This is a genomic window from Pirellulales bacterium (assembly GCA_035546535.1).
In the GTDB taxonomy this organism is placed as follows: domain Bacteria; phylum Planctomycetota; class Planctomycetia; order Pirellulales; family JACPPG01; genus JACPPG01.
In genome coordinates, this window is record DASZWQ010000024.1 from 115,343 (window position 1) to 156,120 (window position 40,778).

The 40,778-nt window shown below is 62.0% G+C and carries 30 protein-coding genes (1 of these 30 cut by a window edge); 11 read left to right on the forward strand and 19 right to left on the reverse strand.

Translation table 11 applies throughout. The features are described 5' to 3' along the window. A protein-coding gene (locus VHD36_02990; protein HVU86258.1) for a PQQ-binding-like beta-propeller repeat protein crosses the window boundary here: on the reverse strand, positions 1 to 634 show its 5' end (the start). 734 nt of this gene lie to the left of the window's left edge; only the first 634 of its 1,368 coding nucleotides appear in the window; it begins with the start codon at positions 632 to 634; the stop codon falls past the left edge of the window. A 534-nt stretch (positions 635 to 1,168) separates the two neighbouring features. Here VHD36_02990 and VHD36_02995 point away from each other — a divergent pair. After that, complete coding sequence (locus tag VHD36_02995; GenBank protein HVU86259.1) at positions 1,169 to 2,638, forward strand: inorganic phosphate transporter; 1,470 nt, start codon at positions 1,169 to 1,171, stop codon at positions 2,636 to 2,638. Between the two features lie 29 nt (positions 2,639 to 2,667). On the opposite strand, the gene VHD36_03000 is transcribed toward VHD36_02995, so the two are convergent. Beyond that, the gene (locus VHD36_03000) at positions 2,668 to 3,582 is read right to left on the reverse strand and encodes an alpha/beta hydrolase (protein ID HVU86260.1); all 915 of its coding nucleotides are present in this window, start codon (positions 3,580 to 3,582) and stop codon (positions 2,668 to 2,670) included. Between the two features lie 319 nt (positions 3,583 to 3,901). Here VHD36_03000 and VHD36_03005 point away from each other — a divergent pair, with 319 nt between their 5' ends. Continuing rightward, positions 3,902 to 5,638 carry a class I adenylate-forming enzyme family protein gene (locus tag VHD36_03005; protein HVU86261.1) on the forward strand — a complete coding sequence of 579 codons (1,737 nt, stop codon included), beginning with the start codon at positions 3,902 to 3,904 and terminating at the stop codon, positions 5,636 to 5,638. Positions 5,639 to 5,665: 27 nt separating this feature from the next. On the opposite strand, the gene VHD36_03010 is transcribed toward VHD36_03005, so the two are convergent. The 4 genes from VHD36_03010 to VHD36_03025 form a co-directional block, all read right to left on the reverse strand. Then, a complete protein-coding gene (locus tag VHD36_03010) occupies positions 5,666 to 6,850 on the reverse strand; it encodes a serine hydrolase (protein ID HVU86262.1) in 1,185 nt (394 codons plus the stop codon). A gap of 68 nt (positions 6,851 to 6,918) precedes the next feature. Continuing rightward, positions 6,919 to 7,536 (reverse strand): hypothetical protein, encoded by a 618-nt coding sequence (locus VHD36_03015; GenBank protein ID HVU86263.1) that lies wholly within the window; start codon positions 7,534 to 7,536, stop codon positions 6,919 to 6,921. Continuing rightward, positions 7,526 to 8,044, reverse strand: coding sequence for an RNA polymerase sigma factor (locus VHD36_03020; protein HVU86264.1), 519 nt, complete (start codon positions 8,042 to 8,044; stop codon positions 7,526 to 7,528). Before VHD36_03020 ends, VHD36_03015 begins: the two co-directional genes overlap by 11 nt. Before the next feature lie 178 nt (positions 8,045 to 8,222). Continuing rightward, entirely contained in the window at positions 8,223 to 8,861 is a 639-nt protein-coding gene (locus VHD36_03025) for a DUF1080 domain-containing protein (protein ID HVU86265.1), read from the reverse strand. A gap of 279 nt (positions 8,862 to 9,140) precedes the next feature. Here VHD36_03025 and VHD36_03030 point away from each other — a divergent pair, with 279 nt between their 5' ends. The 7 genes from VHD36_03030 to VHD36_03060 all read left to right on the forward strand — a co-directional run bounded on the left by VHD36_03030 (position 9,141) and on the right by VHD36_03060 (position 21,143). Continuing rightward, positions 9,141 to 9,743 carry a DUF2585 family protein gene (locus VHD36_03030; GenBank protein HVU86266.1) on the forward strand — a complete coding sequence of 201 codons (603 nt, stop codon included), beginning with the start codon at positions 9,141 to 9,143 and terminating at the stop codon, positions 9,741 to 9,743. A 169-nt stretch (positions 9,744 to 9,912) separates the two neighbouring features. Then, positions 9,913 to 13,080, forward strand: coding sequence for a PSD1 and planctomycete cytochrome C domain-containing protein (locus VHD36_03035; protein ID HVU86267.1), 3,168 nt, complete (start codon positions 9,913 to 9,915; stop codon positions 13,078 to 13,080). A 14-nt stretch (positions 13,081 to 13,094) separates the two neighbouring features. Next, on the forward strand, positions 13,095 to 14,531 hold the full coding sequence (locus VHD36_03040) for a DUF1501 domain-containing protein (GenBank protein ID HVU86268.1): 1,437 nt from the start codon (positions 13,095 to 13,097) through the stop codon (positions 14,529 to 14,531). A 243-nt stretch (positions 14,532 to 14,774) separates the two neighbouring features. Beyond that, a complete protein-coding gene (locus VHD36_03045; GenBank protein ID HVU86269.1) occupies positions 14,775 to 17,330 on the forward strand; it encodes a carboxypeptidase-like regulatory domain-containing protein in 2,556 nt (851 codons plus the stop codon). Positions 17,331 to 17,542: 212 nt separating this feature from the next. Beyond that, on the forward strand, positions 17,543 to 18,901 hold the full coding sequence (locus tag VHD36_03050; GenBank protein ID HVU86270.1) for a DUF1501 domain-containing protein: 1,359 nt from the start codon (positions 17,543 to 17,545) through the stop codon (positions 18,899 to 18,901). Between the two features lie 191 nt (positions 18,902 to 19,092). Next, a complete protein-coding gene (locus VHD36_03055) occupies positions 19,093 to 19,764 on the forward strand; it encodes a penicillin-binding protein activator LpoB (protein HVU86271.1) in 672 nt (223 codons plus the stop codon). A gap of 47 nt (positions 19,765 to 19,811) precedes the next feature. Then, the gene (locus VHD36_03060; GenBank protein ID HVU86272.1) at positions 19,812 to 21,143 is read left to right on the forward strand and encodes a hypothetical protein; all 1,332 of its coding nucleotides are present in this window, start codon (positions 19,812 to 19,814) and stop codon (positions 21,141 to 21,143) included. A gap of 256 nt (positions 21,144 to 21,399) precedes the next feature. Here VHD36_03060 and VHD36_03065 read toward each other — a convergent pair whose 3' ends face one another. The 5 genes from VHD36_03065 to VHD36_03085 form a co-directional block, all read right to left on the reverse strand. Next, entirely contained in the window at positions 21,400 to 23,526 is a 2,127-nt protein-coding gene (locus VHD36_03065; protein ID HVU86273.1) for a HEAT repeat domain-containing protein, read from the reverse strand. Positions 23,527 to 23,613: 87 nt separating this feature from the next. Then, a complete protein-coding gene (locus tag VHD36_03070) occupies positions 23,614 to 25,119 on the reverse strand; it encodes a Gfo/Idh/MocA family oxidoreductase (GenBank protein ID HVU86274.1) in 1,506 nt (501 codons plus the stop codon). 42 nt (positions 25,120 to 25,161) lie between these two features. Further along, complete coding sequence (locus tag VHD36_03075) at positions 25,162 to 25,734, reverse strand: DNA-3-methyladenine glycosylase I (protein ID HVU86275.1); 573 nt, start codon at positions 25,732 to 25,734, stop codon at positions 25,162 to 25,164. 32 nt (positions 25,735 to 25,766) lie between these two features. After that, complete coding sequence (locus VHD36_03080; protein HVU86276.1) at positions 25,767 to 27,413, reverse strand: sodium/solute symporter; 1,647 nt, start codon at positions 27,411 to 27,413, stop codon at positions 25,767 to 25,769. A 225-nt stretch (positions 27,414 to 27,638) separates the two neighbouring features. Then, positions 27,639 to 29,312: a hypothetical protein gene (locus VHD36_03085; GenBank protein ID HVU86277.1), complete on the reverse strand. Its 1,674-nt coding sequence runs from the start codon at positions 29,310 to 29,312 to the stop codon at positions 27,639 to 27,641. A 382-nt stretch (positions 29,313 to 29,694) separates the two neighbouring features. Here VHD36_03085 and VHD36_03090 point away from each other — a divergent pair, with 382 nt between their 5' ends. Beyond that, a complete protein-coding gene (locus VHD36_03090) occupies positions 29,695 to 29,853 on the forward strand; it encodes a hypothetical protein (GenBank protein ID HVU86278.1) in 159 nt (52 codons plus the stop codon). Between the two features lie 196 nt (positions 29,854 to 30,049). Here VHD36_03090 and VHD36_03095 read toward each other — a convergent pair whose 3' ends face one another. The 5 genes from VHD36_03095 to VHD36_03115 all read right to left on the reverse strand — a co-directional run bounded on the left by VHD36_03095 (position 30,050) and on the right by VHD36_03115 (position 34,656). Then, entirely contained in the window at positions 30,050 to 30,739 is a 690-nt protein-coding gene (locus VHD36_03095; protein HVU86279.1) for a PEP-CTERM sorting domain-containing protein, read from the reverse strand. A 481-nt stretch (positions 30,740 to 31,220) separates the two neighbouring features. Continuing rightward, positions 31,221 to 32,204 carry a hypothetical protein gene (locus VHD36_03100; GenBank protein HVU86280.1) on the reverse strand — a complete coding sequence of 328 codons (984 nt, stop codon included), beginning with the start codon at positions 32,202 to 32,204 and terminating at the stop codon, positions 31,221 to 31,223. Between the two features lie 191 nt (positions 32,205 to 32,395). After that, on the reverse strand, positions 32,396 to 33,910 hold the full coding sequence (locus tag VHD36_03105) for an amidohydrolase family protein (GenBank protein HVU86281.1): 1,515 nt from the start codon (positions 33,908 to 33,910) through the stop codon (positions 32,396 to 32,398). A 249-nt stretch (positions 33,911 to 34,159) separates the two neighbouring features. After that, a complete protein-coding gene (locus VHD36_03110) occupies positions 34,160 to 34,384 on the reverse strand; it encodes a hypothetical protein (GenBank protein HVU86282.1) in 225 nt (74 codons plus the stop codon). A 29-nt stretch (positions 34,385 to 34,413) separates the two neighbouring features. Beyond that, a complete protein-coding gene (locus VHD36_03115) occupies positions 34,414 to 34,656 on the reverse strand; it encodes a hypothetical protein (GenBank protein HVU86283.1) in 243 nt (80 codons plus the stop codon). Between the two features lie 306 nt (positions 34,657 to 34,962). Between VHD36_03115 and VHD36_03120 the strand changes: the two genes are divergently transcribed. Then, complete coding sequence (locus VHD36_03120) at positions 34,963 to 35,478, forward strand: PH domain-containing protein (GenBank protein ID HVU86284.1); 516 nt, start codon at positions 34,963 to 34,965, stop codon at positions 35,476 to 35,478. 109 nt (positions 35,479 to 35,587) lie between these two features. Here the strand turns inward: VHD36_03120 and VHD36_03125 are convergent, their stop codons facing one another. The 3 genes from VHD36_03125 to VHD36_03135 form a co-directional block, all read right to left on the reverse strand. Continuing rightward, entirely contained in the window at positions 35,588 to 37,858 is a 2,271-nt protein-coding gene (locus VHD36_03125; GenBank protein ID HVU86285.1) for a glycoside hydrolase family 2 TIM barrel-domain containing protein, read from the reverse strand. 207 nt (positions 37,859 to 38,065) lie between these two features. Beyond that, on the reverse strand, positions 38,066 to 39,325 hold the full coding sequence (locus tag VHD36_03130) for a PQQ-binding-like beta-propeller repeat protein (protein HVU86286.1): 1,260 nt from the start codon (positions 39,323 to 39,325) through the stop codon (positions 38,066 to 38,068). A 302-nt stretch (positions 39,326 to 39,627) separates the two neighbouring features. Then, complete coding sequence (locus VHD36_03135) at positions 39,628 to 40,611, reverse strand: SGNH/GDSL hydrolase family protein (protein HVU86287.1); 984 nt, start codon at positions 40,609 to 40,611, stop codon at positions 39,628 to 39,630. Positions 40,612 to 40,778: the final 167 nt, after the last annotated feature.

Sequence of the window (40,778 nt, forward strand, 5' to 3'; positions counted from 1 at the left end):
CTTCGATGTTGTCATACACGTACACGACAAAATCATCGACCACGATCGGCGACGCCGCGGCGCCATAGCCGAAATAAGTTTTCTTGGGCTCGATCTCGTGCGTCCACAGGTGATTGCCGTCGAAGTCATAGCAATACAGCCCAACATCGCCGAAGAGCACATACAGCCGTTGGCCGTCGGTCGTGGGCGTTTCGGCCGCGTACGTGTTCTTCGGATGCCGCGGCACGACGGGCTTGCCAACGTGAGCTTCGTGCTTCCAGAGCAATGCGCCCGTTTTAAAATCGAGGCAGTAAACCATCCAGTGATGCACCGTATCGGGCGGCTCGCCGCGCCCCAGCCCCAAATAAAGGCCCCCCTTAGGCGCATCGTAGTCCTCGTCGCTGTACACGGCCGAGATAAAGATACGATCCTGCCAGACGATCGGGCTGCCCCAGCCGCGCCCGGGGATCTGCGTTTTCCAGCGAACGTTCTTTTCCTTGTCCCACGTGTCGGGCAGGCGCGGATCGTCGGCCACGACGCCCGTGCCATCAGGACCGCGAAAGCGGGTCCAGTTTTCCTGACCGGCAGAGCCGCGCACGGCGAAAGGCGCGATAACCAACCAGCAAATCCCGATCGCTACAACCCGGCGAAGCATGCAAGACTCGCTGCGCAAAAGAAAAGGAGGGGGGGCAAACTGATTCTCGCAGACGTACCGGCGCCGAGCCAGCAAGATCGTTAATGTCCAGCGGCAGAAAAGTCACGGCATTCCATCGTGATGAGAAAATGTGCGTGTTACCCGCCAGGATGCCTGCTCCGGCCCCTGAACTCGTGTCGAGGCGAGCGGAACGTCGATGAACAAGACGGTGGCCGATCGATTACATGTCCCTTGTGCTGAAACGACTTGCGCCTCGCGAAGGTTCGCTTACCTGCGAGACTCGAGAATCCGTTCGAGTGTGTCTGGTCAATCCAGCGGTGAACGGATAATGTGATTGAGCAAAGTCGTCTGCGTTGGGACTTACTGCAAACGCAAGACAGCGCTGCATATCTCGGGGGGGAGAGGACCTGTTCGCCTGTGGGCGATCGCCTCGAACATTCGGCGTCCTCGTCAGGAATTTCGGCAGATCAGGTTCTAACGGACAGCGTCATCTAACAGATATCGTTCCTTCATCGTTTCGTTGTGAGCACTCCCATGTGGGACGCGTTGAGCGCCCTGCCGCTATCGCACCAGATTTGTTTTGTCTTTGCGCTGCTGATCGCCTTCGGCTTCGAATTCATTAACGGATTTCACGATACCGCCAACGCGGTGACGACCGTTATCTATACGAACACGCTGCGGCCCACGCCGGCCGTCTTGTTTTCGGGCTTTTGCAATTTCCTCGGCGTGATGTTAGGCGGTACGGCGGTTGCCTTCGCAATTGTCAATCTTTTGCCGGTCGATCTGCTGATCGAGACGTCGTCGGTGCGCTCGATCGTCATGGTCTTGTCGCTGCTCCTGGCCGGAATGATCTGGAACCTGGGAACGTGGTGGTACGGGCTGCCCGTCTCCAGTTCGCACACTCTGATCGGTTCGATCCTGGGCGTAGGCCTGGCCGACAGCTTGCTCGCGCGCGGCAACGTGTCGGGCATCAACTGGTCGAAGGCCGCGGACGTCGGCCTGTCGCTGTTCATCTCGCCACTGATCGGCTTCGTGGCTGCGGCGGTTCTGCTCTTGGTCATGAAACGCATACTGACGAATCCCAAGCTCTATAACCCGCCTGCCGAAGGAGACAATCCTCCGAGCTGGATCCGCGGCGTGCTGCTGGCGACCTGCGGAGGCGTGAGCTTCGCGCACGGCTCGAACGACGGCCAGAAGGGCATGGGGTTGATTCTGCTCGCGCTGATCGGCTTCTTGCCCACGTATTACTCGCTCAACACGCACGACGTGGGGCTCGCCGGCGACTTGTGCCAGGCGGCGGTGGCCATCGACGAGATCGTCGGGTCCGAGGCTCCCGACCTCGCGGCTGAAGTTCGCCCGGACATGACGATCATTGCCAGTACGTTGACCGGAAAGTCGTCTTTGGCCGACGTTTCGCTCGCGGAGCGTTGGGAAGTGCGTCAGGCGATCCTAAGATTCCGCTATACGCTGAGCAATTCCGACTTTACCCCTGCGACGCACCAGGCGCTGGCCGCGCACCATCGTGAATTCACGCGTGCCGTCGAGTTCGTCCCCTTTTGGGTCGTGGTCGGCGTCGCCCTGGCCTTGGGCATCGGCACCACGATCGGTTACAAGCGCATCGTGGTCACCGTGGCGGAAAAGATCGGCAAATCGCACCTGACCTACGCCCAGGGAGCCGCCGCCGAGGTCGTGGCCGCCGCCACCATCGGCCTGGCTGACGCCTTCCATTTGCCGGTCAGCACCACGCAGGTTTTATCATCGGGCGTGGCGGGAACGATGTGGGCCAATCGGTCGGGCATTCAATCGCAGACCGTGAAGAAGATCGGCCTGGCCTGGGCACTGACGCTGCCGGCCGCGATTCTCTTGTCGGCCAGCTTCTTCACGATCGGCGGCGCCATGATCCCGGGCGTGCGGCCGGTTGCCCCCATGCCGGCCAGTGTCTGTGCTCCGGCGGCCGAATCGCCGACGTTCGTTGCCGCCGAGTTGACGACGGCGCATCGCTAAGCCACGGCCGTTTGCATCTCATACCATCGTCAGCGCGGCTTAAGGTGCTTGTCGAAAAAGGCGAACATCGCCTCCTGCGCCCGCCGCTCGTCGTCGCCTTTAAAGCCGTGGCCTGCTCCTTCGAGCACGAGCAATTCGGCTTCGACCTCGGCCGCGCGCAGTCGTTCGATGAGCCATTGCGATTGCTCGAGCGCCACGTATTTATCGTCGGTACCATGGATCGCCAGCGTCGGCGGCGCGTCAGGAGTGACCCAATACAGCGGGCTGGCCTCGATATGCCGGCGACGCGCCGATTGCACATCGCCACCCAGAAACAGCGGCAACACCTCGGCCGCGTCGACGCTCTTGCCGTACGACTTCGTGAAGTCGCTCGGTCCGTAGACGTCGACCACGCATTGCACGGCGCTCGACTGATCGAGATTGCCGCCGTCGGTTCCTTCGAACTTCTCGACGTCGGCGGTCACGCCGAGAAACTGCGCCAAGTGACCACCGGCCGAGTCTCCCATGACGCCGATCCGCGCGGGATCAACGCCGTACTTGCCGGCATTGGCGCGCAGCCAGCGCACCACCGATTTCACATCGTGTACGGCGGCCGGAAACTGGTATTTCGGCGCCAAGCGATACGTCGGTGTGACGGCCACGTAACCCCGCTGGGCCAGCTGCATGCACAAAGCGTCGTGATGCTCGCGGTTGCCGGCACGAAATCCGCCGCCATGAACGCACACGATCGTCGGCAGCGGCCCCGAAGCGTCCTTCGGTCGCGCCATGTCGAGCGCCAGATGCTGACCATCGGGATTGGCATACTCGATATCTGCGGTAAACGTCACGCCTTCGGGCGGCACAGGCTTCGTATCCGCTGCGCTCACCGCATCGCAGGCAACCATCATCAGCCAAACGACGGCCAGTCGGCGTAGAGATCTTGTGATCGTATCGCGCTCGATCATTTCGCGCTCCTTAAGAGTTGAATTCCAAATCTCGGCACGCGTTATTCGCGTGGGCGAACGAGCCGGGCTTAAAGCGGCGGCTCCGCCAAAACACCGGCCGTCCACGGGGAACGATGGTAGTCCATTTCACGCGGCTCTGCGCGCCGTACCGCACAAGCGCATCACTCGCCCAGGCCCCTAGAACGCACCGCGTCAGCTAACGGCTTTACCAGCGCCCGGCCCTGCCAAACGCCAAAGTCGGCATGCTACAATGGCGGGCTTGGCAGGCTGGGCAAGTGCTCGGCCGCTGCTTTTATCGCCGCCTGGAATCCGCTCCGCTATGCCACCGCTCGAGTATCGCCAGGGAGTCGCTCAGTACACCTGGGAGCACTATCAGACCGATTTTGCCGATCGACATTTGCTGCACGGCGTGATTGCCAAGTGGGCCCGCGAGCGCCCGAACGACGTGGCCATCATCGAAGTCGACACCGGCCGGGAATTCACCTACACCCAATTCCAGCAGGTGATCACGGCTCTGTCGATGACGTTGTGGCGCATGGGCTTCCGCCCGGGCGATTTTTTTGCGACGGCGCTGCCGCTGTTGGCCGAGCATATTTTCTTGGAGTATGCCTGCTTCCAGATCGGCGTCATTCACGCGCCGCTCGATCTGCGCCTGAAGGCGCCCGAGGTCGTTCGCTCGCTGGAATTGATCAAAGCCAAGGGGTTTGCCTTTTTGGGGCGCACGCCGGTGGCCGATTTCTCGGCGCTCGGTGAAGCCGTGAAGGAGCATTGTCCCTTCGTCGAGCACCTGGTGCAGTTCGCACCGCCGGACGAAACCCTTCCCGCGGCGATCTCCGCGTTCTCGCTCGCTGGCGAGGCCATCGCCGAAGGCCTCGCTGTGCAGGCCGACCCTGCGAGCTGGCCCGGGCTGCGCGATTATCAAACGGCCGTCGCCGGCGTCAAGGAAACCGACGGCGCGCAAGTGATCTACACCACCGGATCGACCGGCTTTCCCAAGCCGGCGCTGTTGTCGCACCGCAATATCACGGTGCAGAACATGTGCCTGGCCGGCGGCTTCGACATGGTGGACCAACCGCGCATGCTGGTCAACTTGCCGCCGTCGCACGTTGGCTGCCAGGCCGAGCAGTTGATGACGACCTTTTTCTCGGGCGGCACCGCAGTGGTCCTGCACATCTTCGACGCGGAAAAGACCTTGGCGGCCATCGAAAAATATCGCGTCGCCTGCTTTGGGCAGATTCCGGCGATGTTCGCCATGCAATGGCGCTTGCCGAATTATGCAAAGTACGATCTCTCATCGCTCCGCTTTGCCCTCTACGGTGGGCAGGCCGTGACGCGACAGTTCCTCGAGCAACTCGCGACCATGGCGCCAAAGTGCGGCACGGGACTAGGCCTGTCCGAAATGGCCGGCTTCGTCACGTACAGCCCCTTGGGCGGCACGGTGGACGAACTGTTGGCCGGCGTCGGCTTCGACATGCCGGTCACGCCTTTGTCGATCCGCCGGCCGATGCGCGAAGACGGCACGGCGGGCGACGAACTGCCCGACGGCGAGCCGGGCGAAATCTGCTTTAGCGGTCCGCAAGTTTTCATTGGTTATGTCAACAACGAAGATGCCTACCGCCGCACCGTCTCGACCGATGGCTACTGCTACACCGGTGACCTGGGCTACAAAACCGACAAGGGACTGGTCTTTGCCGGACGCTCGAAGCTGGTGATCAAACCCAAGGGCTACCAGGTCCATCCGGCGCAGATCGAAGGACATTTTGCGCAGCTCAGCGACAAGGTGTCGGCCTGCGCGGCCGTCGGTCAGCCGCACGAGATTTATAGCGAAGCAATCGTGCTGTTCGTCGAAACGAAGGCCGAGGTGCAATTGACCATTGCCGAGCTGGAACAGCACGCCCGCGGGATCGCGGGGTACATGCGGCCCACGCACTACGAGCTGCTGCCGCCAGCCGGCCTGCCGTTGAATCGGGTGGCCAAGACCGATTACGTGCTCTTGCGCGAGCAGGCGGCCGCCGCCGTCGAGCGATTGCGCGCCGCGGGCGGCTGGGATCGATAGGACGAACGAGTCAGACGGCAACCGTGGTTATTGCTTAGCGGGCGACTGGGCGTATCGTTTCATCAATTCCTGGATCGTTTCGTCGCACGCCGGAAATCCGCCCTTCTCACCGGTGTTGGTACAAACGACTGCGGCGAAATCTCGATCCGGAAAAATCCAGATCAAGGCATGCGAGTTCGTGTTGCTGCCGCCATGTGTCAGCGCGCGCCCGAGCGGGGTGTCGAGAACGATCCATCCACAGCCATATTTTCCGCCAGTGGACGGAGAGTCGACCCGTCCCGTGTGCAGGTGATCCATCGTCGTTTGTGCCGACAAGAGCGGCCTCGGCAAGCGTTTCAAGTGCCACTGGGCATAAAGAGCGTAGTCGGCGATCGACAGGTTGACCGTTCCGCAGGGAGCATAGACCGAAGGATTCTCGGCGCCAGCGATCCGCGGATCGATCGGAGTTCCGTTGGCAATATGTCCCCATAGCAGAGGCGACTGCAGCTTTTTTGCCAACGCCATCGTGCGAAAATCAGCCGTGTCCATCTTCAGCGGCTTGAACACTTGAGCGCGCATCATCTTCTCGAAGCTGTCGCCCCCTTTCGCTTCCAACATGGCAGCGGCAACGACATAGCCCAGGTTTGAGTAGTGATGCTCACCGCGCGGATGTTCAGGCTTAAACGGCAGGATCAGTTTCACCATGCGTCGACGTTCAAGTTCGGGATCGGCCTTCTCCTCAAAGAAGGAAAGCCAATCGCTGTTTTTCAAGGCCTTGAAGTCCTTCATGTCCGATGCCAGTCCGCTCTGATGCGACAACAGCTCGTCAAGAGTCACGTCGCGAAGCGCGGGATGAAGGTGCTTTTCCGTGGCGCGTGGCCACACCTCGCGCATGGTCGTGCCCCACTCGATCTTGCCGGCCTCGACAAGCACGGCCGCCAGGGTGGCGGTCATCGACTTAGTGCATGAGCCGAGCGGGTGGCGGTCCGACAGCTCGACGGCATCATCGGTGCCTCGCTTGCGAACGCCGCTACATTGTGCCGTCACGATTCCGTCCGCGCGAACGACCGCAATCGTGAGTGAGGGAACGTTGTGCTTGCGGCAAATGCTCGACAGCATCTCCTTGAGTTCGCCCTCGGACGACCCCGGTTCGGCAGCAGCGACACAACACGGCGGCATGCACGTCGCCAGAGGACTCGCGACGGTCAGAATCAGAAGAGCAGGTCGGATCATGGGACGCCCCTTTCCAGTAAGCGCTCAATATCGGTGTAGATTGCACGATGGGCAATCGGTTGTGCGACTCATTCGTCCGCAGTTAGGAGGCTTTCGCGAAGCGCTCGTAGTGACTCGAGTTGCCGAAGCTGGCCTTTGAGCCCTTTGCGCCTTGCAAACTCCATCACCGCGTAAACGAAGATGAAACACGCGACGAAGAAACACTCGATGGTGAGAAGTCCGACGAGAGATGCAAAAAACGGCCCTTTGCCGAAATCCATCACAAAGAAAAGGGCCGGCGGGATCATGCATCCCAAAGTAATCGGCGTCGTGTACCACCAGCGCGAGGTTCGATCCAACCGCATCTGATGCTCGATGTCATCGATCGACTTCTCGACATGAGACAGCATACTGTCATCGTAACGACGGGCATTTCGCCTGTGGCGCCAACGGTTGAACAGGACATATCCCACGACCCAAGCAAGCCCTGCACAATAAAACAGCCAGGGCCATTCTTTCCGAAAGTCTCGAAGGGCCGAGACAAAAAAGGAAACGCAGAGGGATGAGAAGAACGACACTATGGCCATGTCGACCCCGAAGTGAGCATGCCGCTGGATGCGGGCCATCTTGAGCAACATATCGGGGTTCGTGTCGAAGGCCCCGCACGGCTGCGACTGCCAGGCTTGTTGCAATTTCTCAAGATGCATCGTCAGGCTCCTTGATCGTTGCGGCAAGGTCTTGCTTGATGCGATTGAGGCTGACGCCGACATTCGACTCCGATATGCCTACGACTTCGGAAATCTCCCGATAGGTAAAGCCGTCCAGGTAAAGGACAACCAGGGCGCGCTTGGCCAGCGGCAATGCGCGGATCGCCGCATAGAGCTGATCGACAATCTGGCTATTGGGCTCTCCGTCCGCGCACAGCGTACGGTCCGCAGGGTCGGCAATGGACAGCGAACTCTGCGAACCGCGCTCTTTCTTCTCGCTCCGCTTCCATGCCAGAGCCGTGTTGAGCGCAACCCGATACAGCCAGGTCGTGGGCTTGGAATCTTCGCGAAAACTGGGCAGCGACAGCCAAACCTGAAGCAGAACCTCTTGAAAAAGATCGTCCTGATCGGCCGGTGTCTCGGCGAACGCGCGGACGACCTTGACCAGCAAGCCCTTATGCTCGCCGAGCCATTGCCGAAACTGGCGTTCGTGATCCGCAATGCCCAAGCAGCCGTCCTCGTTTTCCCTAATTAGTGACGATCGGGACCATTTACTTACACCTTATTTGCGAAAAAGCCATTTGCCGGGATGCTCGAATGCTGGGGCGCATAAAAATGCCCTACCGACGCGTTGCCGGCAGGGCATTGTGTAAACGCTCCACGATTCGCGGTTTCAGCCGCCCGAACTATTTCGAGCTATCCGGCAGCACGGCCACTTCCACCTTGCGGATGCAGACCTTGCTTCCCGGGTCGTGTTGCTGGAAGGCAAAGTGCCCTTCCTTGAACGTCTGGTCGAAATCGAAGTACTCGTACAGCTCGTCGCCGTTCACGGTGATCTTGATTTTCGTCACCTTGCGGCCGCGCCATTCGCCGTCTTGCACCTGGATCTCGTAGGTGAACCAGGTGTCGGGCTCGACCAGCCGCTTGTAGACGTGGCACATGCCATACAGCGAGCCCGTGCGGATCGGATCGCGGTGCGTGCTGTCGATCTGGGCTTCATAACCGTCCATGAAACCAGGCTTGGGCTTGGTGCGGAAATACAGCCCGGAATTTCCCTTGTCGTTGATTTTGATCTCGGCCCGATAACGGAAGTTCTTGTATGGCCCCTTGGTCGTGACCAGCATCGAGGCCGGGCCCGATCCGCAGATCGCGCCGTCCTTCACTTCCCACACGCTTTGTTCGCCGCCTACTTTTTCCCAGCCGTCCAGCGTCTTGCCATCGAACAGCGAGACCCATTCCGGTTCGGCAGCCGCGGCAACCGTCGGCACGTGAGAGACGATCAGGGCGGCAACCGCCACGAAAAACAAACCCAGCACACGTTTCATCGGTGAAGTCCTCAACAGGGATCGAACAGAAGGATGGCATCGAGCCAGGGACTGCGAGCCACCTTACATCGACCGACAGCCGCGTCAAGCTGGCGGCAGGCGGCGCGGGCCGAAAACCTGACAATTCCTTCGGCAATCGCCCCGAGTACACTGCGTGAGCCGCCCACAATCGGCGGATTCGGCTCCGGGTGGCCAGATAACAGGCTGTCTTCGCGGTCCCGGCTCCGACTATGCTGAGTGAGCTGCTCGTCGAAACCGTAACTCCGTCTGACGTGCGCTATGTCCGAAGCGATCGAAACCTTGCCCCCCAAGTCTCCCCCTCGCCGATCGTTGCTGCCCAGTGCGGTCGCGGTGGCGATCGTGCTGATCGCCGCAGGCGTTTGGCTGCGCACAAACGGCCGTCCGTGGTGGTGTGCCTGCGGAGAGCCCTTTCTCTGGTCGGGCGAGATTCAATCTTCGCACAACTCACAGCACCTGTTCGATCCGTACAGCTTCACGCACATGCTGCACGGCGTCGTCTTCTATTGGCTGCTGGCCATGATCGTGCCGCGTGCCAGCGTCGCCTGGCGATTCGTCGGCGCCGTCACGCTCGAGGTGTTGTGGGAGTTGCTCGAAAACTCGAACATGGTGATCGAGCGCTTTCGCACCGCCACGATTTCGCTCGGCTATCAGGGAGACACCATCGGCAACTCACTCGGAGACGTGCTGAGCTGCGCCGCAGGCTTCTTCCTGGCCCTGAAGCTGGGCCTGTGGGGTTCGATTGCCTTATTTGCGGTGACGGAATTAGCGCTCGTTTTGTGGATTCGTGATAGCCTGATCCTCAGCACGCTCATGCTCGTCCATCCGATCGACGCCCTGAAAACGTGGCAGCAGGGCGGGTGAGTGCCGACCATGCCACGCCTTCCGCGGCCGCCAGCGGCTCTTGCATTTGCCGCGTCCCTAAGTCGATAATGGGGCTGCCTGCCTGAGACCTAGCCTGCCTGTTTGAAAACCTACTGCGGTTGCGGCCCAGTCACTCCCTCCCTCCGTGGGCCATGTGATGCAAATCTGTTTGCGAAATGCGTTCGTCGCGCTGGCGATCGTCGCCGTGCCGCGCGCCCTGTTCGGTGCCGACGGTGTCACGCCTGCGTCTGGAACCGCGGCGACTGAAGCAACGGCGGCGCCCACGTTCGAAGTCGATATTCGTCCGATCCTGCGGACGCATTGCTTCGATTGCCACGGCGCCAACGACGAGAAGCAGGGGAACCTCGATCTGCGCCTCGTGCGTTTTCAGCTCGCGGGGGGCGACTCGGGACCAGCCATCGCGCCCGGCGACCCCGACCATAGCCATCTTTTGGCCCGCATCCGCGCCGGCGAGATGCCGCCGGGTGAAGGGAAGGTGACGGCCAAGGAAATCGACACGATCGCCCGCTGGATCGCCGGAGGGGCCAAGACCGCGCGGCCCGAGCCTGAGTCGATTCCGCCCGGCGTCGGCATCTCGGTCGAGGAGCGCTCGTGGTGGGCGTTTCAACCGCTCGCGCGACCAGCCGTCCCAGAATCGCAGCCCGCCGACCCGCGCGTGCGCGGACCGATCGACGCCCTTTTAAAGGCCGCGATGCCATCAGGCCTCTCCTTCGCAGCGGACGCCGACAAGCGCGTGCTGATTCGCCGCGCGAGCTTCGATTTGCTGGGATTGCCGCCGCAGCCGGACGAGGTCGAGGCCTTCGTCGCGGACCAGTCGCCCGACGCCTACGAACGTCTGCTCGATCGGCTGCTCGCTTCGCCCCACTATGGCGAACGCTGGGCGCGACACTGGCTCGACGCCGCCGGCTATGCCGACAGCGAAGGGGCCACGGTGCAGGACGCGATTCGCACCTGGTCGTACAAGTATCGAGACTACGTGATCCGCTCGCTCAACGCCGACAAACCGTTCGATCGCTTCATTCACGAGCAATTAGCCGGTGACGAACTGGCCGGTCCGATTTCGGGCGACATGACGGCGGAACAGATCGAGCTGTTGACGGCGACCGGGTTTCTGCGGATGGCGGCCGACGGCACCGGCAGCGGCGACAACTCGCCCGAGGCTCGCAATCAGGTCGTGACCGACACATTGAAGATCGTTACCAGCTCGCTATTGGGCGTATCAGTCGCCTGCGCTCAGTGCCACGACCACCGCTACGACCCGGTGCCGCAGACGGATTACTACGCGTTGCGGGCCGTGTTCGAGCCGGCGCTGGATTATCAGGCGTGGAAAGTGCCGGCGGAGCGCGACGTGTCGTTGTACACGGCGGCCGATCGGCAGAAGGCCGCCGATATCGAGGCCGAGGCGCAAAAGATCGCTGCCGAACGCGCGCCGAAAGAAGCCGCCTTCATGACCGAAGCCGTCGAGAAAGAACTGATGAAGTTCGAGGAGCCGCTACGTAGCGAATTACGCACGGCCTATAACACGGCAGCCGACAAGCGGAGCGACGCCCAAAAGCAATTGCTCGACAAGCATCCCAGTGTGAACATCACGCCGGGCGTGCTGTACCAGTACAACCAGGCCGCCGCGGATGAATTGAAGAAGTTCGACGAGCGCATGGCCAATGTGCGCAGCGGCAAGCCGCCGCAGGAGTTTTTACGAGCACTCGTCGAACCTGCGGCGCACACTCCTGAAACCAGGCTCTTCTATCGGGGCGATTATCGGCAGCCGAAGCAATCGATCGGCCCCGGTGCCCTGTCGGTCTGCGGCCCGGACAGCAGGCGCGCGGAATTCGCCAGCAAGAGTGACAGCCTGCCAAGCTCGGGGCGTCGGCTGGCGCTGGCCCGCTGGTTGACCGGTGCCGACAATCCGCTCACCGCCCGCGTGCTGGCAAACCGGGTGTGGCTGCACCATTTCGGCCGCGGCATCGTCACTACGCCCGGCGATTTCGGCCGTCTGGGAACGCTGCCCACGCACCCGGCGCTACTCGACTGGCTGGCCGTAGAGTTCCGCGAATCGGGCTGGAGTCTGAAAAAGCTTCACAAGACGATCATGCTTTCGACGGCATATCGCCAATCTTCAAGGCGCGACACGGCGCAAGCCGCGCTCGACAGCGATAACCGCTACTACGGCCGGCAGAATGTCGTGCGGCTCGATGCCGAAGCCTTGCGCGATCGCGTGCTCGCCGCCAATGGCAAGCTCGATCGCACGTTGTTTGGTGCACCGGTGGCGATCAAGGAAGACGACGCCGGCCAGGTCATTCTGGCGGGCGACGTGCAGCGCCGCAGCTTGTACGCCATGCAACGCCGCAGCCAGCCGGTGGCTCTGATGCAAGCTTTCGACGCCCCCGCCATGCAAACCAATTGCGAAGCCCGGGCTTCGTCGACCGTGGCCACGCAGTCGCTCATGCTGATGAACGGAGACTTTTGGCTCACGCAGGCCGGGGCATTGGCCGAGCGGGCGCAGCGCGAGCCAACGGCCGACCTGCAAGCCGAACTGGTCGCCGGGCTGACGCCGCGCTGGCTGGCCGGTCCGCCCACCTGGCAATTCGGTTACGGTGCCTGCGATACGGCCTCGGGCCGCACCACGTTTACAGCGCTTCCGCATTGGACCAATTCCAGCTGGCAGGGAGGCGAAAAGCTGCCCGACGAAAAGACCGGTTGGGTACTGGTACACGCCGACGGCGGCCATCCCGGCGCGAATCCCGATCATGCCGCCATCCGCCGCTGGACGGCGCCGGTCGGCGGCGTGCTCACCGTGCAGGGTACGCTCGGCCACAGTAGCGAGAACGGAGACGGTGTCCGCGGCCGCGTTGTCTCGAGCACGCTGGGCATTGCCGGCGAATGGTCGGTGCGCCACGGCGAAGCAGCCACGAACGTCGAGCGCATCGTCGTCGCCCGCGGCGACGCGATCGACTTCGTCACCGATTGCGTCGGCGACGTGAACGCCGACTCGTTCACGTGGCGCGTGACGTTGTCGCTAGCGCAGGAAGGTGGCGAGACCGCGACATTTGCCTCGCATGAAGGTTTCCACGGCCCGCCTAGTCAAAGCGAAGCCGGCGTCGAACTGGCCAGCGTCGTGCGGGCCTGGCAGTTGGCTTACTTGCGGCTGCCGACGCGCGACGAGTTGTCCGCGGCCTGCGCATTTCTCGATGCGCAGATCAATTACTTGCGTCTGCACCCGGGCAACGCCGCTGCCGGTCGCTCGCCGGAAACACAGGCGCTCGCCAACTTGTGCCAGGCGCTGGTGAGCTCAAACGAATTTCTCTACGTCGACTAATAGAGCGCACAACCATGCACGTACCACTTTCTCGGCGACAGTTTCTGGCCGAAAACGCCATGGGCATTGGCGCCACGGCGCTCGCGTGGCTTACCGCGCAAGAGGCCAAGGCCATCCCCTCGAAGCTGCCCAAGGATCCGGCGACGTTCGATCTGAAGCCGAAGGCGCCGCACTTCGCCCCGCGCGCCAAGGCGATGATCTCGCTCTTTCAGCATGGCGGTCCGTCGCACGTCGACTTGTTCGATCCCAAGCCAGAGCTGACGCGATTGAGCGGCACCGACTATCCCGGCGAAATCGTGTACAGCTTCGTCAATGGTGCCAGCAAGTCGCTGTTCGGCAGCCCTTGGAAGTTCGCAAAGCACGGCCAGTCAGGCACGGAAATCTCGGAGCTGCTGCCGAACCTGGGCGAGATCGTCGACGATGTCTGCCTGATCCGCTCGATGCACACCGGCGCCAACGGTCATGAAGTCTCGATCCGCTACTTTCACGGCGGCATTCCCGGCGTGGTCGGACGGCCGACGCTCGGCTCCTGGCTGGTGTACGGCCTGGGCTGTGAAAGCCAAGAATTGCCCGCGTACCTGGTGCTGACTGATCCGGCGGGGTTGCCGGTCGACGGCGTCACGAACTGGTCGAATGGGTTTATGCCTCCCCTGTTCCAGGGCACCGTGCTACGGCCGAAGGAGCCGCGGATTTTGAATCTCGAAGCGCCGCCGTACCTGCGCGGTGAAGTGCAGAAGCAAAATCTCGATTTCCTCCGCGGCTTGAACGACCGCCATCTGGCCGAGCATCCGGGCGAGGGCGACCTCGAAGCGCGCATCGCCAGTTACGAGTTGGCCGCCGCCATGCAGACCGCGGCCACCGAGGCGCTCGACATCTCGCGTGAAACGGCCGCCACGCACGCCATGTACGGCCTCGACGATCCGGCCACGCGCGAATACGGTACCCGCTGCCTGATCGCGCGGCGCCTGGTCGAACGGGGAGTCCGCTTCGTGCAATTGTTCCTGGGCGGCCAGCCATGGGACAACCACTCCAGTATCCGTACCGGGCTGCCGGCCATTTGCAAACGTACCGACAAGCCTGCCGCGGCGTTGGTCAAGGATCTCAAGCAGCGTGGCATGCTCGGCGAAACCGTCGTTCACTTCGGCGGCGAAATCGGACGACTGCCAGTGACCGAGAATCGTGGCGATGCGGCCAACTCAGGACGCGATCACAACGGCCAGGGCTTCAGCATGTGGGTCGCCGGCGGCGGCTTCCGGCCCGGCATCACCTATGGTGAAACCGATGAGTTTGGCCACCGCGCGGTAAAGGACGTCGTCACTCCCAACGATTTCCAGGCCACGCTCTTGCACCTGTTCGGCCTGGATCATACGCAGCTTAGCTATCTGCACAGCGGGCGCGAGCAGCAGATCACCGCCGGCCGCACGGCCCGACTGGTGAAAGAGATTATCTAGATCGCGGTCTCGATATCTGCCTGGCCATTTGCTCGGGTGCCACTAGTGGCTTGCCCACCAGTGTTTGAACGTCCGACCGACCGCTTCAATCGCGCGCGCCATCGCTGTCGTGCCTTGATCGCCACGGCGCGATAGAATCGCCATCGGAGTTGTCATCTCCGCGGGCGGATATTCCGCTGGGCTAGCACGCTAATTCGTGCGCGATTATGCGCGGGTGACAATTGTGGCACAGAGGGCATGGCCATGAAACGGCGGACTTTGATCCGTGCTTCGCAGGTTCTAGTCGCGATTCTCGTCGGCATCTTCGGTGCGCCCGCCAACCCGCGTCTCGCGTTGGCGCAGCAGTCGGAAGCGGCAAAGGCGGCGTCGCCGGCCGATGAAGAAACGAAGAACAACTTCCGCATCGCCGGCGATTGCTCCCGGCTCGACCTAATCAAGGATGCCGACGGTGGCAATCTGCGAGCCGAACTGACGCCACTGCCGAGGGCCAAGGTCACTCTCTACGTCGTGCGCGGAACGCCCGGCGTTCTGGAAGAAGTAGGCACGACCGAGGCGGACGAGCGAGGGCATTACGAATTCACGAATCTCGCGCCGCCGCGCTATGATTCGCGTATTGAGCGGCGCTGGTATGGGATGGTCGCGCGCGCCGAAGGACTTCCTGCGGCTATCTGGCCGTTGTTCGAGGGAACCAACCCCGCAGACGCCGACGTGAATTTCGCCGCCAAATCGGCCACGCTGTCGGGCCGCCTGACGGACGCTGACGGCAATCCGGTCGCTGGAGCAACGGTTTCTCAGTACGGCATCCACGGCCTGCCGGTACCGGGCGTGCAAAGCGCCATTACAAACAAGATCGGCCGCTTCCGCATTGAGGAGGTCCCCGATTTCGATCGGGGTGGACCGTCGGATGGCGTGCAGTTCCGCATCACGCACCCGGATCATCCGGCCACGTCGGTCAGCGTGCCCGCGTTACCGGCTGAGACGGTCTTTCGCTTCACGCGAGGCTGTACAGTTACCGGCACGGTCCGCGACAAGGTTGCCGGCCAGCCGGCCGCCGGCGCGCTGGTGCGCGCGCAAGAGAACAAGAACACTCAGAACGATGCGCAGGTGCTGACCGATGACCAGGGACGCTACCGGCTGGTGCTCCCGGAAGGCCGCTACAATATCTTGGTCGAGGCGCTCAATCGCGCTGGCGCAGCCAGCACCGGTCACGATTGCCGGACAGGCGAAACCACCGAAATCCCGCCGTTGGAACTGACCGAAGGAGGCTGGATCGAGGGGCGGGTCGTAAATACACGCACGAATCAGCCCGTTGTGGAGAACCAGCGCGGCGGCCGCATCACGATTGGCTTGATCGGCCCCGGCAGCCCGGCGCGGAAGCGACTTATTTCGCCCGAGGCCGTGGCCACGGTCGACGCGGAAGGGCGATTCCGACTGCGCGCGACGGCCGGCGACAACTTCCCCTATCTGGTCAACGAGCGCGGCATGCGCATGGCGTGGGATACACAGCAGCAGCCGGCCGTCGTGGTCGCCGAAGGCGAAACGACGCATTACGACATGCTGATCGAGCCGGAGTTGACGCCCGAGGAGAAGATGAAGGCGGCCCGCGCTGTGCTCGCGACCCTGCCCGCGGATCAGCCGGCGCGCGTTGCTGCCATTCTGGAAGAATTCCGCAAGCTGAACCACACGGTCGACGAGTGCGAGATCTGGTGTTCTCTCATGCGCGAGCTGGTCACAATCGGCGCGGACGCCGTGCCGCAAATCGGCGCCGAGCTCGATGCGACCAACGAACAGCGCATGATCCGCCGGTTGGGTTTCGCGCTACGTGCGATCAATGACCCGCGCGCCGTGCCGGCCCTGATCCGCGCGATTCCCAAGACGCTGCAACCACCGCTGAGCGATTACGGGCTGATCGTGGCCGACGCGGATCTGACCGCGTTCATGCAAAAACATCAGATCAATCCGGTCGTGGGCGGCCAATATTTCGACTTCGGTCGCCCGGTGCGAGAGGTCTTCAGCGCCCTGCACACTCTGACCGGTAAGAAGTTCGGCGACGATACGCTCTTTGGCATGATGCGCGGCAAGAACACCATCGCGCTGGCCGAACAGCAGAAGCGCTACCACCGCCAGGCCGAACGCTGGCAGGCATGGTGGGAGGAGCATTGGCAAGAAAAAACGACAGACGAGGCGTACGCCAAGGTGAACCTCCCGCCGGCCGAAGAGATCGCGATTCCACCGGTCATTGCGCTGGGACCGTCGGCGACCACGGATGGTGGAACGCGGGGGGCCACGCTCTCGCCGCCGGGCGAAAGTGGCGGTACGTTTCTTGATCTCGATACGGGGCTCGACCCCAAGTGGCCGCTGCACATTCCCGAGAACGAAGCGGCGGATCACGAACGCGAGATCGCCCTGTGGGCCGCGCAAAACGGCGTCGACTTGATGTGTGTCATCTACCGCGCGCCCGACGGCAAGGAAACCTACGCGTTACGGGCGTTCAACATGCGGCTGTGGGAAATCTCGGAGCGCGACGCCGAAGAGATCGATGAACTGATCAAAGAAGGCAAGCTGCCCGAAAGGAAGCCAGCCGGCGAATTGTTGCTGCACGTCGACGAAGCCACCGGCCGATACGTGCCCGAAGCCAACGCCGCCTTCCTGTACGCTACGCGTGAAGGGGGCACCGGCGTGATCCACATTACCGACCGCATCACCGAGAAACGCGACATCACAGGCATGGTATTCGCGCCGAAAGGAGTGGGCTTTCACAAGGGCGTGAAATTCAACCAGCGGGACATCATTCCGTAGCGCTGCACCGAAATCCGGGGCGGCCGCTCGTCAAACACTGTCAAACCAGGGCGCAGGCAGGCCGGAAAAGCGTTGACCGGCGGCTCTCTCTCCACCACAATGATGCTGCCGAGGCCAAGAGCCCTGGCGCCTGCCCGAGCGACCAACCCGCGTCGACCCGCCTGCACGACCCGCCCTTGTGCATCCACCCGAACCCAGCAAGGAACGGTGCGATGAATCTTCCCTGCCTTGGCCCGCTACGCCGCCGCGAATTCCTGCGCGCGGGCACGCTGGCGCTGGGCGGAATTGGGCTGGAACAGGTTATGGCCGCGCGGGCCCGCGCGGGGCAACCGACCAAAGGCACCTCGGTGATTCTGTTCTGGATGTGGGGTGGCCCGAGCCACCTGGAGACGTACGATCTGAAGCCGCTCGCGCCGAGTGAGTATCGCGGCCCGTTCCGGCCCATCCCGACCGACGTGCCGGGCTTGGATATTTGCGAGCTATTCCCAAGGCAGGCGCGGCTCGGCTCGCGGATCTCGCTCATTCGCTCGCTGCACCACGAGATGTCGGCGCACAACGACGGATCGATCGAGCTCTTGACTGGCAAGACGCCGGATCGACCCGATCCCACGTCGACCGCGCGCAGCGAGCATCCCGATTTCGGCATGGTGGCCAGCAAGCTGCGTGGCGCGCGCCCGGACGGGCTGCCGAACTATGTTGGCATCCCGCGGCAGCCGTTCATGACGCGCCCGGTTTATCTGGGGCTGGCCCATTCGGCCGTGGCCGCAGGCGACCCGTCGAACAAAGCCTATCGTCCGCCCAACCTGTCGCTGGCCGCGGGCGTGAACGCCAGCCGATTGGAAGACCGGCGCGGCCTGCTGCCGCAGTTCGACCGGCTGCGCCGCGATCTGGATCTGGCGGGCTCGCTCGACGGCGTCGAGCAATTTCGTGGTCAAGCGCTTACGATGCTCACCAACCCAAGCGTGGCTGACGCATTCGACGTGAGCCGCGAGACCGACCAGACCCGCGATCGTTACGGCCGGCATCTGTGGGGCCAGAGCTGCTTGCTCGCGCGGCGCCTGGCCGAGGCGGGCGTGGCCGTGATTACGATCGACGCGCTCGCCCCCACGCTCAGCGATCGGTACTTCAGTTGGGACGACCATATCAACCCGATCACGCGCTGGGATATGGCCGACGCCATGCGCTACCGCGCGCCGTTCATGGATCAGGGGATCGCGGCCCTGATCGAGGACATCTACGACCGCGGGCTGTCGGAGCGCGTCATGGTCGTCGCCGCCGGCGAATTCGGCCGCACTCCGCGACTGGTGAATCACGACGGTTTGATCGGCCGCGATCACTGGCCCGGGGCGCAGTCGGCGCTCGTCTCGGGCGGGAACCTGCGCATGGGGCAGGTCGTCGGCGCGACGAATTCCAAGGGAGAATACCCGGCCGATCGGGCCCTTACGCCGCAAGACTTGCTGGCGACCATCTATCATCACTTGGGCATCGACTATCGACAGTCGTTCGTCGATCTGTCCGGGCGCCCGACGAGCATCCTCGCCACGGGCGAGCCGATCCGCGAGCTGGTGTAAGGGCGGCCCTCGACGCACGCAAGGCTCTCGTGCATGCGCGCAGGTGAAGTTGCACGCCGTCTTGCTTACGGAAGCGTGAAAACCGCTAGCACCGTTCAAGTTTGCGAGCGCCGCGGATCGAACTAAGAGAAGCGAGCCGCACGCGTCGCACGGCGTGCTATCAAGGATGATCTCGCAGGAAAGGATGCTCTATGCACAGGCGGCATTGGCTCTTGGCCAGCATGACCATGGCCAGCGAAATCGCACTGTACGGCTGCCGCGGATCGCAATTCGCCAAAATCCTGCATCCCGGCGACAAGGAAATGGTCGGCAGCCATCAGGCCGGACAGGAAACGTTCAAGCCGCTGGTCGAAGAATCGGTTGCCAGCTTGCTGGCGCGGCACTGCACGCCGCCGCCTACCGTGCAACAGGTGAGCATGAACGGCCAGGAACAATTGCCTCCGCCCCCCATGCGCATTTGCTTTGTCGCCGTCGAAAATAAAAGCGCCGAGGAGATCGGCGACTTCAAGGATCAGATCTACCAGATCATCGATACGCACATCATCGAATCGCGCGCGTTTCAGCCGGTCAACAAGCGGTTCGTCGACGCCGGGCTGGAGCAGACGCGTTTGCGCCCCGATCAGCTCTTCGTGCCGCAGAACATGCGCGCCTTTACGATGGCCATGGAGCAGGCCGGCCAGCCGTTCGATTTCCTGCTGTACGCCACGCTGACCTCGGGCACGACGCGCGAGAACCAGAACTACCAGCGCGATTATCTGCTGACGATGGAAATGATCAACGTTCGCACGGGCGACTACGACAAACAATCAGCAACGTTGACCAAGGGTTATTACCAGACGCGGCTGGGCAGACTGCTGAAATAGGCCCATCAACCGGCGCGCCCCCTTTCGCACCGCTAATGGCTCGAGCCATGTGCCGCTCTATACCTCGCTGTGCCTGCGCGCTGGTCCTTTTGATCTTGGGCGGCTGCGCCACGCACGCGCATCAATTGACCAAGGTGCGCGAGCTGTATTGCGCTGGCGAGCTGGCCGAAGCCACGTCCTCGGTCGACAAGGCGCTCAAGCGTCCGCACAACGACGGCGACGTGCTGCGGCTCGAGCACGCGATGCTCGATTTGTGCGAAGGGCGCACGCGCGAGGCCGAGCAGACGTTGCGGCAGGTGCGCGACCGCTTCGACACCTTGGAACAGGCCAGCCTCGGTCGCTCGGCCCTCTCGATGCTGACCGACGACAACATGCGCGACTATCCTGGCGAAGATTACGAACGGGTCCTGGTGCGCGCCTTCTTGGCCCTGTCGAACTTGATGAACGGCGGCGAGGACGCGCAAGCCTACAGCCTGCAAATCACGGACAAGCAGCAGCAGATCATCGACGCCGCGAAGGACCGCAACGACGAGGAGTCGAAGCTCGCTTATAAGCAGGTGGCCTTAGGACCGTACCTGCGCGGCATGCTGCGCGAGGAAACCCATTCGAACTACGACGACGTCCAGCGCGCGAGTGCCACGGTCGTCAGTTGGCAGCCCAACTTCGTCTATGGCCTGCAAGACCTGGAGCGGGCTCGGCACGGACATCATTCGGCGCCTGGTAACGGCGTGCTCTATGTGTTCGCGCTCACGGGGCTTGGCCCTTACAAAGAAGAAACGATGGAGTTGCCGAGCACCGTGGCGCTATTGATCGCCGACCAGATCTTGAGCGCCACGAACAAATACACGCTGCCGCCGACCATCGCGCCGATCAAGGTGCCGAAGGTCGTGGTGCCCACGAACCAGATCGATCGGGTGCGGGTTTTTGTCGATCGGCAGCCTGTCGGCGAGACGGCCACGATCACGAACATCGGGGAAATGGCGCGCGAGCAATACGAGGCGGTCTACCCGCACGTCATCGCGCGAGCCGTGGTCCGACGCGTGGTGAAGAAGGGCGTGATCTACGGCACCAAGACGGCCATGAACATCGACCGCAATTCGCTGTGGGACATCGGGCTGGACGTCGTGGGCGTGGCTTGGGAAGCGACGGAAGCCGCCGACACGCGCTGCTGGGGATTATTGCCGGAGAAGATCCAGGTGCTGCGCGTCGAGTTGCCGCAGGGAGAACACGAAATCGCGCTGCAAGGCGTCGGCTCGACATTGCCTGGCACGCCGCGCGCCGAGCGCGTGACGATCACCAACGGCCGCAACACGTACATGCTGGCCAACTTCCCCGACATGGACCCGATCGGCAAAATCCTGGTCAATCAGCGGCGCTAGACCGGATTCTGTCATTTACTCGATCCGCGCGCGACCGAAAACGTTCCCCTACCTGTCAGGAAGGGGCCAGGAGGGTTCCCCGCTCCATGTGGTCAGAATTCGTCGCGACCCGTGCGACTCAGAATGGGCGCACGGCGACACACGACTTGCGAGCCGTTGGGCCGCGAGGGGTTCACCCCTCACCCTGCCCTCTCCCACCCTCTCCCTGAGGGGAGAGGGGTTGCGAGTCATCAACGACGAGTAAGACGGTGAGGCCTTACTTCGGCATCGGCAGGACGATCAGTGCGTTCTCGGGGAATGTGACGTCGCCTGCGCGGCCGTTCATCTGGTACTGCACCTTGAGAATCTTTGCCGTGCCGGGCACCGGGTCACCGCCGAAGCTGTCGTTGTAGCTGGCCGCCGGCAACATCAGCAGCGGCAAGCCGTCGACGCATTTCTTCAATGTCTCGGTGACGTCCTTCGTCTTACCCGCGGCGCCGTACTCAGCCTTGACGATTTCGAGCTTCACCGGATCGATGCCGGCCTTGGCGAGAATATCGCGCGCCTTGGCCGGGTCGCCGCCGAGCTTCTTCATCATCACGAGCATCGTACGGGCAGCGTCCGCCCCCAATGCCGGCGTCTGCGCCGCCTGAGCCGCGACCTTGAGAGTCTCGGGATTGGGATAACGCTCGAGGACCGCCAAAACCAGCTTCTGCTCGTCGGGACGGGTTGCCATGGCGAGAGCGCTACGGCACATTTCGGCCCGCTGTGGATCGGGCATGGCAAATTGCCGGGCCAGGCGAATGTAGCCGCGCACCGCGCGGACGCGGTACTTGTCGCCCGGCGCGTTCTTGGCCAGGTCCGCGAGCACTGGCGCCGCGTCGACGCCCATCCATTCGCCGAGCACGCGGCTGCCGGCATCCTGGATCTGGTCGTCGCTCTGCTTCATGGTCGTATGGATGGTCTCGAGCGCCTTCGGCCCGCCCATCGTGCCGAGAACCTCCAGCAGGTTGGCTTGCGTGGCGACGGCGGCCTTGGGCATGGCCGCGGCCAATTGCGCCGCACACGCTTCCCGGTCCGGCATGCGCAGGCAAGCTGTGCGGAGCGCACGCTGGGCGACCTGCACATCGCAGTTCTTCGGCTCGTTCACCCGCGCGATCAGGACCGACAACTCCTGCGGGCCGACCGTGGCGCCGAGTGCCGCAAGCGCGGCATTACGCACCTGGGCATCGGAATTGTCGAGCGCCTTGATCAAAGCCGGAGTGGCGCTAATGCGCCGCTCGCCAACGATATCAGCTAAGATCGCCAGCGATTTCCCTTCGGCCGAGGGAAGACGGGCCGCGATGTCGGCATCGACCTTCTTGTCTTGAAGAGCCGCCACGGCTGCCTTGGCTGCTTGCGCGACGTCGGCATCATCCTCGGCCGCGATCGTCAACAGCGGCGAAAGTGTATACGCATCGCCCAAGCGCCCCATCACCCCTAGGGCCGCAACACGGACCTGCTTGTCGCCACTCTGGGCGGCCTTCAAGACGGCCGGCAGAACCGCCGCGTCACCGCGATCGGCCAACGCCACCAGCACGAGCGCTGCGCGATCGGGCGTGGTTCGCGATACCTCAGCGGCCAGAGCTTCGCCGACGGCCGCACCCGATAACTCGCGTGCCGCCGCCAGGGCGACGTTCATCATGGCTTTATCGGTTGAGCCCAACTGTTCGAGCAAGAGCGGAATGCCCTCGGCCTTGCGGGCGACGATCGCGCCGCGCGTGGCTTCGAGCTTGCGCGGCTTGGGGACGTCGGCCTTGCGGACTTCGTCGTAAATCTCCGCGGCCTCTTTCCCGCGGCCGTCGCGGTCCAAACGCTCGGCACACAGAATACAGCCTTCGGCCACGGCACTACGTACCGGAGCAGGCCCCGCGCTGAGCGCCTGCCGCAGCGATTTCGTCGCGGCGTCATTGGCGATGTGCCCCAGCGCCACGGCGGCCGCCGCGGCCACTTCGTTATCTTTATCCTTCAGCCGTCCGGCCAAACGGTCGACCGCTTTGGCATCGGCGCGGACACCGATCGAATTGATCGTGCCCACGAGCAGCTTGCCGGAGAGTTTGTCGGTCGCGCCCAGTAGGGCGGCATCGGCCGAGGGATCGGGAATTGCTTCCAGCGCGATACGCGCCCAGGAGGCCAACTGCTCGTCGGCCAATAGCTTAGCCAACTCGGGCACGCACTCTTTGCTGCCGACGGTGGTCAAGGCTTTGCAGGCAAGCGCCTTGTCGGCCGGTGCGCCCGAGCGGAGCACCGCGATCAACTCGGATTCGCTTTTTTGACCTTCAGCGGCATGAGCGGTCGCGCCCCAAAGCGCCGCGAGCGCGACGAGCCAGGCGGCGCTGCGCTTCAGATATCGATTCTTATCCATGATCGTCATCCTGATATTTTGTGAGCGTGTGTGCTTGAGAAATCTTGCGATGGCGAAAAATGCAGTGACCACGCGGCGCGATTCGATTTACAGCCGCCACGGTTCACGCAGAGCCTCGGAGCGGAGCCGATTGGCCTGCTCGTCGCCGAGGAACTCATTTTTCTGCTGATCGAACGTCACCTTGCGATCGAGCGCCAGGGCGATGTTCGCCGCGTGACAAGCAATGTGTGCCTTGCACGCCGCGTCGGCGTTCCCCTTCGGCAGGCTGCGGGTCTTGACGCAATCGAGGAAGTCGCGCACGTGGAAGGTGGCCGGATAGCCGTCGATTTCCTCGACCTTGCGGCCGCCCAGCAAGGCGGGCGAGCTGAGAACCATCTTGCCGCTGTCGCCCGTTTCGACCCAGCCGGTCTCGCCTTCGAAACGCACGGGGCACGAGCCGAGCGGGATCCAGCCGGTTTCGCGGAAGATCAATTCCACGCCGTCGTCATAGCGGCAGACAATCTGGCCATCCTTCGGCGGGTTGTACTCGACGGGCACGTGCTTGTCGTCCACGGCCCATTGGCACAGGTCGACGCAGTGCGAACCCCATTCCAACACGCCGCCGCCGACAAGGCCGCCCCCTTTTTCGAAATTGAAACCGTCGAGTAGCTTCTCGTTGAAGGGGCGCCAGGCCGCGGGGCCCAGGTACATGTTCCAATCGACGACTTCCACGTCGGGATCTTTCTCGGCCGGCAGCCAACCGCTGACCATGGCTTTCATCCCTGCCGGGTGGGCGTAGACCTTTTTGAGCTTGCCGAGCTTGCCGGTGCGAGCCAACTCGCAGGCAAAGGCGAAGTGCGGCAGATTGCGCCGCTGCGTGCCGACCTGGAAGACGCGGCCCGTACGGCGAATGGTGTCTTTGAGGATCAAGCTCTGCGCGATGTTCTTCGTGCAAGGCTTCTCGCAATACATATCCTTGCCGGCGCGGGCGGCGTACATGGCCGCGGTGCAGTGCCAGTTCGGGCCGGTGGCGATCAGCACCGCGTCGATGTCATTGCGATCGAGTAGTTCGCGGAAGTCGCGATACATCGAGCAGTCTTGATTGCCGTTCTTCTCGTCGGCGATCTTCTTTACCGCGGTGCGGCGTGCGGCCTTGATGTCGCAGACGGCCAGAAACTGTACGTCCTTCTGTTCCAGGAAGCAGCCCAGGTCGTAGGTGCCGCGATTGCCGATGCCGATGCCGCCCAAGGTCACCCGCTCGCTGGGGGCGACGGCGCCGTCCCGGCCCAGGGCCGAGCTGGGGATGATCTGCGGGGCCGCGATGGCGGCGGCGCTTACCGAGAGCGCGGTTTTCAAGAAGCTACGGCGGTTCTTAGGGTATGCCTTGTTCGCCACGCGTGTTCTCCTGGTCATGGCAAAGGGTGGGTCGTCGATGCGGCTCGAGCGGTCTCGCTTGCCAGCGATGTCGAGGCGGCTGCCCGTAAACCACCAGCATATCGCGGCGGCGATCACTTCTCCATAAAACTTGGCGGGAAAAAAATCGGGCCGCGAGAAGTCGGCGGGAATGCACGCCAGAAAACAGCCCGGCGACGCGAAAAAATGCCCCGCAGGCATGCTGGGCTCGGGGAAACCGGCTGGCAAGGGAAGCGACCAGAATCACGCACGCCGGCACTTGTAGCAGCCCTGCGTGTGGTCATCGACCATGCCGACGGCCTGCATAAAGGCATACAGGATCGTGCTGCCTACGAAGCTCATCCCGCGTTTCTTCAGGTCCTTGGCCAGCGCATCGGATTCCTCGGTGCGCGCCGGGACCTCTTTCATCGACTTGGGCCGGTTGACGCGCGGCTTGCCACCGACGAAGCGCCACAAGTAGGCATCGAACGAGCCGAACTCTTTTTGGATCGCCAGGAAGGCCTGGGCGTTCTTGCGGGCCGTGAAAACCTTCAGGCGGTTGCGGATGATATCGCCGGTGGCCAGGATTTTTTCCAGCTGTGCGTCGGTCAGGCGCGCCACCTTGGCCGGTTCGAAGTTCTTGAACGCATCGCGGTACCCTTGGCGACGGCGCAGGATCGTGTACCAGCTCAGCCCGGCCTGCGCTCCTTCGAGAATCAGCATCTCGAAAAGCTTCTGGTCGTCGTGAACCGGCACACCCCATTCGTGGTCGTGGTACGCGGCGTAGTCAGGCTTGTCGGCCGGCACCCAACCGCAACGCTGCTTTTCGACAGGCATTTCGATTCGTCTCCTCAATGCGCTCGCGCGGTTCAGCGGAAGAACCAGCACATTCCCAGCGTGCAGGCGATCAACACGCAGGCCCAAAACTTATCGCGCTGCCACCAGGCGCGCATGGTGCCGGCTTCGGCCTGGCGTTCTGACTTGAAGCGACCCCAGGTGTATTGCTCCTTCGTCGTGTCCCGCTCGCGCCGCGTAGCAAGGCTGACAACCACAACGACCACATAGCAGGCAATCGTGGCCAGGGCCGCCCGATGGAAGGCCTGCAACTGGTGACCAAAGCCTCGCAGGGCGACCTGCTCGAACAGGATCGACAAGAAGGGCCCGGCCACGATCGAGGCCAACGATGCGGTGCCGGTCACCATCGGTTGCAGAATGCCAGCGACGTAGGCCACGATCACGCCGGGCACGAGATAAGCGTTGTAATCGGCCATGCGGTTGAAGATGCCCCCCTTGGTCTGACCGTAGAAGAGCGACAGGCCGATGGCCGCGGCGACCATCAAGGTCATCGAAATACGGCCCACCCAGATCAAGCGACGTTCCGAGGCGTCGGGCCGGACGTACTTCTTGTAGATATCAAATGTGAAGAGCGTGGCCGTCGAGTTCATCATCGAATCGATCGTCGAGAGGATGCCGGCCACGAGCCCGGCCATCACCACGCCCACCAGGCCGTAGCCTTGCGGCAACAGCGTGCGCGTGAGGCCGGCAAAGGCCGTATCGCTTTCGGTGGCCGGATCGATCGCCAGGATGTAACCGGCGGCCATGCCAGGCACGATGCACAAGAAGGGAATGAGCAGCTTGAGGAAACCGGCGGTGATCGTGCCCATCCGCGCGTCCCAGTCGCTGCGGGCACCAAGCGTGCGTTGCGCGATGAACTGGTTGGTGCCCCAGTAATACAGGTGCAGCACCATCAGGCCGCTGAGGACGCCGGTCCAGGGAAGCTCGGGATGACTGGCCTCGAAGAAAACGTGAAACTTTTCAGGTTGCTTTTCCAGCAAGCCAGACAGCCCACCGACATTTGGGTGCCAGATGGCCAATACGGCGAGCAAGCCGCTACCGATCAGCAATAGCACGCTCTGTACCACGTCGTTAAAGATGTCGGCCGTTAGACCGCCGTACATGGTGTAGATGCCGGCCACGGCGGCCGTGAGCCAGATCGCCATTTCGTACGAGATCGCGTAGTCGGAATTCTCGGTGAGTGTGGCGATCGTCAGTGCGCCGAGGATCATGGTGCCGACCATCTGAATGAGCAAGAACGCCATGTTCGTGATCGAATACACCAACCGGCTGCGATCGTCGAACCTCCGGCCGAGATATTCCGAGAGCGTGTACAGCCCCATGCGGCGATAAAACGGCAAAAAGAAATAGCAGAGCGAGAGTAGGCCGAAGATCGCGCCAAATTCGAAATTGGCCTGCGCGAACCCCTCCTTCAGCCCGGCTCCCATCATGCCGACCATGTGGTGCGAGCTGATGTTAGTGCCGAAGATCGATCCGGCCACGGCCCACCAGGCGACGGTTCGGCCGGCCAGGTAGTACTCGGTCGTGTCTTTCTTGCGGCGCGAAATCCACATGCCGAACAGGGTGACCCCCACGATGCTCGTTACGAGCACGAGTACGTCGAGCCACTGCAAGGGCACACTGGTCGATTGCGCCCATAGAATCGGGCAAGCGATGTTCATATCAATCCGCCAGTCGGTCATTGCCGGAAGGGAAGCGGATTGAATCTACCGGCCGCGTGAGAACAGGGAAAGACACCACGCTCGTTAAGCCATGAGTGGGCCGGTTACCGGCGCTCGATGCGCAGCAGAAAATCGTCCACAGATTTCGCAGATTGACGCCGAGTCGAAAACGACGGATCGACGCGAGTCATGCCCGAATATTTACGTGCTGCAATGCAGTGCACATCATGCCGTCGCTCGGCGCCAGGCGCGCAGGCGTGCCCACGCTCCGGCCTTTGCCAGGCTGACCAAGGCGGCGAGCAGGAAGAACGCCACGCCCCACAGAATCTTGTCGAGGCCGACGATCAACGTTCGCAATTGCCGATAGCCATGCCAGCCATAGGTCAGGGGCCACATCATCGCGCCCGCGGCGGCGATCGCGTAGTAAAGGGATCCACCCCACATGGCCGCATAGGCGAACCCCACCGTAATCGGCAAAAGCGGATACAGGTATACGACGGCCGGCGGCACGTCGGGAAAATCATTCGGCATGATGTTCACCGCCGCCAGCATGGCGCAGGCCAGAAGCCCCGCTCCTGCGATGCGCAAGAAGCGAGCCCACTGGTCATGGAATAGTGCGCCGATGGCGAGCACGACCACCGTGATCATGTGAAAGACGACCAGGCCGCGATGCGGCGTGAGCCATCCCAAGTTCGCTCCCAGCGCCACGGGCGCGAGGGCGCAGGCGGCGCCGAATGTGACGCGGCGCGCATCGCGACGTTCGCAGCCGATCGCCACTTGCACGCCGCCGACGGCGACGAGCGGCCAGGCTTTTTGGTACGGCACGCTATCCAAATCCAGGGAATACGGCGTGACAAACGCTAAAAGGATCACGGCCCCGGCCAGCCCATTGCCGGCGCCGTGTACGCCACGAACCAGGGCGTAGCCGTAGATGCCGGCGGCCGCCAGCAGTGTCAGGTAGAGCGGCCCGGCGTGCACCGTATCGATAAATCGATTCAGGAAGGTCGCGTATGTCGCGTCGGCATGATGCCCGGCCAGGACAAGCAACGGCAGTAGCGCCGGTGTGATCAAGGCGGCACGTTGCGCTAACGTTGAACGGCCATGGGCAGCGGCCTCGACGAACAAGATATTCACCGAAATCAGAAACGGAACGAGGAAGTAGGTGCCAAAAATACTCTCATTTCCAAAAATCGGGTGAAACGACACGCACAGGTAATACGCCCGCAAGCAGACGCACACGCCGAGCATGCCGAACAACACCCATGGGTATAGCGGCCAGCGCCAGGGGCTGCCGTTGTCGTTGACGTAAGCAGGCCCACGGCGGATGGCCGGAACGAGCGTCAAGAACACGGCGCCGGCCGCGGCCGAGAACCCGAACAGCGCCCAATACAGCGAAGCGTCGGGCGGATGGTCCAAGAGCGGGCTCATCGCCAGCGGATAGAGGAAAAACAACCCCAGCACCGCGTAATAGGGAACTCGAAACAGCGCCGGTAGCCGCAGCGGCAAGCTGCGCAGCACCCCTTCGCTTACCAGCAGGGCAAACAAAAACCCGGCGAGCACGAACGACACGCCGTGTTGCTCCTCGGCGTTCAAAACCGGGTCAAGACTCACCGAAATCGCCAGGAACATCAGCACCACCACCAGCAAGATGCTCCGCGCATCTTCCCAGACGTGCCCCAGTCGAATGATCAGCCAGGCGGTCAGCGCCAAGAGCAACGTATAGGCAGCCAGTCCCAACGCAATGATACCGGCCTCGACCAGCGCCGCCTCCTGGCTGAACGATTGCCACAAGCCGGAAAAGACCAACAGCGCACTGATGATGTAGAACGGGTTGTGATTGTAGAGGAAGCGCACCAGCTGCGCTAGTTCCTCTCCGGCATGAGGTTGCTTGATTCGCACAGATTGCGGTTGCGTTGGCGGTGACGCGGTCGCGGCAACGGATTCGATCGGCGCAGGCTGAACATGCTCGTCCATAGCACACCAAACCTTTCCCAAAGGTGAAATGAGACGATAACGGGTACGAATGAAAGGGGATGAAAACGTCTCGCGGACGAAGATTTCCGATCAGGCCTGGCGCGAGCGCAGCGTCGAGCGCCCGACCATCGACAGGCGCTAAATCGCGCGCTGTGTTGGGATAATCGAAATGAATGTTCCGAAGTGGTGTGAACGGGCGCGCCCGGCGAGAGTGTGATCGAACTCACGGATGGGAATGATCCCGCCGGCGAACCTCTATCCCGATTCTGCCGCTCTGCCGTGATAACCGCAAGAAAAAAACGCGCAGATGCACGCGACGGCGCAAGTCACCGCTGACGATTCGCGCGAGAATCGATTGCGCGAAAATATTCGCGCGCTACAGCACTTGGGTGTGCCGTGGGTGTCACGACGTTTGGAGCGCGCTAGCGAGCCGTGGCAAATGGGACGCTGGTCGATGCCGCTCTGATTCTTGCATCAACGCCGACCGGGAGCGGTGCGTCTCATGACCGCGCGAGCGCAACGAAAAAGCCGCCCGAAGGCGGCTTAGTCGGATCATTGGATGACCGACGGTATCCGGTCGTTTTTCAGCCTCGTGCGTCCTGCCACATCCCTGGCAGGACGCCAACGACACTTCGTTCTAGCGTGGCCCGCGGGCATGCTACCTAAGCGCGGCGGCGTCGCCACGCGGCAATGGCACCGCAACCCAACGCCATGCCGACCATAGCCACACTCGAAGGTTCGGGAACGAACGAGTTGCAAGCCTGGACATAGCAGGCGCAAATGCCGAAGTGAAAGACGGCCCAATCGACGGTCGTCGCCGAGGTGACGCCGTTTACGGGAATCACGAACGAAACAGGCCCGGACAGGAATGCGTTGTTGTCCGAATTGCCAGCAATCGTGGAATTGGCATTCGTGTACTTTGTACCGCTGGCAGGTCCGATGATCGAGTGATCGTCCATGCCATCGGGAAGCATGAGTTGCATGCTTTGGCCGTCAAGCAGTATTTCCCAACCGGTGGGGACCGACGCACCATCGCTGAACGTCTTGTTCGAGTTGACCGTGCGCTCGACGCCGGCGCTGGCACCGATCGTGGTGCTGGTCTTGAGATCGTCCAGGGCAAAAGAGACGCCACTGATGACTTGAGAGATGTCGCTGATTTTGGTTTCCAAGTTTTCCAGCGTAACCGTGACTTCATTCGGGCCCGTCACGAATGTCACCTGGGCATCCACCGGCCTGCCACCGACCGTGTTGTTGGCGGTCGTATAAGTGATCGTGCCGGCCTGGGCCGTGATTGCCGATCCGAACAGGAGAGCGAAAAAGGCAATGACACCAGGATTTTTTGTCGAATTCATGAGACGCTCCGTGTGTTAACTACGGGAAAACGAAATTGCCAATCCGCGGGCGCGCAGGCGCCTGCGGGTAAACGATCGTGCACATCACGTCGTTTTCCAGTTGCCGGTTACGGAAGCGCGCAGCAGGAGCGCAGCACCAGACAGCCTGGAAGCCAACGTGAAAGGGCAAGAATTGCCAGAATGAGCCCAGATCAAAACCGCTCGCGCAAGGCGCGCAACCCTACTGGGTTGAAGTTAGCGGCTCGGGCTCGTTTTCATTAGCTGCGCCAAGGAAAAGCAGTAAGAACTTGCACAAATCTCTGTGGAGTCTAAGAAGCGACTCCGGCGAATGCAAGCGGAAAACGACCCTATCCCCCGAGAAATCCCGTGCCAAAAGCCTGTCCACCCCCCTGCAGTTGGCCAAATGGCATATGAGCGTTTTTTGAGCACCGACGGCGCCTTTAAAGTGCCGTCGTCCCCCGCGCTGTGCCGTGGCAACCGCTCAATACTGGCAGCGCCCACTATGAACTTCGTACGGGATGTGCTCCTTCTTCGACTTTCCGGCCTCGTGGCAATGCACGCAATACTTTTGATCCGGCACCTCGCGATGCGCCTTCGTCGAACCGGTGTGTACGTTGTGGCAACTCAGGCACGTCATCGATTCGCGACCGTATAGAACCACGTCGCGCACATTGTCGAGCACGTGCCGATCGGCGGGATTGATTTTCGGATCATCGGCCAGCGCGAGGTCGACTTCGAAATCGCGGAACAAGTTGTCGCCCGCCACGAAATTGTTCGGGTAAGGCAGCCCTGACGATTTCGATTTCCCAAAGCGCACATGACATTGCGCGCAGATCGACGTGACGGCGGCCGCGGAATCTTTGCGCTTCTTGGCCAGCGGCATCAACTTGGCATCGTTGGCATGCTCGGGAGGAGCATCGCCGTGGCAGACGAAACAATCCAGCGACGGGGCGGCGAACGCATGCGTCTCGGGATCGACCGCCGTGGCGTGACAGCCCGCGCATTCGGCGGCGAAGATTTCGGTGTTCCACGTCGGATGGTCGACGTGATCGAGCTTCGCCCGACCGGTGCGCGACAGGCTTGCGCCCGTGGAGAGCAGGTCCAGCTTGCCATACGCCGCGGATCGCTTGAGAAACCGGTTCTCGCGCGTGTCACCAAGGATCAACGGCACCTCGTCGGCCAATGCCTTCGTCGCGGGATTCGCTTTTAGCGCGGCGATCGCCGCATTGTTCCCGTCCGGCTCGCGGATCGTGCGATTGTGTTTATTGTCGCCCCAAGTCGTACCGACCTCGTTGCGATGGCAGAACAGGCATTCGCCACTTTCCATGTACTCGGGAATTTCTTGGCCGACGTGATCCTCGCCCCAGGCGGCCGGATCGAGCTTTTTCACGGCCGGAGCTTCGGCCGCGGTGATTTCCGTTCGCCGTGGCGAACCCATTAGAGCCAGCAACACGAGCGCTACCACAGCCAGAGATCCCCCCACCAATCGCGCGTGCCGAAGCGATGATATTTGCGACATGATGGCTCACGAGTACGAGGGAACACGACGGCAAATGAAATCGGGCGTTCGCGTGTCATTTTCCGCCACACGCGAACGCCCGCAATAGGTTTCCAGCACAATCCGCACAACTAAGGCGGCCCGTCGGGCACGAACGCTCAGGTGTTCGTGTCGTCGCGCACCCAGCCGTAGGCGGCGTTGTCGCGCGCGCCGCCGAAGTTGTCGTAGGCAACCTTCAGCTTCGACAGCTCATCCTTGGGGATGTTCTTGCGCTGCTCGGCCGCGTCGACGCCGTAGATCTTGGCGGCGTTGAGGCCGAAGATGTTGGCCTTGTCTTCCTTCGTCAGCTTCGTGTAGCCGAACTTCTCGCACATTTCGTCCGTGATCTGGAAGCGCTTGAAGGCATCGATCACCCATTGCGGCGATCCCCACCATAAGCAGTCGGTTCCCCACACCACGTGGTCCGAGCCGTAGTACTTGACGTTCTTGCCGATCAAGTGCTGGCACATCTCGGGGTGATAAACCACGAGCGTGCCGAAGCTCGAGCCGATCTCCGGGTAGACGTTATTGATCTGCGGATTGCGCTGCTTGATCTTCATGAGCACGTCGTGCCAGGCGAAATCGCCCGTGGTCGGATCGAATTTCTCAATCAGCGACGCCTGCTCGATGCCCGGCGCGTGCTGCAGCGCCGAATGGTAAATAACGAACGTCAGGTCCGGATTGTCGAGGGCCGCCTTTTCGACGTCCTTCGGGTTGGCCAAATGGCCCAGGGTCTTGGACTGGTACGAAAACCCCTTGTGGACGCTGATCTTCTTGATGCCCAGCTCGCGCGATTTCTCATAGAACGGGTAGGTCAGCTTCTCGTCGTCGAGTTGGAAGCCGTTGCCCGAGCGCCCTGGATCGGTATGGCAATACCATTTCCAGGAGTCGATACCGTACATCTTGACTTCGCGCTCCATCTGTTCGAACAGCGCAGCCTTGTCCTGGCTATTGGTCTTCATGTCCCAATAGTGGTTCGGAGCGCAGTTCCCTTGGCACAGGGCACGCACGCTGCCGGCCATATCGTTGATGTCCTTCTTTCGAGCCGACATCAACCAACTGGGCAGCGGGCCACCGCCGCGTTTCGGCCCTTCGGCCTTGTTTCCCTTGCGGTCGACATGCTGTTCGCGCCCCGGCACACCCGAGATCACGAGCATCGCCGTCTCGCTGTCGAAGAACATTTCCTTGACGAAGTTCGGAAAGGCATACGCCTCGTCCGACTCGTCAAGCTTGAAGCCCATGTTCTTGACGAACTCTTGATTGCGGAAGCCGATGGCCAGGCCGTTGGTGAAGTGGGCCTGGACATCGATGATGAAGTATTCGCTCTTCGGATACTTGTCCTCGTAGGCACCCGGCTCGAGCGTCTCTTCTTCCTTCACGTCCCAGTAGTTGCCGAACACCTTGTTGCTGGCCAAAAAGCACGTGGCCATGCCCATGCTGCTGGCCATGAAGGCGCGGCGTTCCATGCCGAGGTACTTGGCCTTTTCCTCGCCCATGGTGTTGATCAGGTACTCGACCTGTTTTTGCTGCTTGGTCTGCGGGCGTGGAATGAACTCTTCGTTGGAGACGACCTGGGTAGGAACGGGGGAGTCGACCCCCTTTTTCCGGTCCCGGAACCACTTGGGAATCCACATGGGGAACTCCTCCTCGCGACAAAAAGAGAGCGGGTTTGAAATCAGACGAACAAGCCCGCCACGGCCCGATCGACCAATCGAAGAAGCGCTTAGCCGGTTCACCGCTTCGCGCCGCCTGCAACGCCGGTTCGTCGACGAGAAAAGAGGATCGACGACCACCGTGCTCCGGCCGCCAGACGCGGCAGTGAACTTACGCTGGATTATAAGTTCCGCGACGGGCCGGTGCAAAGCGAGCGGAGCCGTTCCCGCTCATCGGCGGCCGCGTGGGGTGCCAATTCGCTGGAGAATCGCGGCGGGTGGGCATTTGAAAAACACGTGACCTGCCCGCAGGACGACCAGCGCGGCCCCGACTTCCACGGCGGCGCCCCACGCTCGATTGCCGTCGGTGAGAAGGGCCATGGCCATTGAATCCGCCATCGCGTATGCCAGGGCGGCAAGGACGAAGCCGTTCAGCCAGCGGCGTCGTTGGCGCATGGCTAGCCATGGATCCTCTCGGCGGTCGCTCATAACCCGGCCTCCGACGATTGGGCTTCCTCAAGCCGGCGCAACTGAGCCACGATCCGTGCCTGCTCCTCGAGCAAGGCATTGAACTGCTGATCGCAGCCGGTGATCGGCGTCGGATAGTTCTTGATTTCCCCGTAGACCCTCTGCTTTTCCGCTTCCAAGTACGCGATGGTTACGTCCGCCTGCCCCGGCAATCGCTGGCAAGGCCGTCCGTGAACCAGTCGGGGAGGCTGTTCTGCCATGGAAATTGCCGCCACAAGCCCGCCAGGCCACGTCTTCTGAGCAGCTTTCATGTTACCACGCCGCCAGACACTGCCGCACCTGATTTCTAGATGGTCGCCCGGCGCGGCTCGGTCGGCAGCAACCGATGGTTGCTAACGAAATCTCGGCCTCGGGCCCGCGATTCCTTCCAGAGCGACCAGCCCCTGGCGAGATGAATTGGAATGTGTTACCCTTCAACGCTTTAGGCGGCGCGGGCTTTGCAGTGTGGACAGGCCGCCGCGGTTCGCGATCGTTGTCTTGCTGAAAGCCCTTAAAGGTCTCTTGCGATGAAACAAGCGATTGCTGGTGTCGCTCCGTCTGAAGTGAGTGAAGTCACGATCATGACCGTCTGGCCGTCGATCGGCATGACCGGCCTGGGGCGATTCCTCGGGCGGGCCTTTGAAAGCCGCCTGGGCGTCGGCAACATCCTCACGCTGGGCAATTTCCTGAAGCTGGCCACGATCCCCGTCACGCTCGGCCTGTTCTTCGCCATGCTGCTAGTGCCGGGCATGAATCGCCGCTATCGGCTGACGAATCGCCGGTTGCTCATCGAGTCGGGCCTCAGCCCCAAGATCCAAAGCGCCGTTTTGCTCGAAGACTTCGACGCCATCGACATCGAAGTGCTGCCCGGGCAAGAGTGGTATCCCTGTGGCGAGATGATCTTTCGCAAGGGCAAGGTCGAAACGTTCCGCCTCTCGGCCGTCCCGCGCCCCGAAGCATTCGCTCAAGTGTGTCTGAAGGCGCAGCGAGCGCACGCGTCGGTGAAAAGCGTCATGGCCCATCAAACGCCGGTCACCGTATAAGGCCACGAGCCCTCTGTACCTCCCTCCCTTTCAGGGAGGATCGAGGGAGGGTGCAAACGCTCCGTTACATTCGAGGCCCAGATTCAGGGCCTGGTGCCGCGCAACACGGCTATTCGGCCACCAACTGCTCGGTGACCTCGACCAGTCCGGCGTCGATATATTGCCCGCCACCCGTCTGGTGGCAATGGATGGCCAGTATGTTCTCGCCGGCGCGCAGCGCCGCGCGAGCTTTTGGCGCGATCGACACCAATTCATAATCGGTCGAGTAGCCGGTTACCTTGGCCGCCAGTACGCCGTTTAAGTAGATATCGGCGTCCTCGTCGTGATGCAGCCGCAGGAAGACGTTCTCACGATCGACGTCGCCGAGCGTAAAACGCCGGCGCAGCCAGATGTCAGAGGTGTTCCACACCGTGCCGACGACCGCGCCGGGTGTGTCACTGGTGCCGAAGCCGCCCGGGGCGTCGCTCCAACTTTTGTCGTCGAACTCCGGCAGTGCCCACTTCGTCGAAGGCGTATTGAGCGTGTACAGCCAGTGCTGCGGGGTTTGCTTCGAAGTCGGCACGAGCAACCGCACCGACGGAGGGGGTAGATAGAGCCTGGCTGCGGCGGCCGCGGCCGCGTGCTCGTCGACCTTGATCACATCGCGATCGTACGTCATCAGGCCGTTGACTTCGATTTCGACATCCGTGGTCTGCGTGTATACCGCGGCGCTAAGGCCCGGATCGGCAATCAGCGGGCGCAAGCCATCGATCAGTTTCAGGTAACCATCGTTCAACTCTTCTTTCGATGACAGATTGCGATAGCCCCAATTCTTTTCGTTCTGCCAGGTGTGCCCCACCAGCGGCAGCCCCAGGCCACCAAATTCGCCAAGCACTGCCGCGCGATCATCCTCGGGCGCCGGCGAGCCCGGCCCGGGGTAGACGTGAATATCGTGGACGTCTCCTGTTTGCATGTCGTTCCAGCCGCTCGCGCCGCAAACGAGCCGCGATGGGTCGAGTTCTTCCGCGAAGCGCGTCATCCGCGCCGTGTCGTACTGCCCCCACCCTTCGTTGAAGACGACCCACATCACGATCGACGGATGGTTGATGTGCGTCTCGATCATTCGCGTCAGTTCGCTTTCGAACTGTTGGGCCGAGTCGGCCGTGCGCTTCAACTCTCCCTTGCCCGAGGCCACCGAGCGATCGCCGCTGGGCATGTCTTGCCAGACCAGCAGCCCCATCTTGTCGCACCAGTAGTACCAGCGCTCGGGCTCGACCTTCACGTGCTTGCGCACCATGTTGAAGCCGAGCCGCTTGGTCACTTCCAGATCGAAGCGCTGTGCGGCATCGCTGGGTGCGGTGTAAAGACCGTCGGGCCAGAAGCCCTGGTCAAGCGGTCCGTATTGAAACAGGGCGCTGCCGTTGAGCAGCAAACGCATGGTGCCCTGCGGCCCCTTGCCAATGGAAATATCGCGCATGCCGAAGTAGCTATCGACCGCATCGCTTTCGCGCTCGACGTCGCCGATGACCACTTTTAGGCCATAGAGAAACGGATCGGCGGGGCTCCAGGGATGTGGGTCGGGCAGGGCCAGCTCGACCGTCTGGCCGATCTTGCCCGTGCCGGTCGCAACCGGCTCCTCGCCCGACAGAGCGGTCAACCGCACCGGTAAATCTTCGGCGGCGGCCGAGCCCTGCACCGTCACACGCACGACTCCCGCCTTTAAATCGGGCACGATGCGTAGCGATGTCACGTGCTCGTCGGGCACCGGCTCGAGCCACACGGTCTGCCAGATGCCGGTCGTCGGGGTGTACCAGATGCCGTGCGGTTTGCGCACTTGCTTGCCGCGCGGTTGAGTGCCCGCATCCGTGGGGTCATAGACGCCGACAATCAGCTCTTGCTCTCCGCCGTCGACGAGCGCGCCGGTAATGTCGAAATCAAAGGGATCGTAGCCACCGCGGTGCGAGCCGATCTTCTTGCCGTTCACCCACACCGTGGTGTCCCAATCGACGGCGCCGAAATGCAGCAGGATGTGCTTGCCGGACCAGGCCTGCGGCACGGAGAACTTCCGCCGATACCAGACGCGTTCGGCATTTTTCATTACGCCGGAAAGCGCCGATTCGACCGGAAACGGGACCAGGATCTGTTGCGTCAACTGCTTGCCGATCGGTGGATTCGCGTCGCGCCCCGCCACGGCGAATTGCCACAGCCCGTTGAGGTTGTGCCACTGCCGGCGGACCATCTGCGGCCTGGGGTATTCGGTCCAGACCTTGTCGGGCCGAACCTCTTTGGCAAAACGGGTCAAGAGCGGGCCGGCTGCCGGCTTCCAGTCGTCGGCCACGGCCGGCCGCGCGACGATCAACAACGACAAAAAAAAGAGGCCACACACGAAGCGTCGGCGCATCGAGAATCGCTCCTAGCCGGGAAGAATGAATCGATGACAAGCGTGTCGCGGCCGGCTGCTGACGGTAGCACGCAGCCAGCGTCTTCCAGGCTAGCTCAGCCAGCCCCCGGCTTCAATGAGCGAGGAATGCAGTGGCCTGGCCTGAACTTGCCAATGATTCACTCCCAACGAGCACGTGTCGGTGCAGAAAAGAGGAGCAAACAGCACTTAGCGCGCGGCCTCGGCCACCGACGGCTGCCGCTCGATGCGATACAAGTGCGTATTGGTGCGCAGGAACATTGCTTGCCCGACAACGGCCGGCGACGCCAGGATTCGTCCCTCGAGTTTATTGCGCGACACCTCGTTCAGCTTGTCGCCGGCGGCGAGAACGACGCTGTCCCCCTCCTCGGAAAAGAAGTAGATATGCCCATCATTCGCGATGGGGCTGGCCGAAAAGTTTCCCCCCAGTCGCGATTTGTAGCGCTCCTTGCCCGTGGCCGCGTCCAGGCACGTCACAACTCCCTGGTCGCTCACCATGAACACGTGCTTTCCAACGACAACCGGGGACGGATTGGCCGGCACCTGTGCCTTCACGCGCCACACGACGTTTGTCTCTGTGATATCGCCAGCCCCCTCGGGTCTGATGGCCCACAGTTGTGGCTTCATGTAGCCGGTGTCGATGATCAAGAGACCGTCGGCCATTACGGGCCGCGGAACGTTCGAGAATCCTTCAAAGTCGACGTGCCAAAGCTCAATGCCCGTCGCTGGATCGTAACCGTAGGCACGATCGGCAGCGGTGCTGACGACTTGCGTCTTGCCGGCCACGTCAATCGCCAAGGGAGTTGAGTATGCCTTGCGAAAATCGGTGTTCGGATTCTTGCTGCCGCTACGATCGGTTTTCCAGACCTGTTGACCGGTGCGCTTGTCGAGTGCCGCGATGTACTGATGGTCGATGCCGTCGCAATGCACGATCAGCAGGTCACCCACCAGGATCGGCGTGCTGCCAGGCCCTTCCTTGTGATCGATCTTCAACTCGCGATTGGTCCACAGCACTTCGCCCGATTCGCTTTTGAGGCAGGCCGTCCCGTATGTGCCGAAGTGAACCCATAGGTGGTCTCCTTCGATGATCGGACTGGGGGATGCGTAGCTGTTCTTGGCGTTGATCTTTTCCGGATCGTCGACCGCGAACACCTCCACATCGTAGATCGTACGGCCGCTCGCGCGATCGAGGCAGATCGCCCGCATCGAATGGCCGTCGTCGAGCGCCGTGGTCAGCCAGATGCGGCTGCCGAGAATCACGGGCGAGGACCAGCCGCGGCCGGGAATGGAAACCTTCCAGGCGATATTCTCGTCTTCGCTCCAGCTCGTCGGCAGATTCGAGGCATCGGTATGGCCTTGCCCGTCCGGCCCGCGAAACTGCGGCCAGGAATCGCCCGCCACGGCCGTGTGTGCGGCCAAAACTGCGCAGAGAACGAGGCAAAGTCGCATGAAAGGGATTCCTCGATCCGATTACGGTGGGTTTCAAGGCGGGCGGTGCGAGCGGACGTTTTAGGATACCTTCGGCCGGCGGCACCTGCCAGGCGGCGCGCAGCGTGCGACCGGGGTACCAGGATTATTCTGCGTCGTCGCGCTGTCCAGTGATTACTTTTGGATCGACTGTCTTCGAATTTGGCAACGGGGCATCGTCGACCTTCAGAACCAGAAGAAGCGTCGCCGTTGAGGCAATAAAATGATGAATCGGCTGTCGCCCGCTTCAGGGTACTTTGGTCTTATTCAGCATTTTGCATTCATCATATCGCATTTGACTGCGTTGAGAGCGCGGCCAACGCGCCCGGATGCACACCCCAAAACAGTGCAAACAGTCCGCCCAGTGCGGCCAGGATCCATGTCGCCGGTTCAGGCGTGATGACGAACTGCGACACGTTATAGAACGTCGTTGGTCCGCTCGGCGTAAAGCCAGAGTTCGTGACGATCTGCTGGTCACTGAAGATCGGCAGGTTCTGGCCGAACACTTCGTTAAACGCCGTGGCGATCATGTTCGAGATCAATCCCTCGGGCTGCGTGAGGATGTCGAACTGATTGCTCGCAAACATCGTGCTGAACGTGTGACCGCCGAACGTCCATGGGTATAGCGGCACGAGCACATCGGCGGCCTTGAACAAATCAATCACGGGCACGCCGTGCGCCAGGGCGAATTGCTGAATCTCGTTGTTAGCGGTGATGATCGCATTGCGACCGGCCTGGATCTCGGCGGGCGTCGCACCATAGGCCAAGGCGAGCACGGGCGCAAGCGGAGTTGCGGTGATGTCCGGGATGTTGGCGATCACCTGGTGAACGCCAGGATTCGCCGCCGCGATCGACGTGATCACTTTCTCGACATTCGACACGAACGTGTCGATGACCGGCTGCGCGTTGCCTCCCAGGAACACCGTCTGGGCGTTTGGGCCGAAGGGTCCGAAATCATTGGCCCCCACGACCAGTACCGAATCGGTGATTTGCCCTTGCTGCGCGAGCGAGACGATGGTGGGCAATTGGCCCGACACGACGCCGTTCGACGTTGCCCCGTCGCGGGCCACGTCATGTTGCGTGATCGCTCCGGCGTTTTGCAACTGCACGACCCACGAAGTGTCATATGTCGGCGTGAGTAAATTGATGCTGTCGCCCATCACGGCCATGCTGACCGGTGCGGCGCTGATCGAGCGAATAGATAATGCCGAGAGAACCATAGTCACGAGCAGGCAGTTGCGCAAAACAGACCACGATGTCGAATTCATGAGCTACCCCCAGGAGGTATCGGCGAAATGAAGCGAAAGATAAATCGGAGAAGCCGGAAGAATGAGTGCGGTACTAAGACCGTGTTTTCAAATTGCATGAATCGATGAAAAACGTTACGACTCCGCCGTCTTGGTTCTCAAGTCAAGGAAGACGGAGCCGTAACGAT

What these genes read in the sequence shown, in the direction of transcription:
- VHD36_03045 (HVU86269.1), top strand. Translation starts at nt 14,775, where the DNA reads ATGAAACGGCGGACTTTGATCCGTGCTTCGCAGGTTCTAGTCGCGATT.
- VHD36_03015 (HVU86263.1), bottom strand. Translation starts at nt 7,536, where the DNA reads ATGCATCTTGAGAAATTGCAACAAGCCTGGCAGTCGCAGCCGTGCGGG.
- VHD36_03075 (HVU86275.1), bottom strand. Translation starts at nt 25,734, where the DNA reads ATGCCTGTCGAAAAGCAGCGTTGCGGTTGGGTGCCGGCCGACAAGCCT.
- VHD36_03110 (HVU86282.1), bottom strand. Translation starts at nt 34,384, where the DNA reads ATGCGCCAACGACGCCGCTGGCTGAACGGCTTCGTCCTTGCCGCCCTG.
- VHD36_03050 (HVU86270.1), top strand. Translation starts at nt 17,543, where the DNA reads ATGAATCTTCCCTGCCTTGGCCCGCTACGCCGCCGCGAATTCCTGCGC.
- VHD36_03005 (HVU86261.1), top strand. Translation starts at nt 3,902, where the DNA reads ATGCCACCGCTCGAGTATCGCCAGGGAGTCGCTCAGTACACCTGGGAG.
- VHD36_03090 (HVU86278.1), top strand. Translation starts at nt 29,695, where the DNA reads ATGCACGCGACGGCGCAAGTCACCGCTGACGATTCGCGCGAGAATCGA.
- VHD36_03040 (HVU86268.1), top strand. Translation starts at nt 13,095, where the DNA reads ATGCACGTACCACTTTCTCGGCGACAGTTTCTGGCCGAAAACGCCATG.
- VHD36_03030 (HVU86266.1), top strand. Translation starts at nt 9,141, where the DNA reads ATGTCCGAAGCGATCGAAACCTTGCCCCCCAAGTCTCCCCCTCGCCGA.
- VHD36_03080 (HVU86276.1), bottom strand. Translation starts at nt 27,413, where the DNA reads ATGAACATCGCTTGCCCGATTCTATGGGCGCAATCGACCAGTGTGCCC.
- VHD36_03130 (HVU86286.1), bottom strand. Translation starts at nt 39,325, where the DNA reads ATGCGACTTTGCCTCGTTCTCTGCGCAGTTTTGGCCGCACACACGGCC.
- VHD36_03055 (HVU86271.1), top strand. Translation starts at nt 19,093, where the DNA reads ATGCACAGGCGGCATTGGCTCTTGGCCAGCATGACCATGGCCAGCGAA.
- VHD36_03060 (HVU86272.1), top strand. Translation starts at nt 19,812, where the DNA reads ATGTGCCGCTCTATACCTCGCTGTGCCTGCGCGCTGGTCCTTTTGATC.
- VHD36_03010 (HVU86262.1), bottom strand. Translation starts at nt 6,850, where the DNA reads ATGATCCGACCTGCTCTTCTGATTCTGACCGTCGCGAGTCCTCTGGCG.
- VHD36_03120 (HVU86284.1), top strand. Translation starts at nt 34,963, where the DNA reads ATGAAACAAGCGATTGCTGGTGTCGCTCCGTCTGAAGTGAGTGAAGTC.
- VHD36_03115 (HVU86283.1), bottom strand. Translation starts at nt 34,656, where the DNA reads ATGGCAGAACAGCCTCCCCGACTGGTTCACGGACGGCCTTGCCAGCGA.
- VHD36_03000 (HVU86260.1), bottom strand. Translation starts at nt 3,582, where the DNA reads ATGATCGAGCGCGATACGATCACAAGATCTCTACGCCGACTGGCCGTC.
- VHD36_03135 (HVU86287.1), bottom strand. Translation starts at nt 40,611, where the DNA reads ATGAATTCGACATCGTGGTCTGTTTTGCGCAACTGCCTGCTCGTGACT.
- VHD36_03105 (HVU86281.1), bottom strand. Translation starts at nt 33,910, where the DNA reads ATGTGGATTCCCAAGTGGTTCCGGGACCGGAAAAAGGGGGTCGACTCC.
- VHD36_03095 (HVU86279.1), bottom strand. Translation starts at nt 30,739, where the DNA reads ATGAATTCGACAAAAAATCCTGGTGTCATTGCCTTTTTCGCTCTCCTG.
- VHD36_03025 (HVU86265.1), bottom strand. Translation starts at nt 8,861, where the DNA reads ATGAAACGTGTGCTGGGTTTGTTTTTCGTGGCGGTTGCCGCCCTGATC.
- VHD36_02995 (HVU86259.1), top strand. Translation starts at nt 1,169, where the DNA reads ATGTGGGACGCGTTGAGCGCCCTGCCGCTATCGCACCAGATTTGTTTT.
- VHD36_03065 (HVU86273.1), bottom strand. Translation starts at nt 23,526, where the DNA reads ATGGATAAGAATCGATATCTGAAGCGCAGCGCCGCCTGGCTCGTCGCG.
- VHD36_03070 (HVU86274.1), bottom strand. Translation starts at nt 25,119, where the DNA reads ATGCCTGCGGGGCATTTTTTCGCGTCGCCGGGCTGTTTTCTGGCGTGC.
- VHD36_03125 (HVU86285.1), bottom strand. Translation starts at nt 37,858, where the DNA reads ATGCGCCGACGCTTCGTGTGTGGCCTCTTTTTTTTGTCGTTGTTGATC.